Here is a 57,671-nt window from a genome sequence, read left to right on the forward strand (position 1 = left end):
TCCAGGTGCGAGCCACCACCCGCCGATCCGCGAGAGAGGAGAGCGGTACATGCCTCCCACCGATGTGAGTTTCGGCACCGAAAGAGGTTCCGCCCCGCGGCACGTCCAGGGCTCCGCCCCCGTGCACACCGCGGACCACGGTGACGTCTTCTCCCCGGAGTCCGAGGACACCCTGGAGCTACGGCTCCCGGAGGACTTCCTCGTCCGGTTCCGCGACACCGAGCCACCCGGCTCCCCTACCTCCAGCGGTGACTCCGCCCGCGGCCCGCTGCTGGACGACATCGCCCGATGGGGATCCACCTCCACCGCGGCGGGAGCCTTCCAACTCGTCCCCGTCCGTCTCGACCGTGACCTGACCCTGATCAGCCGCTGGATGAACGACCCGGCCGTGGCCGCCTTCTGGGAACTGGCAGGTCCCGACTCCGTCACCGCCGCCCATCTGCGCGCCCAGCTCGACGGCGACGGCCGCAGTGTCCCCTGTCTGGGTCTGCTCGACGGCATCCCGCTCGGGTACTTCGAGATCTACCGCGCCGATCTCGATCCCCTGGCACGCCACTACCCCGCTCGTCCTCATGACACAGGCATTCACCTCCTGATCGGCGGCGTCGCCGACCGTGGCCGCGGCATCGGCTCCTCCCTGCTCGGAGCCGTCGCCGATCTGGTACTCGACAAGCGCCCGCGCTGCACACGCGTGATCGCGGAACCGGACCTGCGCAACACCCCCTCCATCGCCGCCTTCCTGAGCGGCGGATACCGCTACTCCGCAGAACTGGACCTGCCCGGCAGACGAGTCGCTCTCATGGTCCGTGACCGCACGCTCCGGAACGTGCTGTGAACGACCCGCTGCCTTACATACACCGCTCGCCCCGCATCGGTTCCACTCAAGGAGTCCCCGTGCCGAAATCCCCGCCCCCTCACGACTCCGACGAGCATCACGTCCCGGCTCTGTACACGCCGCCCGGCCTGAACGCCCGGATCTGGGACCGGGTGGCGGGCCGCCTCCTCGCCAAGATCCTGAGTGAGTTCGCGTACGAGGAGATCATCGAACCCGTTCGGGTCCAGCCAGGCGGCACGGCCCCTGCCGATCGGACCGACCCGGGTACGAACAGCCGAGCCGCCACCCATCGCTACACCCTCGAACTCGACGACGCAGAGGCCCCCCTGGCCTTCCTCGCGCGCCGTGGCGCGTACGGCGGCTGGCGGGTCGTCCCCGACTCGGTCAGCCGCGACGGCCGCCCGTACGCCGATCCCCTGGATTTCGTCGTCCGCGCCCGCCGGCTCCTCGGCCTCGACGGCACCACCCTCGGCCATCTGCTCAGGGAACTGACCGTCACCCTTGTCGCCGACACCGGTCTCGAGCACACCGCCCTGACCGCCGCGGAACTCGCCGACCTCGGCTACGCGGAACTCGAGGGCCACCAGACGGGCCACCCCTGGCTCGTACTGAACAAGGGACGTATCGGCTTCTCCGCCACCGACACGGCCACCTGGGCGCCCGAGGCCCGTACGCCGGTCGCGCTCCCCTGGCTCGCGGTCCGCTCCGGCCTCGCCGTCTACCGCGGGACCCCCGCCCTCGCCACCGCCGCCGACCTCTACGCCCGAGAACTGAGCGCCCCCGTACACGCCTGCTTCTCCGAGTTTCTGCGCTCCAAAGGGCTCGACCCCGACGGTTTTCTCCTGCTGCCCGTACACCCCTGGCAGTGGGACGAGGTGCTGCTTCCCCTGTTCGCGCCCGCTGTCGCCCGCGACGACATCGTCCCCCTGCCCACCGACGGGGATCTGCGCCTGCCGCAGCAGTCCATCCGGACGTTCCTCAATCTGGACCGCCCCGACCGGCACACCGTCAAGCTGCCGCTCTCCATCCTCAACACCCTGGTCTGGCGCGGTCTCCCCACCGAACGCACCCTTGCCGCCCCCGCCGTCACCGCGTGGCTGCAGGGCCTGCGCGACAAGGATCCCTTCCTGCGTGACGACTGCGGAGTGATCCTCCTCGGGGAGGTCGCGTCGATCACCGTCGACCACCCGCTGTACGGCCGCCTTCCCGAGGTGCCGTACCAGTACCGGGAACTCCTCGGCGCGATCTGGCGCGAGCCGCTGGAGCCCCGTCTCGCCCCCGGCGAACGGGCCCGGACCCTCGCGGCGCTGCTGGGCACCGATCCCGGGGGCCGCGCCTTCACGGCCGAGCTGGTCAGCCGCTCCGGTCTGGCACCCGATATCTGGCTCCGACACCTGCTGGCCGCTGTCCTCCGGCCCCTGCTGCACTTCCTCTACCGCTACGGCACGGTCTTCTCCCCGCACGGCGAGAACACCATCGTCGTCTGCGACGACAACGACGTGCCCGTGCGCCTCGCGATCAAGGACTTCGTCGACGACGTCAACATCAGCGCCCGTCCGCTGCCCGAGCACGGAACCATGCCCGACGATGTGCGGGCGGTGCTTCTCACGGAGGAACCTTCCTTCCTGACACAGTTCATCCACTCCGGGCTGTTCATCGGGGTGTTCCGCTATCTGGCACCGCTGTGCGAGGAGCAGCTGGGCGTACGGGAGGTGGTGTTCTGGTCGCTCGTACGGGCTGAAATCCTCCGGTACCAGGCACACTTTCCGGAACTCAAGGACCGTTATGAGACATTCGACCTGCTTGCTCCTCGCATCGAACGGCTGTGTCTGAACCGTAACCGACTGCGTCCGGACGGTTACCATGACCGGCCCCGGCGCCCCCACGCGGCTGTCCACGGGACCGTACGCAACCCGCTGGCGTGAAGGGATCTGGCGGGATCGGATCGGATTGTCAGTGCCGAGCCGTAGGGTTGTCGGCCTATGACGAAGCCAACCCTCCCCGAACTTCTCCATGCCGCCGTCACCGCCGTCGGCGGGGTGGAACGGCCAGGTCAGGTCAGCATGGCCGAAGCAGTGGCCGAGGCGGTCGACGACGGATCGCATCTGCTCGTCCAGGCCGGCACGGGCACTGGAAAGTCCCTCGGCTATCTCGTGCCTGCGCTCGCGCACGGAGAGCGCGTCGTCATCGCGACGGCGACCCTGGCGCTCCAGCGCCAGCTGGTCGAGCGCGACCTGCCGCGGACGGTCGAGTCGCTGCATCCGCTGCTGCGCCGGCGTCCGGAGTTCGCCATGCTCAAGGGCCGGTCCAACTATCTCTGCCTCCACCGGTTGCACGAGGGTGTTCCCCAGGAAGAGGAGGACGGGCTCTTCGACCCGTTCGAGGCGGCGGCGCCGACCAGCAAGCTCGGCCAGGATCTGCTGCGGATGCGGGACTGGGCCGACGAGACGGAGACGGGGGACCGGGACGCGCTGACGCCGGGCGTCTCCGACCGCGCATGGGCCCAGGTCTCCGTCTCGTCCCGTGAGTGCCTCGGCGCGAGCAAGTGCCAGTACGGGGCGGAGTGCTTCGCCGAGATGGCCAGGGAGCGAGCCAAGCTCTCCGACGTCGTCGTCACCAACCACGCACTGCTCGCCATCGACGCGATCGAGGGCGCCCCCGTGCTCCCGCCGCACGAGGTCCTGGTCATCGACGAGGCCCATGAGCTGGTCTCCCGGGTCACCGGCGCCGCCACGGGCGAACTCACGCCGGGCCAGGTCAACCGCGCGGTGCGCCGGGCCGCCAAGCTCGTCAACGAGAAGGCGGCCGATTCCCTGCAGACCGCCGCCGAGACATTCGAGCGGGTCATGGAGCTGGCGCTGCCCGGCCGGCTGGAGGAGATCCCCGAGGATCTCGGCTATGCCCTCCTGGCCCTGCGGGACGCCTCCCGTACGGTCATCTCGGCCCTCGGCTCCACCCGCGACAAGTCCGTCCAGGACGAGGACGCCGTACGCAAGCAGGCGCTGGCCTCCGTCGAGAACATCCACGACGTGACGGAACGCATCACCCAGGGGTCCGAGTACGACGTGGTCTGGTACGAGCGCCACGACCGCTTCGGCGCCTCGCTGAGGGTGGCCCCGATGACCGTCTCGGGGCTGCTGCGCGAGAAGCTGTTCACCGACCGGTCGGTGGTGCTGACGTCCGCCACGCTCAAGCTCGGCGGGGACTTCAACGGTGTCGGCGCTTCGCTGGGCCTGTCCCCGGAGGGGACCGAGGGCGAGGACGTTCCCCAGTGGAAGGGGCTCGACGTCGGTTCCCCGTTCGACTATCCGAAGCAGGGGATTCTGTATGTCGCCCGCCATCTGGCGACTCCCGGCCGGGAAGGGTCCCGGGGCGACATGATGGACGAGCTGGCCGAGCTGGTGGAGGCGTCCGGCGGCCGTACGCTCGGGCTGTTCTCCTCCATGAGGGCTGCTCAGGCCGCTGCCGAGGAACTGCGGGGGAGGCTTGAGAACCCCATTCTGCTCCAGGGTGAGGAGACGCTGGGCGAGCTGATCAAGGCCTTTGCCGCAGACCCGGAGACCTGTCTCTTCGGGACGCTCTCCCTGTGGCAGGGCGTGGATGTGCCCGGCCCCAGCTGTCAGCTGGTGGTGATGGACCGGATTCCGTTCCCGAGGCCCGACGATCCGCTGATGAGCGCCCGGCAGAAGGCGGTGGAGGAGGCCGGGGGCAATGGCTTTATGGCGGTCGCAGCGACGCATGCGGCTCTGCTGATGGCCCAGGGCGCGGGGCGACTGGTGCGCGCCACTGGCGACCGGGGGGTGGTCGCCGTCCTCGACCCGAGGCTGGCCAACGCTCGTTACGGCAGCTATCTGCGGGCCTCGCTGCCCGACTTCTGGTACACGACGGACCGTAACCAGGCGCGCCGTTCACTGGCCGCGATCGACGCCGCAGCCAAGGCGGACGGCAAGTAGCGGGCGGTAGGGAGGAGGGCAGAGCGGACGGCGGGCAGAGGGCCGTCCGCTGCTGCGGACCGGTGGCGTCGATCGGTGTCGGCCGTCTGCGGGCGAGCCGGGAGGCTCTCGGGGGACGGCTGTGCCGGGTGTCGGCCCGCCCCGTCGGAGCAGGTGGCCCCGTAGGAGCAGGTGGACCGACAGGGCCCCGGGACCGGCGCAGTGGGTCCCGGGGCCGGCCAGGGCCGACGGGGTGGGTCACACCCGCCGGAGCACCGCGACGACCTTGCCCAGGATGGTCGCCTCATCGCCGGGGATCGGCTGGTAGGAAGCATTGTGGGGAAGCAGCCACACATGCCCGTTCTCACGCTTGAAGCGCTTGACCGTGGCCTCGCCGTCCAGCATGGCGGCCACGATGTCGCCGTTCTCCGCGACGGGCTGGCGGCGCACCGTCACCCAGTCGCCGTCGCAGATCGCGGCCTCGATCATCGAATCGCCCACGACCTTCAGTACGAACAGTTCTCCGTCGCCGACCAGCTGCCGGGGGAGGGGGAAGACGTCCTCGACCGACTCCTCGGCGAGGATCGGGCCGCCCGCCGCGATCCGGCCGACCAGCGGGACGTAGGAGGCCGCGGGCTTGCCGGTGGTGTCGGTCGGCTGGGTGCTGGGCTGGTCGGAGCCGCGCACCTCGTACGCCCGGGGCCGGTGGGGATCGCGGCGCAGGAAGCCCTTGCGCTCGAGCGCCATCAGCTGGTGGGCTACCGAGGAGGTGCTGGACAGGCCTACGGCCTGGCCGATCTCGCGCATCGACGGCGGGTAACCCCGGCGCTGCACGGAGTCACGGATCACCTCGATGACGCGCCGCTGCCGATCCGTGAGCCCGGTGCTGTCGGCCCGGATGCCTGGGGGCCGGCCGGGCAGCGACCGTGTGGGCCGGGAAGGCTCGGCCCCTTCGGGGGTCGTGGCTGCGTCTTTCATGGCGTGCCCCGGCTCGAATCGGTTCTGGGAGCGGTCCTGGGCAGTGATGATGGCACTGTCTGCGGTGGTGGTCACGTCGGCCCCTCTCGAATGGTCTCCCTGGCTGGACAACGGTAGTTGGTTTCGAAAGGTTGCGCCAAACACACGTTCGAGTGAAAAATCGAGGATTGTCTTACGCGGACATGCGTTTGGGTGTATGCGGTGAGGGTCCCACGGCACGGTGAACTGCGGGGCAGGTGCACGGACCGACCGTCGTCGCCGGGTGATCCTCCCCGGGGGCGGTGCCCGGATGATCGCGCGCACCGAGATGCGGAGCGACCGGGATCAAGGCCGTGTGGGAGCCGACGGCTTCCGGGCGGTGTGATCCTGTCCGTGATCCAGTCTCGCATCCGGAGCCCGAGAATCCGAGGAGCCGCGCGTTTTTGCCCTGTGTGACCGTTCCGTCCTGGCATGGTTGACCCGCCGTGGGCGCGGTGGGGCACGATCGTCAGGTACCCGTTCCGGGCCCTCGGTGTCATGGCGTCACCGCCCGTGCGCCGTCTGCGATCCGGGGAGGGGCGCCGCGACACGCTTCACGGGCGAAAGCGCGCGCAAACCCCAGATCTAGTGGTTGGATTGTGTGCGCCGCCCAGAAGTTGTGGTCCCGGTCTTCCGAGATCGTGGTCATCGCCTATGCTGGGGGCTGCTTCGGAGGGCTCCGACAGTCATGTTGGGGCTATTCAGTCGTGTCCTGAGGGAGGGTTGGGAACCATGCACTGCCCCTTCTGCAGGCACCCCGACAGCCGCGTCGTCGACAGTCGCACCACCGACGACGGAACGTCGATCAGGCGCCGTCGGCAGTGTCCCGACTGCGCCCGTCGCTTCACGACGGTGGAAACCGCCTCGCTGATGGTGATCAAGCGCAGCGGTGTGACCGAGCCCTTCAGCCGTACCAAGGTCATCTCCGGCGTCCGCAAGGCATGCCAGGGGCGGCCGGTCACCGAGGACGCCCTCGCCCAGCTCGGCCAGCGGGTCGAGGAGGCGGTGCGCGCCACCGGCAGCGCCGAGCTGACCACCCACGACGTGGGTCTGGCCATACTCGGCCCTCTGCAGGAACTCGACCTCGTCGCCTACCTGCGCTTCGCGTCCGTATATCGGGCATTCGACTCGCTCGAGGACTTCGAGGCGGCCATCGCGGAGCTCCGCGAACCACGGCTGCCCGCAGAGAGCGGGACCCGCGGGGCCCATGAGGTCCCCGTTCCCGCCGCCGCCGCCGACTGAGCGACCCCGAAGGGGCGGTGCGGGCCCGCCCGGCCGGATCTCCGGTCGGCAGTCGGGCGGCAACCACATCTGTCACGGACGCTGTGGGGCGTTCGCGGCATTACACAGAGATCGTGCCACGGGAAGATCTGGGCACTTCAGGGCGTTTTTGCCCGTATATGGGAGGCGGCATGACAGAGACGACGAGCGGTCCGGCACGGGGGTCCCGCGCCAAGGGAGCCAAGGCGAGCAAGGGCCTGCGTATCGAGCGCATCCACACCACACCCGGCGTGCATCCGTACGACGAGGTGGCCTGGGAGCGCCGTGACGTCGTCATGACCAACTGGCGCGACGGCTCGGTCAACTTCGAGCAGCGTGGCGTCGAGTTTCCCGACTTCTGGTCGGTGAACGCGGTCAACATCGTCACCAGTAAGTACTTCCGGGGGGCCGTCGGCACGCCTCAGCGCGAGACCGGTCTCAAGCAGCTGATCGACCGGATCGTGAAGACGTACCGGAAGGCAGGGGAGGACTACAAGTACTTCGCCTCGCCGGCGGACGCCGAGATCTTCGAGCACGAGCTGGCGTACGCCCTCCTGCACCAGATCTTCAGCTTCAACTCGCCGGTGTGGTTCAACGTCGGCACGCCTCAGCCGCAGCAGGTCTCCGCCTGTTTCATCCTGTCCGTCGACGACTCCATGGAGTCCATCCTCGACTGGTACAAGGAAGAAGGCATGATCTTCAAGGGCGGCTCCGGAGCCGGCCTGAACCTCTCCCGGATCCGGTCCTCCAAGGAACTGCTCTCCTCCGGTGGCAACGCCTCCGGCCCGGTTTCCTTCATGCGCGGTGCCGACGCCTCCGCAGGAACGATCAAGTCCGGTGGTGCCACGCGCCGTGCGGCCAAGATGGTGATCCTCGACGTCGACCACCCCGACATCGAGGGCTTCATCGAGACCAAGGTGAAGGAAGAGGAGAAGATCCGCGCGCTGCGGGACGCGGGCTTCGACATGGACCTGGGCGGTGACGACATCACGTCCGTCCAGTACCAGAACGCCAATAACTCGGTCCGTGTGAACGACGAGTTCATGAAGGCCGTGGAGTCGGGCTCGAAGTTCGGGCTGCGGGCCCGGATGACCGGCGATGTGATCGAGGAGGTCGACGCCAAGGCCCTCTTCCGCAAGATGGCCGAGGCCGCCTGGGCCTGCGCCGACCCCGGCATCCAGTACGACGACACCATCAACCACTGGCACACCTGCCCCGAGTCCGGGCGGATCAACGGCTCGAACCCGTGCAGCGAGTACATGCACCTGGACAACACGTCCTGCAACCTCGCCTCGCTGAACCTGATGAAGTTCCTCAAGGACGACGGCGAGGGCCACCAGTCCTTCGACGTCGAGCGCTTCGCCCAGGTCGTCGAGCTGGTCATCACCGCGATGGACATCTCCATCTGCTTCGCGGACTTCCCGACCCAGAAGATCGGCGAGAACACCCGCGCCTTCCGTCAGCTGGGCATCGGCTATGCCAACCTCGGCGCCCTGCTGATGGCCACGGGTCACGCGTACGACAGCGACGGCGGCCGGGCCCTGGCCGGTGCCATCACCTCGCTGATGACCGGCAGGTCGTACAAGCGCTCCGCCGAGCTGGCCGCGGTCGTCGGTCCCTACGACGGATACGCACGCAACGCCTCCCCCCACAACCGCGTCATGAAGCAGCACTCCGACGCCAATGCCGCCGCCGCCCGCGTCGACGACCTGGACACCCCGATCTGGGCCGCCGCCACGGAAGCCTGGCAGGATGTGTTGCGCCTTGGTGAGAAGAACGGTTTCCGCAATGCGCAGGCGTCCGTTATCGCGCCGACCGGAACGATCGGTCTCGCGATGTCCTGCGACACCACCGGCCTGGAGCCGGATCTCGCCCTGGTCAAGTTCAAGAAGCTGGTCGGCGGCGGCTCGATGCAGATCGTCAACGGCACGGTTCCGCAGGCCCTGCGCCGTCTCGGCTACCAGCCCGAGCAGATCGAGGCGATCGTCGCCCATATCGCCGAGCACGGCAATGTGATCGACGCGCCCGGGCTGAAGACCGAGCACTACGAGGTCTTCGACTGCGCCATGGGCGAGCGCTCCATCTCCGCCATGGGCCACGTCCGCATGATGGCCGCCATCCAGCCGTGGATCTCCGGCGCACTCTCCAAGACGGTCAACATGCCGGAGTCGGCGACCGTCGAAGAGGTGGAGGAGATCTACTTTGAAGCCTGGAAGATGGGCATCAAGGCGCTCGCGATCTACCGGGACAACTGCAAGGTCGGCCAGCCCCTCTCCGCAAAGACCAAGGAGAAGGAGAAGGCGGAGATCACCGAGAAGGCCGAGGACACCATCCGGGCCGCGGTCGAGAAGGTCGTCGAGTACCGACCCGTCCGCAAGCGTCTCCCGAAGGGCCGTCCCGGCATCACCACCTCCTTCACGGTGGGCGGCGCCGAGGGCTATATGACCGCCAACTCCTACCCGGACGACGGTCTCGGCGAGGTCTTCCTGAAGATGTCCAAGCAGGGCTCCACCCTCGCGGGCATGATGGACGCGTTCTCGATCGCGGTCTCGGTCGGCCTCCAGTACGGCGTGCCGCTGGAGACGTACGTCTCCAAGTTCACCAACATGCGCTTCGAGCCGGCCGGAATGACCGACGACCCGGATGTGCGGATGGCGCAGTCGATCGTCGACTACATCTTCCGCCGGCTGGCCCTGGACTTCCTGCCCTTCGAGACCCGCTCCGCCCTCGGTATCCACTCGGCCGAGGAGCGCCAGCGTCACCTGGAGACCGGTTCGTACGAGCAGTCGTTGGACGATGCCGAGGTGGATGTCGAGGGACTCGCCCAGTCGGCACCGCGTCAGCAGGAGATCCCGGCGGCCGGTCCTCCGCCGGCTGCGGTTCCCGCCCCCAAGCAGGCGCACACGTCGGCCGAGCTGGTCGAGATGCAGCTGGGCATCAGCGCGGATGCTCCGCTGTGCTTCTCCTGCGGTACGAAGATGCAGCGGGCCGGATCCTGCTACATCTGCGAGGGCTGTGGGTCGACCAGCGGTTGCAGCTGACACCGAGGTCTGACATCGGGCAGAACGCCGGATGCGGTATCCGGCGCAACTGATCCCGAAGAGTGACCTCCGTAGGCGGGGCGTCGGCCATCAGCCGACGCTCCGCCCCGCGAGTGGATCGCAGGGCCGCCCGGCCCAGCCGCGGGTCCTCAGGCGCGGCCCATCAGGTCGATGAAGGCGCCGGGGTCGGCGTCGAATCCGCGGACGAGTTCTCTGAACTGCCAGCCGCCCGACTCGGAGCGCACGAACTCGCCTATGACCGCCGCGGTCGCCCCCGCGATCTCCGAGAAGTCGTTCTTCCGCAGCTCCGTGTGGCCCTCCGCCACCTTGACCAGGGGGTTCGCCACATCGCTGAACACCCGGCGGCCATCTCGCTGCTGGATGACCACACCGATCACCACTCGCCCGTATTCGGACGAGAGCCGGTGGAACTCCAGCTTCAGCACCTCGTCCGAACCGAACCCCTGTCCCGTCTTGCTGTCCCTGGTCAGGGTGATGGTGCCGTCGGGCGACCGGCTGTCGAAGTGGACGACATACGCCGGGGGGCCGGAGGGGGCGTCCGTCCGGTAGGTCGCCGCGACGAGGTCGAGGTCGTGATGCGCCTCGCCCAGCGGGCTCGGATCCCAGCTGAGGGCCACTTCCACTGTGCCGACGCCCTTGTTCAGGCTGCTCACCAGTATTCCTTTCCCCGTAACTGCCAGGAGTTCTCCGTCTATTGACCGTAGCCGCTGGGCGGGGCCGCCGCGAGGAGATGTCCGGTGTACGCCACCGCGGGCCCCGGTCACACCTCAAGTGGGGGTTGCTGATTCCGGACGCCGGAGGGAGCGCACTCGCCGGGACAGTGACGGGGGCCACGTTCCGGGCCGTACGATGGCGCGGTGCTGGTGAAGTGGATTCGCTGCACCGTGGTGGACCGTCATGGGTTCGAGCGGGGGCAGCGGAAATGGGCGGGGCTGCTGGGTGAGCCGGGATTTCGGGGACAGGGCGGTGGATGGAGCAAGGCGCGGCCTCATGTCGCCCATGTCTTCGCCTTCTGGGAGAGCAGGGCGTTCTACGACTCTTTTATGGCGCGGTCCCATGACCGGCTCGCTTCCGGCCAGTCGGGGACGTACAAGGACTCCCAGGTCAAGCTGTTCGACTACCGACTCGAAGTGAAGACGGGGTTCGAACCGCGGTTCACCGGAGTCGACGTGGTCCGGGTCGCGCACTGCAAGGTTCGTGCGGACCGGGTCGAGCACTACGCGCTCATGCAGGAGAAGGTGTGGAATCCGGCGATGGCCGGATCGCCGGGAATGGTGCGCGGGCTCTTCGGTGAGGCTCCGGAGAACGAGTTTCTGGTGATGTCGATGTGGCAGTCCGAGGCCGAGCACGGCAAGTACCGCCGCGAGCGGGTGGAGCGGCTGCTCGTGCGTGCCCAGACCGAGGCCGATGTCGTGGCGCTCGCCGGTGATGTGGTGCAGCTCGAACCCTCATGGACCGTCTGAACCCGGATCCGTGCCAGGGGGCTCGGCCGGGGGGGCAGGGACGGAGCTTCCGGCTCCGTCCCCGGTGTACCCCTCCGGACGGCGCCGGTGTGCTGCATGTCACCGATCTTGTACAGCGTAAGGGCGTGCTTGGGTCGCCCGTCCGGATGCGGCTCGATCTAGGGTCGAGGTATGGCAAGACCGCGACGCATCGTTCTCGTCCGGCACGGGGAGTCGGAGGGGAACGCCGACAACACCGTGTACGAGCGGGAGCCCGACCATGCCCTGAGACTCACCGGCACCGGGCGAGCCCAGGCCGAGCAGGCCGGGGCGCGGCTGCGCGAGCTGTTCGGGCAGGAGCGTGTCAGTGTCTATGTCTCTCCCTACCGGCGAACCCACGACACCTTCCGGGCCTTCGGTCTCGATCCCGGGCTCGTACGGGTACGGGAGGAGCCTCGCCTGCGTGAGCAGGACTGGGGAAACTGGCAGGACAAGAACGACGTGGAGCTGCAGAAGACGTACCGCGACGCCTACGGGCATTTCTTCTACCGCTTCGCCCAGGGGGAGTCCGGAGCCGATGTGTACGACAGGGTCGGGGCTTTCCTGGAAACCCTCCACCGGAGCTTCGCGTCGCCCGACCATCCGCCGAATGTGCTGCTGGTGACCCATGGACTGACCATGCGGCTGTTCTGTATGCGCTGGTTCCACTGGACGGTCGCGGACTTCGAGTCGCTCTCCAACCCGGGCAACGGGGAGATCCGGGTGCTGGAACTCGGTGAGGACGGGCGCTACACCCTTGACCGGCCGTTCGATCGCTGGCGCACCCCCGAACCGTACGACGTCACCGGATAGAGTGGCATGAAGATGACCGACTCCACTCTCGACCGGCGCTTCGAACGCGCCCTGGGTAGCCTGCGGGGACTGTCCGTGGGAGACGCCTTGGGCTCCCAGTTCTTCGTACCGTCGAATTACCCCCTTCTGAAGCGGCGTGAGCTGCCGACGGGCACCTGGCAGTGGACCGACGACACCGAAATGGCCTGCTCTGTGCTGGCCGTGCTGGCTGATCACGGCCGGGTGGACCAGGACGCGCTGGCCCGTTCGTTCGCCGACCACCACGACTTCGATCGCGGTTACGGCCCTGCGGTCAACCGTATGCTCAGACTGGTCAGGGAAGGGGGCGACTGGCGAGAACTCGCCGCGGGACTCTTCCAGGGGCAGGGTTCCTGGGGCAATGGCTCCGCGATGCGCATCGCCCCTCTCGGTGCCTGGTACGCCGATGACCCCGAGCAGGCCACGCATCAGGCCGAGATCTCCTCGTACACCACGCATCAGCACCGCGAGGCCGTGGTGGGCGCGATGGCGGTGGCGGCCGCGGCCGCGTTGGCCGCCGCTTCGGCGGGCCCGCCGGGACCGCGCGAGCTGCTCGACGGTGTCATCGCGCTCGTGCCGCGCAGTGCCGTGGGTGCCGGGCTCCGGCGGGCGCGGGACATGCTCGACTACGACGACGCGGGAACCGTCGCCGCCGTACTGGGCAGTGGTCGGCGGACGAGCGCCCACGACACGGTGCCGTTCGCGCTGTGGTCGGCGGCCAGGGCGCTCGACGGCTTCGAGCGTGGCTTCTGGACGACCGCGCAGGTGGGCGGGGATGTCGACACCACCTGTGCCATCGCCTGCGGAGTGATCGCGGCGGGCCAGGCGGGTGGGCCTCCGGCTCAGTGGCTGGAGCGGACCGAGGACTTGCCGGCCTGGTTGCGGCGGGACAGGTACTGACCGGAGGCGGACGTACGGCCTCACGCGCGCATAGCAGGAGCCTCGTTCCTATCCGGTGCGGCGGATACGCGGCCCGGGATCAGCCATGCATGGGCGTTCCGCTCGCCGCGGTCTCCCGGCCCGCCGGACCGTGGGGAAGGCGCCGGCCCGACCCTCAGGGTCTCCGGCGGCCCCTGCGGGTGACCCGGAACCCGGATGGGGCCCGACCCCACCTGCGCGTACAGCGCGAGTAAGGGCCGGGCCTTTGGTATACGGCCCTTACCGCCGAGTCAGGCGACGTGACCACCGGGCCCGGATCCGCCGCTGAGCGCGTCGAGGTCGCTCTTGCGGACGCGGATGACGAACAGGGCCGTGACGACGGCGAGGCCGACGAGCCCCACACCCGCCCAGAACGCGGTCGCGATGCCTTCTGCGAGCACCTGATGACCCCAGGGGGGTGGCAGTTGCTTCGTCTCGGAGAAGACGGCCTTCTGCGCCGGAGTCGATTCCGCGAGGAATGACGGGAGCTGCCGCTCCGTTTCCTCCCGGCCCGCGGTACTGAAGACGGTCATCAGAATCGACAGACCCAGGGAACCGCCGACCATCTGTGTAGCGTTGAGCAGACTGGAGGCGGCGCCCGATTCATGCTGGGCCACCCCCGAAACAGCCGTGAGTGTCGCCGTGACAAAGACCAGCCCCATACCGAAGCCGAAGAACAGCATCGGTCCCAGCACCCCGCCCACGTATGAGCTGTCGGGCTTCAAGGCGGTCAGCCAGGCCATGCCCACACCGGTGAGGGTGGCGCCGGACACCAGGAAAGGTTTGGGGCCCAGCACCGGGAGCAGCCGGGACGAGAGCCCGGCCGCGGTCACGATCATGGCTGTGACCGGCAGAAACGCAAGCCCGGAGCTGATGGGGCTGTAGCCGAGGACGTTTTGCACGAACAGCACGATGAAGAAGAACATGCCGAACATCGCCGCGGCGAGGCTCATCATGATCAGATAGGTGCCCGAGCGGTTGCGGTCGGCGAACATCCGCAGGGGGGTGATCGGCTCACGGGCCCCGCGTTCCACCAGGATGAAGGTGGTGAGCAGCCCCACGGCGAGGCCGAAGGAGGCCAGGGTGAGCCCGTCCCTCCAGCCGTCGTCCGCCGCGCGGACGAAGCCGTAGACCAGTGCTGCCATGCCCACGGTCGACGTCAGCGCGCCCACGATGTCGAACCGGCCCGAGTGGCGTTCGGACTCATTGATGAACATCGGCGCGAGGGCGGCGATCAGGATGCCGATCGGCAGGTTCACATAGAACACCCAGCGCCAGTCCAGCCACTCGGTGAGCATGCCGCCCGCCAGGAGCCCGATGGCGGCACCGCTGGCCGATACCGCGGCGAAGATACCGAAGGCGCGGTTGCGCTCCGGCCCTTCGCTGAAGGTCGTGGTGATCAGCGCGAGAGCCGTCGGCGACGCGATCGCTCCCCCGACGCCCTGGAGGGCGCGGGCCGCGAGCATCTGCCAGGGCTCCTGGGCTATGCCGCACAGCAGCGAGGCGAAGGTGAACAGCAGCACACCGAAGATGAAGACCCGGCGGCGGCCCAGGATGTCGCCCGCTCTGCCACCGAGCAGCAGGAGGCCGCCGAAGGTCAGGGTGTAGGCATTGACCACCCAGGACAGCTGGGTGGTGGTGAACTCCAGTGCTCCCTGGATATGAGGGAGGGCGATGTTCACGATGGTGGTGTCGAGGACCACCATGAGCTGGAGGGCGGCGATCACGGCGAGCGCGATACCGGGGCGCCCTTGTCTGCGAGCCGCCCCTGGTTTGCTGGTAGTTGTTAACTGAGAGGTTGTCACGGAACTCCCCACGCAATTTAGTGAACGAAGGCGTTCACTGCCCCGTCAACCGTAGGGAGTCCCCTTCAGTGAACGCAAGCGTTCACTGAAAATCCGTCCCCAACGGAGAGAAGGCGATGGTCAATTCGCGCTGGAAGGCCGCAGGTGAGAGTTCGCCGGCCGCGCCGCGCCGTCGAGGGCCGGTGCTGGAGCGTGCCATCCTCGACGCCGCACTGGAGCAACTGAGCACGGTCGGCTGGAACGGGCTCACCATGGAAGGTGTCGCGGCTCAGGCGCAGACCGGAAAGGCCGCCGTCTACCGGCGCTGGCCGTCCAAGAGCGACCTCGTCGCCGATGCTCTGCGGGCGGGGCTGCCGCCCTTGGACGAGGTCCCCGACCACGGGGCCATCCGCGAGGATCTCCTCCAGCTGTGCCGCCGGATGCGGGACTCGATGTACTCCCGGCCGGGATTCGCGCTTCGTTCGGTCCTTCACGAATGCGATACGTCCACGGCGGAGAAGTTCCAGACCGTGATCAGGCGCCAGGTGGTCGAACCCTCCATGAGGCTGTTCCGGGAGGTGGTCAGCCGTGGAATCGTGCGGGGTGATGTCCGCGCCGACGCCAGGGGCGACATGGTCTTCGAGGTGATTCCAGGTCTGATGCTGTACCGCTCAAAGGTGTGCGGCAGCGAATGGCCGGATCCCGAGATCGCCGAAATGATCGATCAGGTCCTGATTCCCCTCCTTGTGCCCCGTGAGGAGTGACTGCTCCCCGAATCGCGCCTTCGGCACCCGTTCCGGAACGTCGGGTTCCTTGGGCGCGGCCGCCCCGGGCGTCGCTGCCGAGCCCTGAGCGCAATCCGGTTGTCACAGGCAGGGGAGGGCGGCGTAACCTTGCTGGCGCCATGGCGTACGAACCACCCACACACAGAGTCGAGCGGTCGATCCGGGCGACCACCGGCGCCAAGATCATTGCCGGTGTCGACGAGGTCGGGCGTGGGGCATGGGCCGGTCCGGTCACGGTGTGCGCCGCGATCACCGGACTGCGCCGCCCTCCCACCGGGCTCACCGACTCCAAGCTCCTCACGCAGAAGCGCCGTGAGGAGCTTGTCGTCGAGCTGGAGCGATGGGTCACGGCGTACGCGCTGGGGCACGCCTCGCCCGAGGAGATCGACGAACTGGGGATGACCGCCGCGCTGCGGCTGGCTGCCTCCCGGGCGCTGGAAACCCTTCCCGTGCGCCCCGATGCCGTGATCCTGGACGGCAAGCACGACTACCTCGGTGGGCCCTGGCGCGTTCGTACGGTCATCAAGGGTGACCAGTCCTGTGTCGCGGTCGCCGCCGCCTCGGTGATCGCCAAGGTGCGCCGTGACGCGATGATGGCGGAACTGCCCGCCGAGTTCGCCGGCTATGCGTTCGCCACCAACGCCGGTTATCCCTCCCCTGTGCACAAAGCCGCCCTCGCCGAGCTGGGGCCCACCCCGTACCACCGGCTTTCCTGGGCCTACCTCGACGCACTGCCGAAGTGGCGGCATCTGAAGAAGATCCGGCTCCCCGCGGAGGCGGTAGCACTGGAGAGCGGGGGGCAGCTCGGCTTCGATTTCTGAACTGGCCCTGCCGACAGGGAAGTCGCGGTTATGTGCCCACCCGCCTATGCCGTTCGAACCCGCATTTGATAGACATCCACCCATGCCTCTCACCCCCGAGGAGCCTCAGATTCACGAGAGCGCCCAGGGTCCCCGCGCCACGCCGGCTGCCGGCCGTACCGCGCCGACCCCTCGTCCCGTACCTGGTCCGCGTTCCACCGCCACCCCGCGTCCCGGACAGCCGGGGCCCGGTGCGGCCCGGCCCGCGCCGCCGCAGCGTACGCACACCTCCGCCGGAAAGCCGCAGGCCGCCCGCCCGGAGAACCGTTCCCAGCCGCAGATCCAGCTGATCCCCGCTCCCGTGGACGGCGCGCTCGACGCCGCCGACGAGACGGTCGACCTGCTGCTCGACACAGGTCGGGCACCGAGTGACGTCCTCGTACTCACCACCGGTGAACGACATCCGTGGGCGGCCCATGAACTCTCCTTCGGGGAGGCCGCGTACTGGGCCCAGCACGATGCCGGCGACGATGTGTTCTACGCCGACGCCACCTCCGTGGACCGTGCTTCGTCCCGCCCCGTGGTCGTCGTCGCGCTCAACGGCGGTACCGACGACGAAGCGGCCCGTGTGCTGCCGACGGCGATGAGGAAGGCCGCCGCACTGCTGATCGTGTGCGGCGACCCCAAGCGGATCAACGCCCTGCTCGGCGCGGGCGTCTGACCCGTACAGGCACGCCGGACCGAGCCCGGCCATACGGCCGGGCGGCATCCGGATGTCCGGGGCGGTGGACAGCAGAGCACGGCACGGCGGGCGGTCCGTCCTGCCCGGGGGCCGCTGCCCCGTCCGGCAGGTACCGTGCCGCATTTCCGTTCGGTGTGGAGTGCGCGGGCGGGCACCTACCGGATCGGCGATGGGCGACCCGTCCCGGCCGGAGTGTTCCGGCCGGGGAGCGGTGGCTGCTACTTGCGTCCGGGCCGGCGGGGCACCTCCGGGCAGTGCCCGGAGGCGGTCAGCGCGCCGCCGAGCGGCGGAGGGCTTCCGGTGCGCCGCTGGCGGTACGGAGCTCCAGCGGCTCACTCACCACGGTGCCGACCAGATCACCCGGTGACGAGGTCGAGTTGGGACGGCGGCCGCCCCGCCCCTCGCCCAGTACCTGCCAGCCACCGCGTGTCAGCGTGATGTACGCCCCACAACGCAGCCCGTGCAGGGTGCAGGCGTCCCGCAGTCCCCACATCCAGGCGCCGTCCTCCTCTGTCCAGCGCTCGTCGCCTTCACGGCAGTAGAGCAGGACGGCCGTACGTACCGGAGTACGGCGGCGCAGATCGTGCGGGATCACACGGCGCAGATGAGCCAGCAGCGCATTCCGGAACTCCCAACCGTCCACGGGGGCGGAACGCCGGGCGAACGAGGCGCTGGCGGCAAGCCGTTCCTCGGGGTCGAGGACGGCGACGACAGCCGTCGCCGGCGTGGGCCTGTGCCGGGTGTGCAGCCCGCTGACCACCTCTCGGGGGTTGCGCAGCAGCGGGATCCCGGCAGCCGCCCACTCCGCGGGTTCGAGCATCCTGGCCAGGCGGTTGGCGGAGTTGGTCATCGAAGTGGCTGCGGACGAAGCGAATCCGAAGGTCACGTTCCTCCCTTCGCATACGCGCCCACAGTGCGGGCAGGGTCGGGTGAGGGCGCACCACGGCACAGCCCATGCGGATCGCAGACGGGCGGTGCGGGGAGCACTTCAATTCTTCCTGTCCGGTCCGATTGCGGCAACGAGCAATTCGATCCCACTGACAGGAATCGGGGGGTATGACTCTGATATCCCTGCCCATCAACTTCAACGGAGACCCCTTCCATGCGACCCTCGGGTCACGCCTGAACCGCCAGGACCAGGGGAAACACCCCCTTCGCGCCAGATCTGCGCAGCAAACGCGCCGCGACGGCCAAAGTCCAGCCGCTGTCGGACAGATCGTCGACCAGCAGCACGGAACCGTCCGCCCTGGTGAGGGCCTCGGCAAGATCGGCCGGTACCGTGAACGCCTCGTGCAGGGCGCGCACCCGCTGGGCGCTGTTCGTCCGTGAGGGCCGACCGTCCGGACTGCCGGAGGCGTACTCCACCGAACCCAGCAGAGGCATACGGCCGACCTCGGCGATCCGTGCGCCGAGTGAGGAGACCAGCCGGGGCCTGCCGCGGGACGCCACGGTGACCACTCCGACCGGCCGGGCGGGCGCGTCGGCCGCACCGGACGCCCAGCCGCCCGGTCCTCTGGCCCAGTCGGCGAGCACGGTCACCACCGCGCTGACCACTTCGTCCTGAACGGGACCGTCGGGCGCCTGGGGCGCCAGCAGTGGACGCAGCCGGTTGCCCCAGCCGATATCGGAGAGCCGCCCCAGCGCCCGGCCCGGGAACGCCTGTTCGCCTTCGGGAATACGGCCCTTGAGCGAGACACCGACGGCGGCCAGCCCGGTCGGCCACATCCTGCGGGGCTCCACCTCCACACCCGGCCTGCTCAGCTCCCCTCGCGCGGCGTCCAGCGCGGCGTCGGAGACCTTGTCGCTGAACCGGCTTCCCGCGCAGTTGTCACAGCGACCGCAGGGAGCGGCTTCCTCGTCGTCCAGCTGGCGGCGCAGGAACTCCATCCGGCACGCCGTCGACCGCGCGTACTCCCGCATCGCGTGCTGCTCGGACTCCCGTTGCCGGGCGACCCAGGCATACCGCTCGGAGTCGTACGACCAGGGCCGGCCCGTGGAGGTCCAGCCGCCCTTCACCCGGCGCACGGCGCCGTCCACGTCGAGGACTTTGAGCATGGTCTCCAGCCGCGTCCGCCGCAGCTCGACCAGGGGCTCCAAGGCGGGCAGGGAGAGCGGCCGGTCCGCCTGGGCGAGTACGTCGAGGGTGCGCCGTACGAGCCCCTCGGGAGGGAAGGCCACGGACGCGAAGTACTGCCAGATCGCCTCGTCCTCCTTGCCGGGCAGCAACAGCACCTCCGCGTGCTCCACTCCGCGGCCCGCACGGCCCACCTGCTGGTAGTAGGCGATGGGGGAGGAAGGGGAGCCGAGATGGACGACGAAGCCGAGGTCGGGCTTGTCGAAGCCCATCCCCAGTGCGGACGTGGCGACCAGGGCCTTGACACGGTTGGCGAGAAGGTCCTCCTCGGCCTGCTGGCGGTCAGCGTTCTCCGTGCGGCCGGTGTAGGAGGCGACCGTATGGCCGCACTGCCGCAGATACGCGGTGACCTCCTCGGCCGCGGCTACGGTCAGGGTGTAGATGATCCCGGAGCCCGGGAGCTCGCCGAGATGATCGGCCAGCCACGCGAGGCGGCTGGCCGTGTCGGGCAGCCGGAGCACCCCGAGGCTCAGGCTCTCGCGGTCGAGCGGCCCTCGCAGCACCAGCGCGTCGGTGCCCGCACCCGTGCCCAGCTGCTCGGCGACATCGGCCGTCACCCGGGCATTGGCCGTCGCGGTGGTCGCCAGCACCGGCACATCGGCGGGCAGATCCGTCAGCATGGTGCGCAGACGGCGGTAGTCCGGCCGGAAGTCATGCCCCCAGTCGGAGATGCAGTGTGCCTCGTCCACCACCAGCAGGCCCGTAGCGGCGGCCAGCTCGGGCAGCACCTGGTCGCGGAAGTCCGGATTGTTCAGCCGCTCGGGGCTGACCAGCAGGACATCGACCTCACCCGCGGCCACCTCCGCCCGGATCGTCTCCCACTCCTCCGGGTTGGACGAATTGATCGTCCTGGCGTGGATCCCGGCGCGGGCGGCGGCCTCCACCTGATTGCGCATGAGCGCGAGGAGCGGGGAGACGATCACGGTGGGACCACTGCCCTGCCTGCGCAGCAGCGAGGTCGCGACGAAGTACACGGCGGACTTGCCCCAGCCGGTCCGCTGCACGACCAGCGCGCGGCGCTTGTCGGCGACGAGTGCCTCGATCGCCCGCCACTGGTCCTCTCGCAGCCGGGCGGTGCCCGTGCCGTCCGAGACGAGGCGCGCGAGCACGGCGTCGGCCGAAGCCCTGAGATCCGCGGGAACTGCGTGGTCTGCGTTGGTCATGAGTTCATGCAACCCGATGGGACCGACAACGCGCGAACCAAGCCGCAAGCCTGTGGATAACTTGTCCACAGGGGGTCGCGGACCCGGTTCGGTCACGAGACCGTCATGCCATGGACAAGCACTACGAACCCATCGACCGTATTCACGAACCACAGATCACCCTGCGCGGCCCAGGCGAACTGGCCGACGCCCTGCCGTACATGTTCGGCTACCACCCGACCGATTCGGTCGTGATGGTCGCTCTGCACGGCAGCACCGGGCGCTTCGGAGGGCGAGTGCGGCTGGGCATTCCGCGTTCCTCCGGCGAATGGCCGCCCATCGCCCGCCAGCTCGCGGAGTCCCTGATCGAAGGCAGCCGGCGCTGTGGCTCGCGCCCGGACGGCATCGTTCTCTTCCTCTGCCAGGATCCGGGAGACGGTGAGACGAGCCGTCTCGTGATGGAGCGGCTGCGCCCCCTCGCGCAGGGGCTGCGAACCGCCTGCGGCGCACTCGATGTGCCCGTGTACGAGGCCCTGTGCATCTCCGACGGCCGCTTCTGGTCCTACTGCTGCCCCGACGAGAGGTGCTGCCCCCTGGAGGGAACCGCCCTGGTCACCCCCGGCACGTCCGTCATGGCGGCAGCCGCGGCCTACGCGGGGATCCAGGTGAGGGGATCCCTGCGGGCGATGGAGGCGCGGCTCGAACCGTGGACCACCTCGGCCGCCAGGGCCCAGGAGAAGGCGCTCGACAACGCGGCTGCGGCGATCGTGCCGAGGATCCTCGTCGGAGACGGGCGGCAGCAGGTCGCCGACGAGACGATCACCCTGGCCCTCGGGCTGCTGAGGCGCATTCAGGCGTCGCAGGCCGAACCCGGCCCGGCAGGGGCGGACGCGGTGGACGACGGGCTCATCACCGATGACGAGGCCGCGGCGGTGATTCTCGGGCTCCAGGACCGGGAGACCAGGGACCGCGCGGCGGAATGGATGGAGGGGCCGGAGGCCGCCCCCGCGCTGCGGCTGTGGAGGGCGCTGGCCCGTCGCTGCGTCCGTGCCTACGCCGAGCACGCCGCCCCGCTGCTCACCCTCGCGGGCTGGGTCGCGTGGTCGACCGGCGACGAACCGGCCGCCAGGGTCGCGATCGGGCTCGCCCTGCGCAAGGACCCCGACTATGTGTTCGCGCGTCTGCTCCACCAGGCGTGCAACGAGAACCTCGATCCGGAGTCGCTGCGCCAGTGCCTCCGCGGTGAGCGGGCTTCACGGACGGCGGACCGGTCGGCCGTATCCGCCCCGGCGCCACGGCTTGCCCCGCCCACCGAGCCCGCCCACCCCGGTGGGTCCAGGAGCCAGGGAGAGCCGGCGCAGTCCGGGATGTTCGCGGAGGCGGCCGCCTCCGCAGGGACACGGGAGAACCCCGGGGACGGGGAGGGCCGAGGGGCCGCGGAGACAGCGCCCGGGCATCGTCCGACCCCAACGGAGGCCGCAGTCTCTCGTCGACGTCCCGGTGCCCGGAGGGTCCGGCCGCCTGCCGGGAAGAAGACGGTCCGGCCTGCCGGGACGCGCCCCGGCAGGTCCGGGGGCAGCCGTGCCCGAGCGGCTGAGGAGTCGGGGAGCGGAGCTCACCGGGACGCCCCGGGCGACGGCTGAGAGCGGTGTTCGGGGGCCGTGGCACCGGGGCCGCCGGCACCGGCCGGGGAAGGTGGACACAGGCAGGGGACAGGCCGGACAGGGGGTGCGGACGGCCCCCGGGGAGGCCCCGGCGGTGACCCCGAGGAGGGCGGAAGGAAGAGTCAGCACCGGTATCGAAAGGAGTGTTTATCGTCAGGCAGACGACTATGATCGCGGGCATGTCTCCCTACGACCCGTCGGCCTTTCCCCCCTTCGCCGTAACCGTCGACCTGGTCGTGCTCACCGTGCGCCGTCACGCGCTCTGCGCACTGGTCGTACGCCGAGGAGAGCCGCCGTTCCAGGGGCTGTGGGCGTTGCCCGGTGGCTTTGTACGGGGAGACGAGGATCTGGCGGCCGCGGCGGCACGGGAGCTGGCCGAGGAGACCGGTCTGTACGCTCATGATCCCGCCTCTCCGGCCCCTGACGGCGCGGGTGCGCACCTTGAGCAGCTCGCTACCTACGGAGATCCCGGACGGGACCCCCGGATGAGGGTCGTCAGCGTCGCGCATCTGGTGCTGGCTCCCGATCTGCCGGCGCCGAGGGCGGGCGGCGACGCCAACAGCGCGCGCTGGGCGCCGGTCGCGGATCTGCTCGGTCAGGAAGGCGGGTTCGGCCGGGAGGGAGAGGCCACTCCCCTCGCCTTCGACCACGCGCGGATTCTGGTGGACGGGGTGGAGCGGGCCCGCTCCAAGATCGAGTACTCGTCGTTGGCCACGGCGTTCTGCCCGCCGGAGTTCACGGTCGGTGAGCTGCGGAGGGTCTACGAGGCGGTGTGGGGTGTGGTTCTCGACCCCAGGAACTTTCACCGGAAGGTGACCGGTACGCCCGGGTTCCTGGTACCGGCGGGCGGAACCACCACGCGTCAGGGAGGCCGGCCCGCCCAGCTCTTCCGGGCGGGCGGGGCCACCTTGCTCAATCCGCCGATGCTGCGCCCCGAGGTCTGACCGTTCCGCGGGACCGTCCGGTGTGACCGGACAGGCTTCGGCGTATCCGGCGCGCTCCGTGCATCGGGAGAACATCGGCCCGGACAGCCCCCGGCGAGCGCAAACCGACCGGCCTGACAGGTCAGGTCGGCCCCACCTGACTCCGTGGGAGGGGAGGGCGGGCCCGGGAGGGCATGGCGGGGACTTCGGGGACGTCATGGGGACCGGATGGCGGCCGGAGAGACACCCGTGCCCGTCCCGCTGCGCAAAAAGTCCGAAATGTCGCGTTATCTTGCTGGGGTGGCCGCCCTGCCGCCGAGCGGTCTCCCGTCCGCCCTACGCGAGAGAAGCGATGCTCCAGGCCATCGGACTGACCAGTGCCCCACGGCGGGACCTCCCGCCCGCCGTCGACGATCTCTCCTTCCAGGCCCGACCCGGACAGATCACCGCCCTGCTCGGGGCGGCCGGGGCGGGCAAGTCCACCGCGCTGCGCCTGATGCTGGACCTCGAACCCGGCCGGGGTGTGACGTACTTCCGGGGGAATCGCCTCCACCGCATCGCCCATCCCGCCCGGGAGGTCGGGGTCCTCCTCGGAGACGTACCGGGCCACCCCGCGCGGACGGTCCGGGGGCAGCTCCGGATGCTCTGCGCCGCCGAGGGCGTTCCCACGGGGCGCGCCGACGAGTTGATCGAGACCATGGGGCTGGCGGGCCTCCGCGACGAGCGGCTCGGCGTGCTCCCCCTGGCCATGGACCGCAGGCTCGGCGTCGCCACCGCGCTGCTCGGCGACCCCCAGGCGCTTGTCCTCGATGAGCCCTCGAAGGGACTCTCACCGCGTGAACGCGGCTGGCTGTACGGGTTGCTGCGGTCCCGTGCCGACAGTGGTGGAACGGTTCTCCTCACCACCGGTGACCCCAAGGAGGCGGCCCGTCTCGCGGACCGTGTCGTCACCCTCGACGCGGGCAGGCTCGTCGCCGATCAGGAGGCGTCGGAGTTCTCACGGACACGGCTGCGCCCCCGTGTCGCCGTGCGCACACCACACGCCGTGCGCCTCGCCGATCTCGTCCACCGGGAGGCACGCGCCGCACAGCGCTCGGTCGAGGTGGTCACGGAGGGTGGCGGACTGCTGTCCGTGTACGGCAGCACCTGCGCGGACGTGGGCGAAACGGCCTTCCGGCACGGAGTGCTCGTCCACCGGCTCACCGACGAGACAGGCGACACGGGCACCCCTCCGCCGTCGACCGGACGGTCATCGGCGGACGGCGGGGATCGCCGCCCGCCGGGCCCGGAACACCCAGCCGGAGGCGCGGAACACCGGGCCTTGGACCACGACGCCGCTGAACACCCGGCCGCAGAACACCCTGATCGCCTGTCCGGCCTCCGCCCCATGGCGGTCCCCCGGCGGCCGGTGCGCTACGAGCTGCGCCGGATCCTCGGGGTGCGTACGGCCGCGCTGATCGCGGTCGCCGCGGTGCTCACCTCCGTAACCGTCTCTCTTCTTCTGGCCCGTTCCGGGAGCACTCCGTTGCCGGTCGCCCTCGCCGCCTGGCCCGAGTTCCTTCCCCTGCCGCCCGCCGCCTTCTGCGCGGGGCTCATCGGGGCGCTCTCCTTCGGCGAGGAATTCCGCTATCCGGCGCTCGCCTCCGTGCGTGGAACCGTGCCGCGACGCCTCGGACTTCTGCTCGCCAAGCTTCTGGTGACGGGCGTCGCGGCACTGCTGATCGCCCTGCTCGTCGCCGTGGTGGACGCCCAGGCTCTGCGTCTCGCCTACGGAGGCGAGATGACGGAACTCCCCGGATACTGGCCCGCGCCGGCCGTCAGTTGGGGCGCCCTGTCGGTCGGCTGCGCCTGGGCCGGGCTGCTCGCGGCCGGAACCTTCCGGGTGACGGCGGCGGGAGTCGCCGCGGTCCTCGCCGTACCGGTCGTCGTCGCCCCCCTCGTACAGAAGGTGCTCGTCGTTCCATCGGCCCGGCCGGTAGCGGGACTTCCCGCGAGACTCCGCGAACTGGCGTGGGTGCGACTGCCGCATCAACTCGACGGCTGGCTGACCAGCGGGGCGCGACTCGTCGCCCAACCGGTCGGTGTGGCACTCATGTTGTCGTTGTCGGTTCTAATCTGCGCGTATGTGATGACAGCTCTTCGCCCCAAGGCGCGTCGGTGACCACGATCGATCGGAGTGCGGTGATTCGGTGGTGGTTGAGTAGTGAATCGCCGCTGATGTGACGGTGGCCTGTGGCGAGTGCGTCGCAGCTTTGGTGAAATGTCCGCTTCTATCCGATAAGTCGTCAATTGTGGGGGAAGCGCCGATCACCCTTTCGTGTGCTTTTCACCAAAGACCTCAAGGGTTGCGGGGGGTGAGCCGACAAAGGATGCGTGAGTACCCTTGCGCAGACCATGATGACCGCCCGCCCCGCAGACTCCGGCCTCGCCGGTCCGGGCGAACTCGACCGCTACCCCTACGGGGACGCGCCCGTCGCCGATCGCGTCGCCCCGCCCGCCTGGGACAGTGCCGACGCCGAACTCGGCCGGGTCAGCCGCCGCGCGGCGGGAAGCCGGGGCCGCGGGCTGCACGGACAACTCGTCCAGCAGCTCGGCCAGATGATCGTCTCGGGGGATCTGGGTGCCGACCGCCCGCTCGTTCCGGAGGAGATCGGCCAGCGCTTCGAGGTCTCCCGCACCGTCGTACGCGAGTCGCTGCGTGTCCTGGAGGCCAAAGGCCTGGTCAGCGCCCGGCCCAATGTCGGCACCCGGGTCCGCCCGGTCAGCGACTGGAATCTGCTGGACCCCGACATCATCGAGTGGCGTGCCTTCGGCCCCCAGCGCGACGACCAGCGCCGGGAGCTGTGCGAGCTGCGCTGGACCATCGAGCCCCTCGCCGCCCGCCTCGCCGCCGGTCACGGCCGTGAGGACATCCAGCAGCGGATCGGCGACATGGTCGAGATCATGGGCCACGCGCTCGCTCAGGGTGACGGGATCACCTTCTCCCGTGCCGACACGGAGTTCCACAACCTGCTCATCCAGCTCGCGGGCAACCGCATGCTGGAGCACCTCTCCGGGATCGTCTCCTCCGCCCTCCAGGTTTCCGGAGGGCCGGTCACGGGCTGTGACCGGCCGAACGAGGTCTCTCTGTCCCACCACGCGCGGATCGTCGACGCCCTCGCGACCGGCGACTCCCACGCCGCCGAATCCGCCATGCGCCAACTGCTCACCGTCCACCCGGAGGTGGAGCGCGTCGTTCCCGCGCCGCGCGAGCACTGACCGTCCGGCCGCTGGGCCGGGCTGGCGGAGGTGTACACATCATCGTGTCGCCGGATTCCACGGGTCCGGCGGCACGATTGTATGTTGAATGTCCGTCTTGATTGATTTGTCGAGAATGTCGTGTGACTCGGGCCACGCGGATTGGGCGTAACACTCGTCGAAACAGCGCGATGACCTAAGAGGTGACCACCGAGGAGGGAATACAGCTGCCGTTCACGGCGCTGTGCAGTTCCTGGGTAGGTACCGCCCGCGCCACCGGCACATCCGCAGCCCGGTGGTCGTCGGCTCCGGCCCGATCATGGGTGGAGCCGGAAGCCGTTTCCATCGTTCCGAGAGGTTGTTCGTGTCGGCCAGCACATCCCGTACGCTCCCGCCGGAGATCGCCGAGTCCGAGTCTGTGATGGCGCTCATCGAACGGGGAAAGGCTGATGGGCAGATCGCCGGCGATGACGTGCGTCGGGCCTTCGAGGCTGACCAGATTCCGCCAACCCAGTGGAAGAATGTTCTGCGCAGCCTCAACCAGATCCTCGAGGAAGAGGGTGTGACGCTGATGGTCAGTGCCGCGGAGTCGCCGAAACGCTCGCGCAAGAGCGTCGCTGCGAAGAGCCCGGCAAAGCGCACCGCCACCAAGACCGTCGCGGCCAAGACGACCGCGGCGAAGACCGTCGCGGCCACCGCGGCGCCGACGGCCGAGACCGTCGACGTACAGGCCGGCGAAGAGGTCGCGGCGACCGCGCCTGCCAAGAAGACGGCGGCCAAGAAGACCGCCGCCAAGAAGTCGACGGCGAAGAAGACCGCCGCCAAGAAGACCGTGGCCAAGAAGGCCACGTCCAAGAAGGACGCCGACGAGCCCGCCGAGGGCGAAGAGCTGCTCGACGACGTCCAGCCCGGTGGCAAGGGCGACGACGAAGAGGCCGAGGGCGAGAGCAAGGGCTTCGTCCTGTCCGACGAGGACGAGGACGACGCGCCCGCCCAGCAGGTCGCGGTCGCCGGAGCCACGGCCGACCCGGTCAAGGACTACCTCAAGCAGATCGGAAAGGTCCCCCTCCTCAACGCCGAGCAGGAGGTGGAGCTGGCCAAGCGCATCGAGGCCGGCCTGTTCGCCGAGGACAAGCTGGCGAACTCCGACAAGCTGGCCCCGAAGCTCAAGCGCGAGCTGGAGATCATCGCCGAGGACGGCCGCCGCGCCAAGAACCACCTGCTGGAGGCCAACCTCCGGCTCGTGGTCTCGCTGGCCAAGCGCTACACCGGCCGCGGCATGCTCTTCCTGGACCTGATCCAGGAGGGCAACCTCGGGCTGATCCGCGCGGTCGAGAAGTTCGACTACACCAAGGGCTACAAGTTCTCCACGTACGCCACCTGGTGGATCCGTCAGGCGATCACCCGCGCCATGGCCGACCAGGCCCGCACCATCCGTATCCCGGTGCACATGGTCGAGGTCATCAACAAGCTCGCCCGTGTGCAGCGCCAGATGCTCCAGGACCTGGGCCGTGAACCCACCCCGGAGGAGCTGGCGAAGGAACTGGACATGACCCCCGAGAAGGTCATCGAGGTCCAGAAGTACGGCCGTGAGCCGATCTCCCTGCACACCCCGCTGGGCGAGGACGGCGACAGCGAGTTCGGCGATCTGATCGAGGACTCCGAGGCCGTCGTGCCGGCCGACGCGGTGAGCTTCACGCTCCTCCAGGAGCAGCTGCACTCCGTGCTCGACACCCTGTCCGAGCGTGAGGCGGGCGTGGTCTCCATGCGCTTCGGCCTCACCGACGGCCAGCCGAAGACCCTGGACGAGATCGGCAAGGTCTACGGCGTCACGCGTGAGCGCATCCGTCAGATCGAGTCCAAGACGATGTCCAAACTGCGCCACCCGTCGCGCTCGCAGGTCCTGCGCGACTACCTGGACTAGAGGATCAGGACCGGAACGTCGGATCGTCCGCCGTGGGGTCCGTCCGAGATCACCACGGTGGGGGGCCTGGAACCCGTGCGGGTTCCAGGCCCCCCACCGTCTCAGGAGTATCCGGGGTGCGGACGGGGGCGTCCTGGCTGACGCTGAGTTGACGCCGTTCACGCAGAGTCAGGAGACCACATGCGCCCCCCCGTCGTCCGAGCCCTGACCGGGGCGCTGGCCCTGGTCACCGCGGGAGCCGTGGCACCGCTGGCCTCCTCACCGCAGGCAGCCGCCGACAGTGTGGTCGTCGGGGGCTTTCCCGTGCATGTCGCCGATACGCCGTGGGTCGTCGCGCTCGCCAGCCGTGACCGGTTCGGGGGAACGCGCGCGGGCCAGTTCTGCGGCGGGGTGGTCGTCGCGCCCACCCAGGTGATGACCGCGGCCCACTGCCTCAGCCGGACCGTGCTCGGCGGGGAGGTGTCAGAAGTCCGGGATCTGCGGGTTATCGCGGGGCGTACGGAGCTGGTCGCGGCGGAGGGGCGGGAGATCCCCGTTACCGGCACCTGGATCTCACCGGCGTACGACCCGGAGACGAACAGTTCGGACATGGCGGTGCTCACGCTCGCCGAGGCGCTTCCCGCGTCATCCGTGATCGCCACCGCGGCGGCCGGGGACCCGGCGTACACCCCCGGCACGGGCGCCACCGTCTACGGCTGGGGCGATACGGAGGGCGACGGCAGCTATGCCTCGGCACTGCGCGCGGCCGAGGTGAGTGTGCTGCCGGACCAGACCTGTGAAAGGGCCTACCCAGGGGGCCTGGGCGGCCGCTACACGGCCTCAACGATGCTCTGTGCCGGAGACCCCCAGGGAGGTCGTGACGCCTGCCAGGGGGACAGCGGAGGGCCGCTGGTGGCCCAGGGGAAGCTCATCGGTCTGGTCTCCTGGGGCAGCGGCTGCGGCCGGGCGGACAGTCCGGGGGTCTACACACGGGTGTCCGGGGTGCCGCGGCCCTGAAGGACGGCCGGGAGAGGACCGTACCGGGAGCGGGGCGTCCAGGACGGGGCCCATCGTCCCCGTGGACGCGTTCACGCGCCGCCGAGGCCGTGCTCTCTCCACTCCGGCCGCGGTTCGGGCTGTCCCGTCCCGAGCCGACCTGCCTTGACAGGAGGACGCTCCGGCTCCGAACGGACGATGGGTGACGAGGGCTGGGGCGGGTCTGCGAGGCCGGCGGGGCGGTCACCGGACGAGAGCGGGCGGTCACCCGTGGAGCTCAGGGTGCCGCCCGTCGGCCGGTCGCGGACCGGCCTTGGCTCGTCGTGGATGCGAGGTGTCAGTGATCCTCTTCTCCGGCACCGGCCGGTACGGCCGTGAGTCGGTCGGTCTCATCCTGTATTTCCGCGGCGATCTTCTTGAGTTCCGGCTCGAACTTGCGCCCGTGGTGGGCACAGAAGAGCAGTTCACCACCGCTGGTCAGGACGACGCGCAGGTACGCCTGGGCGCCGCAGCGGTCGCAGCGGTCAGCGGCCGTCAGCGGGCTCGCGGGGGTCAGAACAGTAGTCACGTCGCCTCTTCTCTAGCTCGACGAGCTGTCGTACCAGGGTCAACATCCAACCAGCCCGAAAACGTTCCCGCTCGGGGCTTTTCCTCGAAACTTCTTCTCAAGGCGGCTGTCTGCTACCAGGTGGCGGCGAATGAGCCGTATTGCTTCGCTTTACGGATTTCGCGTTGCTTGTCTCGTTTGGCCCTCCCGGCTGGGTTGCCGGTTGTTCATGAGGACGTGCCCGGAGCCTAAATGGTTCATGCCTCGATTGGAACGTGATGTTCACGTCACCCCATCGAGGGATCGAACATGTATGCGATGCTGGACTAGCATGAGGAATCACGAGGGTGGCGTTACATCGGCTCTATCAGGGCTCGGTACGCTCTGACCGGCGACCGACGCCGGGCCACTACCCCTCAGGGCCACATGTGAAATTCAGCGAGGAGCGAACCGCGTGACCGCCGAAACGTCCGTGCCGTCCACAGCGCTGCTGACCGCGGAGCGTGACGGCTCCAACTACACAGCGCGGCACCTGCTCGTCCTCGAAGGCCTCGAAGCGGTCCGCAAGCGCCCCGGCATGTACATCGGGTCGACCGACAGCCGCGGTCTGATGCACTGCCTGTGGGAGATCATCGACAACTCGGTCGACGAGGCCCTCGGCGGCTACTGCGACCACATCGAGGTCATCCTCCACGAGGACGGCTCCGTCGAGGTGCAGGACAACGGGCGGGGCATCCCCGTCGACGTGGAGCCCAAGACCGGCCTCTCCGGCGTCGAGGTCGTCATGACCAAGCTCCACGCGGGAGGCAAGTTCGGCGGCGGCTCGTACGCGGCCTCCGGCGGTCTCCACGGTGTCGGCGCTTCGGTCGTGAACGCGCTGTCGGCCCGCCTCGACGTCGAGGTCGACCGAGGCGTCACCCACTCGATCAGCTTCCGGCGCGGGGTGCCCGGCATCTTCACCGAGCAGGGCCCCGACGCGCCCTTCGACCCGGCGAACGGGCTGCTGAAGGGCAAGCGCGTTCCCAAGACCCGCACCGGCACCCGGGTGCGCTACTGGGCGGACCGCCAGATCTTCCTCAAGGACGCCAGGCTCTCCCTGGAGACCCTGCACCAGCGCGCCCGCCAGACCGCTTTCCTGGTGCCCGGCCTGACCATCGTGGTGCGCGACGAGCGGGATCTGGCCGGCGAGGGCAAGAGCCAGGAGATCTTCCGCTTCGACGGGGGCATCAGCGAGTTCTGCGAGTATCTGGCGCAGGACAAGGCCGTCTGCGATGTGCTGCGCCTCACCGGACAGGGGGTCTTCAAGGAGACCGTCCCCGTGCTGGACGACCGGGGGCACATGACCCCCACCGAGGTCACCCGTGAGCTGGGTGTCGATATCGCGCTGCGCTGGGGTACGGGCTACGACAGCACGGTCAAGTCGTTCGTGAACATCATCGCCACCCCCAAGGGCGGTACGCACATCACCGGCTTCGAGCGTTCCGTCACCAAGACGATGAACGAGGTGCTGCGCGCCTCGAAGCTGCTGCGGGTCGCCGAGGACGACATCATCAAGGACGACGCGCTGGAGGGCCTGACGGCGGTGGTCACCGTCCGCTTGGCCGAGCCTCAGTTCGAGGGGCAGACCAAGGAGGTGCTGGGCACCTCGGCGGCCAACAGGATCGTGGCCAATGTGGTGGCCCGGGAGCTGAAGGCGTTTCTGACCTCGACCAAGCGGGACGCCAAGGCGCAGGCGCGAGCCGTGCTGGAGAAGGCCGTCGCCGCCGCCCGTACGCGTATCGCCGCACGTCAGCACAAGGAGGCCCAGCGCCGGAAGACGGCCCTGGAGTCCTCGTCGCTGCCCGCCAAGCTCGCAGACTGCCGCAGTGACGACGTGGAGCGCAGTGAGCTGTTCATCGTCGAGGGCGACTCCGCGCTCGGCACCGCCAAGCTCGCGCGGAACAGCGAGTTCCAGGCACTGCTGCCGATCCGCGGGAAGATCCTGAACGTTCAGAAGTCGTCGGTCTCGGACATGCTGAAGAACGCCGAGTGCGGCGCGATCATCCAGGTGATAGGAGCCGGATCGGGCCGGACCTTCGACATCGACACCGCTCGCTACGGCAAGATCGTTCTCCTCGTCGACGCCGATGTCGACGGTGCTCACATCCGATGTCTGCTGCTGACGCTCTTCCAGCGCTATATGCGTCCGATGGTGGAGGCGGGGCGGGTCTTCGCGGCGGTGCCGCCACTGCACCGGATCGAGCTGGTCCAGCCCAAGAAGGGCCAGGACAAGTACGTGTACACATACTCCGACAACGAGCTGCGGCAGACCCTGCTGGAGTACCAGCGCAAGGGCGTCCGCTTCAAGGACTCCATCCAGCGCTACAAGGGCCTCGGGGAGATGGACGCCGACCAGCTGGCGGAGACCACGATGGACCCCCGCCACCGCACCCTGCGGCGGATCAACATCGGAGACCTGGAGTCCGCCGAGCAGATCTTCGACCTGCTCATGGGCAATGAGGTCGCGCCCCGCAAGGAGTTCATCACCAGCTCCGCCGCGACACTCGACCGCTCGCGTATCGACGCCTGATCGCCAAACCCGTCGTCGTTGCCGTCCTGCGGGTTCCCCGTACGTGGGTACCGGCTCCCGGGCGGGCACCCCACCCGGGGGTGGAGTAGGCGGCTCCACCCCTGACCCGATTCCGGGCCCGCCGTCCGGTCGGTAGCGTCGGGGTGGACGGAGGGGGCGGGACGTGCTGACCGGCAGATGGACCAAGTGGCCGACGAAGGAGTCGCTGTCGCGTATCGGCGTCCCGCGCAGCCGTATCGCCGTCGACATGGTGCTGCTGGGGGGCTTGGCCGGATGGGCCCTCTCCAGTGCGTATACATCCGATGTCTTCCCCGGGTGGCGCGCAGTGCTCCCGTTGCTGGGCCTGGTGATCAGTGTCGTCGCCGGGCTCGCGTACCAGCGCACGACGAGGGACAACCGGCTGTCCGCCTCCCTGGGCCTGCTCGCCGTCCTCGCCGTCCTGGGGTGGGTCGGTTACGGGGAGGGGGCGTCGGTTTCCGCGGCGGTGCTGTGGGTCACGGTCACCGCGCTCGCGGTGGAACGGCTACCGCTCGCCTGCGGTCTGGTCGTCGGATTCCTGATGGCCAGCAGTTTCTCGGTGATGCTGCACGATGTGCTGGGGACGGTGATCACCACCGCCGGGATGCTCCTCGGCGGCTACACACTGCGGCAGGACGCCGAGGGCAGGGGCGCGGGGTTCCGGCTGCTCGCACAGGAACGGGCCGCTCGGGCGGCCGAGGCTGTTTCCGCCGCCCTGGCGGAGCGGGCCCGTATAGCCCGGGAGATCCATGATGTGCTCGCCCACAGCCTCTCCGCACAGCTGGTGCATCTGGAAGCGGCGCGCATCCAGATCGAGCAAGGGCCCGAGGGGCCGTTCCGCGACCGGATCCTGGAACGGGTGGTGGCCGCTCGCGGCATGGCCCGCGAAGGGCTGGCGGAAACCCGGCAGGCGCTTTCCGCGCTGCGTGGAGAGATGGTTCCCGTAGAGGACTATCTGCGGGAGATCGCCGCCGAGGACGGAGCGGAGACGGTGGTTCAGGGGGAGCGGCGGACGCTGGCCGCCGAGGCGTCCCAGGCGGTACGCCGGGTGGCCCAGGAGGCGCTGACGAATGTGCGCAAGCACGCACCGGGCGCCAGGGTGCGGATGACATTCGTGTACGAGGAGGGCGAGGTCACCCTTGAGGTGAGGGACTGGGGCGCGACTGCTCCCAGTGGGGACTTGGCCGCGTCCGGCTCCGGGTACGGTCTGCTGGGGATGCGCGAGCGGGCCGAGCTGCTCGGCGGCACCCTGGAGGCGGGGCCGGAGGGAGAGGGCTTCATGGTGCGGCTGCGGGTGCCGGCATGAGCGAGCGGAGTGCCGATGCGGATACGGGGGCGAGCGCGGGCTCCGGTACCGGGACGGGCGGGGAGACGCGGAGGCTACCGGAGACGGGACCGGTCGCGGGGGAAGCGGGATTGGTGGCGGGGACGGGGGCGGGTTCGGTCGCGGGGACGGGGGCGGGTTCGGGAGCAGGTCGGGAGGCGGGCGCGACCGGCGGCGTCGGGGCGGGTACCGGTGAGACGGGCTCCGATGCGCGGGTGGTCGTCGCCGACGACCAGGCCGTCGTGCGCGAGGGCATCGTCATGCTCCTGGGGCTGCTGCCCGGCATCGAGGTGGTCGGATCCGCCAAGGACGGTGAGGAAGCCGTCGCCCTGGTCGCCGAACTCGCTCCCGATGTGGTCCTGATGGATCTGCGGATGCCGCGCTGCGACGGGGTGGAGGCGACCCGCCGGATCCGCGCCGAACACCCCGGTACCCAGGTGGTCGTGCTCACCACCTACGCGGACGACGACTCGCTCTTTCCCGCTCTTCGGGCGGGCGCGCGGGGCTATCTCACCAAGGACGCCGACGGCGGGGAGATCGTCCGGGCCATCCAGGACGTCGTCGCGGGCAGGGCCGGGCTGTCCCCCGTCGTCCAGCAAAGACTGCTCGAAAGGGTGGCCTCCACGCCCGAACCGGCGGCCGCACGGCTGCCCGACGGCCTCACCGGGCGGGAGGGCGAGGTGCTGGCGCTGATCGCGGACGGTCTCACCAACGCCGAGATCGCCCGCCGCCTCCATATCTCCACGGCCACGGTGAAGACCCATATCAACAATCTCTTCGCCAAGGCAGGGCTCCACGACCGGGCCCAGGCCGTGCGGTACGCCTATCGGAAGGGTCTCGCGCAGCCACCCGGGAGCAGCATCACCTGATGGGGTGAAGCCCGCTGGGAGAAGAGTCCGGGATCTTCCTGCTCTGTCCATCCTTGTGCACGCGGCCGAAACGGTTCGCTGACAAGGAGAGTTGAGCGGTGGAGAAGCAGGAAGGGCAGGACGCCGCGGTGGCGCGGTTCGACGACCCCTGGTACGACGCGCTGGCCTCCGGCTGGGGCGAACCGGGCGGTACGGATGGTCGGGCCGTCGTACCGCCCGGAGGGAACACGGATCTCCGAGCCGCGGACGCGGACCGGTTCGCGGACGGGCGAGGCACCGATGGGCGGCCGTTCACCGATGGCCGGCTCGCCGGTGAGCGGTTCGCCGGCGGATGGGCGCCGGACCGGGGGAGCGGTGAGGCCGATGCGGCGGACATCTATCTGGAGGTGCAGCGGAGTGCGGCCTTCCAGGAGGTGCGCAGCCGCTATCGGCGGTTCGTCATGCCCGCCGCTGTGGCGTTTCTGCTCTGGTACCTGGCCTATGTCGTGGCGGCGACGGCGGCACCGGACCTGATGGCGCGGCCGGTCGCCGGAGCGGTGAACGTCGCGATGCTCGCGGGTCTCGCACAGTTCCTGACCACCTTTGTGCTGACCTGGGCCTACTCCCGTCATGCGCGGCTGCGCAGGGATCGTGCGGCGCTCGATCTGCGCTGGACGGTTTTCGACCGGGCAAGGCTCAGGGAGCCGTCGGCAGCCGGGCCGGCCGCTGTACGGCCGGTCGCCGGGCACCCGGTCCGCGCGGAGGCCGAGGGGTCTGTACCGGGATTCGCGAAGCCGGTGGTCGTGGCGCCGGGTACTGCGGAGCCCGAGGTCCTCGTACCGGGATTCGAGGAGCCCGATGTCGTCGTACCGGGAGTCGCGGAGCCCGGGGAGCCGGTAGCCGGAGCTGCGGCGTCCGGGGTGGGGAGGCCGAGGGGCGTCCCGCTGCCGGGTGCTGTCGGGGCGCGGAGCGGGAGCGAGCGGTGAGCGGCGACCACCAGACCCTGGCGCTGGTGTTGTTCAGTGCGTTCATCGCGGTCACCCTGGGCATCACCACCTGGGTCAGCCGCAACAGACGAGGTTCCGCGGAGGAGTTCTACGCGGGCGGGCGGCTGTTCTCACCGATGGAGAACGGATTCGCCATCGCGGGCGACTACATGTCCGCCGCGTCCTTCCTCGGCATCTCCGGTCTGATCGCCCTCTACGGCTACGACGGAATGCTCTACTCCGTGGGCTTCCTGGTCGCCTGGCTGGTGGTGTTGCTGCTGGTCGCCGAACTGGTCCGCAACTGCGGCCGGTTCACCCTGGCCGATGTCGTCGCCTCACGGATGAAAGAACGTCCGGTCCGTATCGCGGCGGGAACTTCTTCGGTCACCGTGTCCGTTCTCTATCTGGTGGCGCAGATGGTCGGGGCCGGAAGCCTTGTCGCGCTGCTTCTCGGTGGCACGAGCGAAGCCGCGCGCTCGTGGACCGTGATCGGCGTGGGCGCACTGATGGTCATCTATGTCTCGTTCGGAGGGATGCGAGCCACTACCTGGATCCAGATTGTGAAAGCCGTGCTGCTGATGGCGGGCGCGATCACCCTGACCGTCCTCGTCCTCACCAGGTTCCACGGCGACGTCTACCAACTGCTCGACACGGCCGCGGACCGCAGTGGTCACGGCAGGGACTTTCTGTCTCCCGGTCTCAAGTACGGCGGGGACTGGATTTCGCGCCTGGACTTCATCAGCCTGGGCCTGGCCCTCGTCCTGGGCACGGCCGGGTTGCCGCACATCCTGTCCCGCTTCTACACCGTGCCGACCGCGCGGGCCGCCCGCCGCTCGGTCGTCTGGTCGATCGGTCTCATCGGCAGCTTCTATCTGATGACGATCGTGCTCGGTTTCGGTGCCGCGGCGCTGGTGGGCTCCGACGAGGTCCGCGCGTCGAACGCCGCAGGCAACACCGCGGTGCCGCTGCTCGCCCTGGACCTCGGGGGAGGTTCGGGTTCCACCGGAGGCACGGTGCTGTTCGCCGTGGTCGCCGCCGTGGCCTTCGCGACGATCCTGGCCGTTGTCGCGGGCATCACCCTGGCCTCATCGGCGTCGGTCGCCCACGATCTGTACGCCTCGCTCAGACGCCGTGGTGCCGGGCGGCGCAGCGAGGTCGCCGTCGCCCGGGTCGCGGCGGCGGGGATCGGGGCCGTGGCGATCGCGCTCGGGCTGGTCGCCCGCGACATGAATGTGGCGTTCCTGGTGGGTCTGGCCTTCGCGGTCGCCGCCTCCGCCAATCTGCCCGTACTGCTCTACTCGCTGTTCTGGAGGAAGTTCACCACCCGCGGTGCCGTCTGGGCGGTCTACGGAGGGCTGATCCCGTCCGTGGTCCTGGTCCTGGTGTCCCCGGTCGTCTCGGGCAGTCCGGAGTCGCTGTTCCCCGGCCTCGACTTCCAGGTCTTCCCCCTGCAGAACCCGGGCGCGGTCTCCATCCCCCTGGGCTTTCTGGCGGGCTGGATCGGCACCGTCACCTCGGCCGAGCCCCCGGACCAGGCCAAGCACGCGGAGACGGAGGTCAGGGCGCTCACGGGCGCGGGAGCGGTGTAACCGTTGGCTGTGTGGAGGGGTTCAGCTCGTGGACCAGAGATAGCGGTGCTCCGGACGGCCCGTCTCGCCGTACTTCAGGCTGAGCCGGACACGGCTCGCCCGTTCCAGCAGCTTCAGATAGCGCTGTGCGGTCTGCCGGCTCACGCCCGCGCGCTCCGCGATCTCCTGGGTGGAGAGCGGGCCCGCTGCCGACAGCAGCACCTGGCGTACGGCCTCGGCGGTGGTCGGTGAGTGCCCCTTGGGCAGATCCGGGGTGATCGCACCGGCCGACAGCGCGCCGAAGATCCGGTCCACCTCGGCCTGTTCCGCCTCACCGCCCCTGCCGAGGGTGCGGCGGAGACCCGCGTACGCCTCCAGCTTGGACCGCAGCCCGGCGAAGTTGAAAGGTTTCACCAGATACTGGAGCGCTCCATGGCGCATCGCGGCCTGAACGGTCGCCACATTGCGGGCCGCCGTGACCATGATCACATCGGTCTGGTGGCCGAGGCTGCGCAACTCCCGTACGACTCCAAGCCCGTTTCCGTCCGGCAGATAGTGGTCCATGAGCACCAGATCCACCGGGGAGTCGGCGATACGGGCGAGTGCCTCGGCGGCCGAATGCGCCTTCGCCGAGACACGGAAGCCGGGCACCTTGGCGACATACGCCGCGTTGATCCCCGCGACCCGGACGTCGTCGTCCACCACGAGGACGTCGATCACATCGTCCCGGCCGGCGCCTTCGCCGCCGCCGGCCGGTCCGCTCCCGCACTGCTGTCCCTCGCTCATCGCACCTCCGCGGCGGTGGCCGGTACGGGCTCTGCCAATTCGGACAGCGCCTCAGGGAGTACCACGATGAATTCGGCGCCTCCGTTCGGCGCGTCGCGTACTTCCGTGCTTCCGCCCTGCCGTTCCGCCAGTCTGCGGACGAGCGCCAGTCCGAGTCCGCGCTTGCCGTGGACCGGGAGTTCCTTGGTGGTCCAGCCCTCGGTGAAGATCAGCTCGCGCTGTCCGAACGGGACGCCGGGCCCGCTGTCGGTGATCCGGATGATCGCCGTGCTGCCCTCCGCGTACAGCTCGACCTCGATCCTGGCGTCCTCGGAACCGGAGGCCGCGTCCATCGCGTTGTCCACCAGATTGCCGACGACCGTCACCAGCTCGCGCGGGTCCACCACCCGGTCCGGCAGCATCGACTCGGGGGCGATCCGCAGGGACACTCCGCGTTCGGCGGCCACCGTCGCCTTCCCCACCAGCAGTGATGCCAGCAGTGGGTCGTGGACCTTCTCCGTGACCTGCTCGGACGTGGCCCGGTGCACCCCGACCACCTCCGTGATGAAGTCCACCGCCTCGTCGTGCATCTCCAGTTCCAGCAGGCCGAGGAGGGTGTGCATCCGGTTGGCGTGCTCATGATCCTGGGCGCGCATGGCGTCGATGAGCCCCCGGGTGGAGTCCAGTTCCCGGCCGAGCTGCTCCAGTTCGGTGCGGTCGCGCAGGGTGGCGACGGCGCCGCCGTCGTGGGTCGGCATCCGGTTGGCGACCAGAACACGGTGACCGCGTACGGTCACGAGGTCCTCACCGGTGACCCGGCCGGCGAGGACATCGGTCGTACGCCCCTCGCCCAGTACCACCTCCAGTGGCAGTCCCTTGGCGCCGGACGCGAGGCCCAGGAGCCGCTGTGCCTCGTCGTTCATGAGCCGGATCCGGCCCGACGCGTCCAGTGCGACGACTCCCTCGCGGATGCCGTGCAGCATCGCCTCCCGCTCGGCGAGCAGCGCGGAGATATCGGAGAACGCGAGGTCATGGGTCTGACGCTGGAGCCTTCGGGAGATCAGATACGCGGCCAGCGCACCGACGGCGAGGGCGCCTCCGGCATAGGCGACCAGGCCCGGGATGGCCGAGAACAGACGGTCGCGGACGCTGTCGTACTCGATGCCCACCGACACCGCGCCCACGATCGTGCCGTCGCGGTCGCGCAGCGGGACCTTGCCCCTGGCGGAGCGGCCGAGCGTGCCGCTGTCGATCTCCATGATCTCCCGGCCCGCGAGCGGAACGCTGGGGTCCGTGGAGACGACCCGGCCGATCTCCTCCGGGGAGGTGTGCGACCAGCGCACGCCGCCCATGTCCATGATCACGATGTACTCGGCGCCCGTGGCCTTCCTGATGCGTTCGGCGTCCGCCTGGACCGGGCCGTCCAGTGAGGGACGGCTGTTCAGGAGCTTCTCGGCGACGTCGGCGGACGCGGTGGTCTGCGCGATGGCGAGCGCCCTGCGCATGGCCTGATCGTCGAGCTGGGCGCTGAGCGGCGCGAGGAAAAGACCGGTGGCCAGGACGGTGACACCGGTGGCGATGGCCAGCTGCATCAGCAGGACCTGGGAGAAGACCCGCTGCGGCCAGCCGAACCGGCGGCGTCGGGCCGGGGAGGTCGGTTCGGGGCTCATGACTAGGAACGGTAAGGGGCGAGGAGGGCTTTCCGAAATCGTGGTGCGGGCTGAGACTCCGGACCCGTACTGCTCCCGGCCCGAGCGGCCGGAACACGGCGGCACCATCCGTTTCGGGCCGGCCCTTGCCGGGTTCGGGCACGCTCCACGGGCACCCATATCCTGGAGCGGCCGGCGGGCTCGGGGAGCATGCGGCCGGCGGTAGGTGTCCGCAGTACGAGGAAGGTCCCAGGTGAGCCCGACCAACCCGCCGAGCGAACCCAGCACGTCGAACGCGTCTGAGAACCCGTCGAGCCCGGAGGGTCCGGGGAACCCGGGAGATCCGGGAGATCCGTCGAGCCTGCCGCGTGAGTCGAAGCCTCCGAGCGTGCCGTACGGGTCGATGCCGCGGAGCAGGCCGTACGAAGCGGCCTCGCCGACCCCGACGATCAAGCCGGGCGGGGCACGTTCGCCGAGCGGGTCGAGTGAGCCGGGTGAGCCGGGTCCCACGTGCGGGCAGATCCCGGTCGTCGTCCTCGCGGGGTTCCTGGGTTCGGGCAAGACGACCCTGCTCAACCATCTCCTCCGGGCCAGCAGAGGCACCCGGATCGGTGCGATCGTCAATGACTTCGGCGCCATCGAGATCGACGCCATGACCGTGGCCGGGCAGCTCGGTGACTCCACGGTCTCCCTCGGGAACGGCTGTCTGTGCTGTGCCGTCGACGCCAGTGAACTGGATGTCTTCCTGGACAAGCTCGCCCGGCCCGCCGCCCGGCTCGATGTGATCGTGATCGAGGCGAGTGGCCTCGCGGAGCCCCAGGAACTCGTCCGGATGCTGCTCGCGAGCGAGAACGACCGGATCGTGTACGGGGGGCTCGTCGAGGTCGTCGACGCGGCCGAGTTCGAGGCGACCCGCGAGCGGCACCCGGAGATCGACCGCCATCTCGCCATCGCCGATCTCGTGGTGCTCAACAAGACCGACCGGGTGGACGGCCCGGCGCTGGCCCGGCTCCGTACCGCGCTCGCGGGAGAGGCCGGTCCCGGAGGGAAGGCCGGTCTGGCGGGAACGGCCGCCGTCGTCGAGTCCGTGTACGGGCGGGTCGACCCGGAGCTGTTCTTCGACCGCCGCCCGAGCACGGAACGGGTGGGCCAGCTCGCCTTCGAGGATCTTCTCGACGACGCGGAACACGACCACGACCACTCCACGCATCTGCACGCCGCGTACGAGAGCACCGACTTCACCTCGTACGAGCCCATGGAGCCGCAGGCGCTGCTCGCCTTTCTGGACTCCCGGCCCGAGGGGCTCTACCGGATCAAGGGATTCGTCGACTTCGGCGCCGCCGATCCGCACCGCCGGTACGCCGTCCACGCGGTCGGCCGCTTTCTCCGCTTCTATCCCGAGCCCTGGCCCCGGAATGCCGAGCGCCGTACCCAGCTGGTGCTCATCGGCTCCGGCATCGACGGCGCGGCCCTCCTCAAGGCGCTCGACGCGGCCAGGGTGAGCGGCCCGGGGGACACTCCCGACGAGCGGAGCATGTGGGGCGTCCTGCGCTTTGTGCCGAACCCACTGGACGGGTCCGGCGAGGCCGACGATCCCGGCGGCTCGTACGCCCCCGCCGCCGACGGTTCACTCGCTCTTGGCGAGCACGGTGAGCCGGGCCTCGTGGAGAACTCCGGGCGGTACGAGGAGGGTCCTCCCACTCCGTAGACCGGTCCCGCCCCAGTTCGTACCCCCTGGGGCCGGGCACTCGTCCGGATCGTGCCGGGCTCGCGGGCCCGGCACGATCCCCTCCGCGCACGGCCGCCAGGCACGGATCGGGGCCGGTCCTGAGCACCCGCCCGGCACAGGATCCCGCTCTCCCGGGTCCGGCCCGATCCGAACGGAAGGCCTGGTGGGCCGGGCCCTTGATCCGTACTCCGCAGGGCATGGATCACGAGCGCGCAGCCGAGAGCCGGACGTCAGGGACGGGGGACGGGCAGGAACCCGTACACAGGGGCCCGTACGACTTCCTGCCCTTCCACAAGTCCCCGGCGGTCCGGTCCGGCTACTGCGGCGGGCCCGCCAGCGCCGCCACCGACGAGGTCAGCGGGGTGCCGGAGCCGTCGCGGCGCGGGTCCGGGTCCGGCAGCTGCGCCGCGGCCCCGTTCTTCTGGGAGGCATGGACCGGGGTCGCCCCCGCCCATGCCAGGACCAGCGCGTCCTCGCCCTTGAGAAAGCGCTGACAGCGCACACCGCCCGTCGCCCGCCCCTTGCGGGGGTACTGGTCGAAGGGGGTGAGCTTGGCCGAAGTGATCGAGTCGTCCAGCGTGCCCGTCGCACTCGCCGCCGTGAAGACCGCCGCCTCCGCCGCAGGATCGACCGCGGTGAAGGAGATCACCCGGGCGCCCTCCGCCAGCTTGATCCCGGCCATACCGCCCGCCGCCCGGCCCTGGGGCCGGACCTGGGACGCCTGGTAGCGCAGCAGCTGGGCGTCGGAGGTGATGAAGACCAGGTCCTCCTCGCCCGTACGCAGCTCCACACCGCCGACGACCCGGTCGCCCTCCTTGAGGCTGATGACCTCCAGCTCGTCCTTGTTGGCCGGATAGTCCGGGACCACGCGCTTGACGACCCCCTGGAGGGTCCCCAGCGCCAGACCGGGCGACTCCTCCTCCAGCGTCGTGAGACACACGACCGTCTCGCCCGCCTCCAGTGACAGGAACTCCGACAGTGGCGCACCGCCCGAGAGATTCGGCGCCGTCGCGGTCTGCGGCAGCTGCGGGAGGTCGATCACCGACAGCCGCAGTACCCGCCCGGCCGAGGTCACCGCTCCCACATCGCCCCGCGCGGTCGCGAGAACGGCCGAGACGATCAGATCGTGTTTGGCACGTCTGCCCCTGCCCTCCGGCAGGGGCTCGCCCGTCGCCGTCCGCGCCAGCAGGCCCGTGGAGGAAAGGAGCACCCGGCAGGGATCGTCCGCGACCTCCAGCGCCACCGCCGCGACCGGCGCGGCCGCAGATTCCAGCAGGACGGTCCGCCGCTCGGTGGTGAACTTCTTCGCCACCGCCGCCAGCTCGCCCGAGACCAGCTTCCGCAGCTCGGCGTCCGACTCCAGGATCCGGGTCAGCTCCGCGATCTCCGCGGTCAGCCGGTCCCGCTCGCTCTCCAGCTCGATCCGGTCGAACCTGGTCAGCCGCCGCAGCGGGGTATCCAGGATGTACTGCGTCTGGATGTCGGAGAGGGAGAAGCGCTCGATCAGCCGCTCCTTCGCCTGCGCGGAGTTCTCGCTCGACCTGATCAGCCGGATGACCTCGTCGATGTCGACCAGGGCGACGAGCAGGCCCTCCACCAGGTGCAGCCGGTCGCGCTTCCTGCCCCGCCGGAACTCACTGCGCCGGCGCACCACCTCGAAGCGGTGGTCGAGGTAGACCTCCAGCAGCTCCTTGAGCCCCAGGGTGAGGGGCTGGCCGTCCACCAGCGCCACATTGTTGATACCGAAGGACTCCTCCATCGGCGTCAGCTTGTAGAGCTGCTCCAGGACGGCCTCCGGGACGAAGCCGTTCTTGACCTCGATGACCAGGCGCAGGCCGTGGGCCCGGTCGGTGAGGTCCTTGACGTCCGCGATTCCCTGGAGCCTCTTCGAGCCGACGAGATCCTTGATCTTGGCGATCACCTTCTCCGGGCCCACCGTGAAGGGCAGTTCGGTCACGACCAGCCCTTTGCGGCGCGGGGTGACGTCCTCCACGGTCGCCGTCGCGCGGATCCTGAAGGTGCCCCGGCCCGTCTCGTACGCGTCCCTGATGCCCGTCAGACCCACGATCCGGCCGCCGGTCGGCAGATCGGGACCCGGCACATACCGCATCAGGGTGTCCAGATCGGCGCCCGGGTGCCTGATCAGATGGCGGGCGGCGGCGATGACCTCGCCCAGATTGTGCGGCGGCATATTCGTCGCCATGCCGACGGCGATCCCGGACGAGCCGTTGACCAGCAGATTCGGATATGCGGCGGGCAGGGCTACGGGCTCCTGCTCCTGCCCGTCGTAGTTCGGTGCGAAATCGACCGTGTCCTCGTCGATGGACTCCGTCATCAGCGAGGTCGCGTCGGCCATCCGGCACTCGGTGTACCGCATGGCGGCGGGCGGGTCGTCATTGCCCAGCGAGCCGAAGTTCCCATGGCCGTCGATCAGCGGGAGCCGCATCGAGAACGGCTGGGCCATGCGCACCAGCGCGTCGTAGATCGACTGGTCGCCGTGGGGGTGCAGCTTGCCCATGACGTCACCGACGACACGCGCGCACTTCACATAGCCGCGCTCGGGGCGCAGCCCCATCTCGTTCATCTGGTACACGATCCGGCGCTGCACCGGCTTCATGCCGTCGCGGGCGTCCGGGAGGGCACGCGAGTAGATCACCGAGTAGGCGTATTCGAGGAAGGAGCCCTGCATCTCGTCGACGACGTCGATGTCGAGGATCCGCTCCTCGAAATCTCCCCCTGACCCTCGGTCGGGGCGACCCCCAGGCGGCGGGGTTTTCGTGCTGCGGCGGGCCATCGCGGCTGCTGCTCCTCACGTACCGGATCGGGAACTGACGCCGACCATTGTGGCCCGTCCCACTGACAACACGGACCGCGACCCGTGAACACGCCCCCCGCCACCCCGAAACCCCCGGCCGTGCTCCCGGAACTTCGCCGGCCGCGAAACGGGAACTTCGCCAGCTGTCAGCGCGCTTGCATACAGTGACAGTGCTGGGAAGACAACCGACAGCATCGCGATCGAAGGGACGTACATGCCCATGGGTCACACGGCCACAGCGCAGGCCGGTTCGGGCGGCCTGACAGCGACGGAGCACCGCCTGGCCAACGGCTTGCGCGTGGTGCTCTCCGAGGACCACCTGACCCCGGTGGCCGCGGTCTGCCTCTGGTACGACGTGGGCTCACGTCATGAGGTCAAGGGCCGTACAGGACTGGCTCACCTCTTCGAGCATCTGATGTTCCAGGGCTCGAAACAGGTCAAGGGCAACGGTCACTTCGAGCTGGTGCAGGGCGCCGGCGGTTCGCTCAACGGCACCACCAGCTTCGAGCGCACCAACTACTTCGAGACGATGCCGACGCACGAGCTGGAGCTGGCGCTCTGGCTGGAGGCCGACCGGATGGGCTCCCTCCTCGCCGCCCTCGACGAGGAGTCGATGGAGAACCAGCGGGACGTCGTCAAGAACGAGCGCCGCCAGCGGTACGACAACGTTCCGTACGGCACGGCCTTCGAGAAGCTCACCGCGCTCGCCTATCCGGAGGGCCACCCCTACCACCACACGCCCATCGGCTCCATGGCGGACCTGGACGCGGCCACCCTGGAGGACGCCCGCGCCTTCTTCCGTACCTACTACGCGCCGAACAACGCCGTGCTGTCGGTCGTCGGCGACATCGATCCCGAGCGGACGCTCGCCTGGATCGAGAAGTACTTCGGCTCCATTCCCTCCCACGACGGCAAACAGCCCCCGCGCGACGGCTCCCTCCCCGAGAACATCGGCAGGGAACTGCGGGAGGTCGTCGAGGAGCAGGTCCCGGCGCGCGCGCTGATGGCCGCCTACCGCCTGCCGCACGACGGAACGCGCGAGTGCGACGCCGTCGACCTGGCGCTGACCGTGCTCGGCGGCGGGGAGTCCTCACGGCTGCACAACCGCCTGGTACGCCGTGACCAGACGGCCGTCGCCGCCGGATTCGGGCTGCTGCGGCTGGCCGGGGCGCCGTCGCTCGGCTGGCTGGACGTGAAGACGTCCGGCGGGGTCGAGGTCCCGCAGATCGAGGCCGCCGTCGACGAGGAGCTGGCCCGGTTCGCCGAGGAGGGGCCGACTCCCGAGGAGATGGAGCGGGCCCAGGCCCAGTTGGAGCGGGAGTGGCTGGACCGGCTCGGCACCGTGGCCGGCCGCGCCGACGAACTGTGCCGGTACGCGGTGCTGTTCGGCGACCCGCAGCTCGCGCTGACCGCGGTGGAGCGGGTGCTCGACGTCACCGCCGACGAGGTGCGGTCGGTCGCTCGGGCCAGGCTGCGCCCCGACAACAGGGCGGTGCTGGTGTACGAACCGGTCGCCGGCCCGGCCGAGCAGACCGATCAGGACGACGCGAGCGACGCAGAAGAGGGGGCGGACCGGTGACCGACGCCGCTGAGCCGTTGACCACGATGGACTTCCACCCCCGGCCCACGGCGGGCGAGCCCATGCCCTGGGCGTTTCCCGCCCCCGAGCGCGGCACGCTGGACAACGGCCTGACCGTGCTGCGCTGTCACCGCCCCGGCCAGCAGGTCGTCGCGGTCGAGATCTCCCTCGACGCCCCGCTGGGCGCCGAGCCCGAGGGCCTGGACGGCGTCGCCACGATCATGGCGCGCGCCCTGTCCGAGGGCACCGACAAGCGCTCCGCCGAGGAGTTCGCCGCCGAGTTGGAGCGCTGCGGCGCCACGCTCGACGCCCACGCCGACCACCCGGGCGTGCGGGTCTCCCTGGAAGTTCCCGTCTCCCGGCTGCCCAAGGCGCTCGGGCTGCTCTCGGAGGCACTGCGCGCGCCCGCCTTCGCCGACGCCGAGGTCGAGCGGCTCGTACGCAACCGGCTGGACGAGATTCCGCACGAGACGGCCAACCCGGGCCGCCGCGCCGCCAAGGAGCTGTACCGCCAGCTGTTCCCGTCCTCGCTGCGGATGTCCCGTCCCCGTCAGGGGACGGAGGAGACCGTGGCCCGGATCGACTCCGCGGCCGTGCGGGCGTTCTTCGAGGCGCACGTCCGTCCGTCCACCGCCACCGCGGTCATCGTCGGCGACCTCACCGGGGTCGACCTCGACGCGGTGCTCGCCGAGACCCTCGGCGACTGGACCGGTGACACCGCCGAGCGCCGTACGGCACCGGTGATCACCGCGGACGACACCGGACGGGTGGTCATCGTGGACCGTCCGGGTGCGGTGCAGACCCAGCTGCTGATCGGCAGGATCGGCCCGGACCGCCACGACCGCGTCTGGCCCGCCCAGGTCCTCGGTACCTACTGCCTGGGCGGCACCCTCACCTCCCGGCTGGACCGGGTGCTGCGCGAGGAGAAGGGCTACACCTACGGCGTACGGGCCTTCGGCCAGGTCCTGTGCTCCGCTCCCGACGGGTCGGGGGCCGCGATGCTCGGCATCAGCGGTTCGGTGGACACACCGAACACCGGTCCGGCGCTGAAGGACCTCTGGCAGGTGCTGCGGACGCTCGCGGCCGAGGGCCTGACCGACGCCGAGCGCGATGTCGCCGTGCAGAACCTGGTGGGCGTCGCCCCGCTGCGGTACGAGATGGCGGCCTCCGTCGCCGGAACCCTCGCCGACCAGGTGGAGCAGCACCTTCCGGACGACTTCCAGGCGCAGTTGTACGTACGCCTCGCCCAGACCGGCACGGTGGAGGCGACGGCCGCGGCGGTCAGCGCGTTCCCGGAGGACCGGCTCGTGACCGTGCTCGTCGGTGACGCCTCGGAGATCGCCGAGCCGGTGAAGGAGCTGGGTATCGGCGAAGTGACGGTCGTCACGGGCTGATTGAGCCCACCCGCACTCCGCGGGCACGGGGGAGCCCCGGTGTCACGGGACACCGGGGCTCTCCCCTTGGCTCGTTCCCGGACCCGCTGAATGTCCGGATTGTTGGGAAGTCGGGTGACGCGTCCTGTGGTGTAAGCAACAAAATCGGCCGTCTGTTTGGTGATCGACAGCTCTCCGGCCTAGCGTCGTCCCGGCTGTTCGTCGGGAGTACGCCGCACCCGCGGCACGGACAGTCATCGCCGAATCCCCGTCAGGCGCGAGCCGGGGGAGCCGGGGACCCTCCCTCCTGCCGCGGTACGCGCCCGGAGGGGCAATCCCCACAGGGGTGAATCGGACCCCTTCGCATCCGTGCGGAGGAGCCCGTAGGAGACCTTCCTGCTCCGAACCCGTCAGCTAACCCGGTAGGCGAGAGGGAAGGAAAGGACAAGCCCCTTCATGGCGTTCACCCGCCCCGCCGGGAAACACCGCGGCCCGAGCCGGATGTCTCGCAAGAGCGCCGGCATCGCCGGAGTCGCGACCCTCGCCACCACCGGTGTCATCGGAACCCTCGCCGCACCGGCGTTCGCCGCCGACTCGGACTCCGAAGCCAAGCCCGCCGAGCCCGGCCTCAGCGCCGAGGACACCGGCGTCATCGAGGCCCTGGGTTCCGAGCGGATGGCCGACACGGTCGCCGACCAGGCCGTCGTCCAGCGCAAGGCGGCCGACGAGGCCACCGCCAGGGCGCTGGCCCAGGCCGAGGCCCGCGCGAAGGCCGCCCGTGAGGCCAAGGAGCGCGCCGCCCGCGAGGCCGAGCGCAAGCTCCTCAACACCTACCGGCTGCCCGTCGCCGGCTCGCATGTCTCCACGGCCTACCAGGCCAACAGTTCGCTGTGGTCCTCCGGCACCCACACGGGCGTCGACTTCCGCGCCCCCGCCGGTACCTCCGTGGTGTCCGTGGGCGCCGGAACCGTCGTCGAGGCGGGCTGGGGCGGTGCGTACGGCTACAACGTCGTGATCAAGATGCGCGACGGCTCGTACACCCAGTACGGCCATCTGTCGTCCATCAGCGTCTCGGTCGGCCGGCAGGTCATGCCGGGGGAGCGGATCGGGCTCGCGGGGTCGACCGGCAACTCCACCGGGCCGCACCTGCACTTCGAGGTCCGTACCGACGCCGAGTACGGGTCGGACATCAGCCCCATCGCCTATCTGCGCTCGCACGGCGTGAAGATCTGACCCGGGCGGACACCGTCCGCGCGGCGATCACCGTCACCGGGCCCCGGCGTTTGTGACGCCGGGGCCTTCGGCGTCGGTCGTGCCGGATGTTTTCCGTGGTGCTGTTCCCCGGGGTGCCTGGCCTTTCCCGGCGTCCCGGGCCGTGTCCGTGCCACCAGGGCAGTTTCCGTGCCATCCGGTCCGTTACCCGCGTGGTCGGGCCGTACCCCGTGTCGCCGGGCCGGACCACGGAAGCGATTTCGCGCGGTGGTGGCGCGTCATCCTGCCGGGGCGGCGCGACGGGAATCCCCCTGATGGCGACTGATACGGCGAGAGGCGCCGGTCCCGGGGTGCGGGACGGCGCCTGTGTGCTGTTTGTGGGGGCGGTGGGCCGACGAGCCGGACGGCCGTTCCGGACTCCCGGTTGCCCGGATGCTCCGTACGGCGTGTTCTGTGCGGTCTATCCGTGGACGTGGATGGATGTGGACGCGGCGCGCGGTGCCTGTGAGGTCTCCGCGCAGCGCCCTCAGACCGTCTCCGGCAGCTCTTCCAGTCCCTCGGCCACCAGCTTGGCCAGCCGGTCCAGGGCGATGTCCGCGCCGTCCGCTTCGGAGGCCAGCACGATCTCCTCGCCGCCCTGCGCGCCCAGGCCGAGGACGGCGAGCATCGAGGCCGCGTTCACCGGAGTGCCGTCGGACTTGGCGATCGTCACGGGAACACCGGACGCCGTGGCGGCACGGACGAAGATGGAGGCGGGGCGGGCGTGAAGGCCCTCGGCCCAGCCGACGTTGACGCGGCGCTCAGCCATGGTGTTGCCCTTCAAGTCATCATTGGTTGTCTAGACCAGTCTCTCACGGTGGGCCGCGAAGCCCGTACCGGCGGGTTTCCCGAGGTGGGACCCGTCGGCGCTCCCAGATTGCCGTGCCCGGAGACCGGCCGCGACCTGTGACATTGCCGCAGCGCCCGGTGACCATCCCGGAGAGCCCTCCACGAGGGGGGAGGGCGCCGTACGCTTTCTGCCATGCCGACGGAGTCCGATCACGCCTACCCCGACCACTGGGAAGCGGACGTGGTGCTGCGCGACGGCGCCACCGCGCGTATCAGGCCCATCACCGCCGACGACGCCGACCGTCTGGTCAGCTTCTACGAGAAGGTCTCGGACGAGTCGAAGTACTACCGCTTCTTCGCTCCCTACCCGCATCTGTCCCCCAAGGACGTGCACCGTTTCACCCATCACGACTATGTGGACCGGGTGGGACTCGCGGCCATGGCCGGCGGGGAGTTCATCGCGACCGTCCGCTACGAACGGATCGACGAGCGCGGGCGTCCGGCGAGCGAGCCCGCCGACGAGGCGGAGGTCGCCTTCCTCGTCCAGGACGCCCACCAGGGGCGCGGGATCGCCTCCGCGATGCTCGAACACATCGCTGCCGTCGCGCGTGAGAGAGGGATCCGGCGGTTCGCCGCCGAGGTGCTGCCCGCGAACAACAAGATGATCAAGGTCCTCCGGGACGCCGGTTACACCCAGAAGCGCAGTTTCGAGGACGGCTCGGTCCATCTGACCCTCGATCTCGAACCGACCGCCGAGTCCCTCGCGGTGCAGCGCGGCCGGGAGCAGCGTGCGGAGGCCCGCTCGGTGCAGCGGCTGCTGGCGCCCAGGGCGGTCGCGGTCGTCGGCGCCGGACGTGCCGCGGGCGGGGTGGGCCGGACCGTACTGCGCAACATTCTCGGCGGGGGGTACACCGGCCGGACCTACGCGGTGAACAGGGCTTTCCCCGCATCGCAGCGCGAGATCGACGGGGTCCCGGCCTTCCGTTCCGTCGGCGAGACCGTCGCCGCGACGGGCGAGCCGGTCGACCTCGCCGTCGTCGCCGTTCCCGCCGAGAGGGTGCCGGAGGCGGTCACCGACTGCGGTGAGCACGGGGTACGGGGACTGGTCGTCCTCAGCGCCGGATACGCGGAGAGCGGGGAGGAGGGACGGGAGCGGCAGCGGGACCTGGTGCGCCGGGCGCGTTCGTACGGCATGCGGGTGATCGGCCCGAACTCGTTCGGCATCATCAGCACCGCGGAGTCCGTCCGCCTCAACGCCTCGCTGGCGCCCGAGGCCCCTGCGGCCGGCCGGATCGGGCTCTTCGCCCAGTCCGGGGCGATCGGCATCGCGCTGCTGTCCGGGCTGCACCGCCGGGGCGCGGGACTGTCGACCTTCATCTCGTCGGGCAACCGTGCCGATGTGTCCGGCAACGACTTCCTCCAGTACTGGTACGAGGACGCGGACACCGATGTGGCCCTGCTGTACCTCGAATCCATCGGCAATCCGCGGAAGTTCACCCGGCTCGCCCGGCGTACGGCCGCGGTGAAGCCGGTCGTCGTGGTCAAGGGGGCGCGCCACAGCGGCAGTGAGCCCCCGGGGCACGCGGTACCGGTCGCCCGCATTCCGGACGCGGCGGTCGGAGCGCTGCTGCGGCAGGCGGGCGTCATCCGCGTGGACACCGTCACGGAACTGGTCGACGCGGGCCTCCTTCTCGCGGGCCAGCCGCTCCCGGCGGGCCCGCGGGTGGCGATCCTCGGCAACTCCGAGTCGCTGGGGCTGCTGGCGTACGATGCCTGCCTGGCGGAGGGTCTCCTTCCGATGCCCCCGCTCGATCTGACGACCGCCGCGACCCCGGCCGACTTCCGTGCCGCCCTCGCGACGGCCCTGGCGGACGGCGGCTGCGATGCGGTGATCGTCACGGCCATCCCCCGGGTCGGCGACGACGGAACCATGGAAACCGGCGACGGCGGGGTGCTGGCCGCCGCGCTCCACGAGGCCGCCGCGTCCGCACCGGCGAAACCGGTGGCCGTGGTCCATGTCGAGCTGGGCGGCCTGGCGGACGCGCTGGCGGCGGCGAGCAGCACCCGTACGGGGGCGTCGGCCGCTGTCAGACCCTCTGCGACCACGACTCCGACCACGGCCACAACTCCGACCGCGCCCCCGACCCCGACCCCGACCGCGGCCCCGGGCGCCGCGCCGGGCGGGCCGGTCCGTGACACCCCGCCGGGCACCACCCCGTCACCCCGGCTCCCGGAGGAGACCCCGGCGGCCCCCACCCGCCGTATCCCCGCCTATCCCGCCGCCGAGCGCGCCGTCAGGGCGCTCTCCGAGGCCGTGAAGTACGCGCGGTGGCGCAGGCACGCGGCCGAGCCGGGGAAGGTGCCCGAGTACGACGACATCGACGAGGCCGGTGCCGCCGCCCGGATCGAAAGCCGGCTCGGCGCCGGAGCGGACCCCCGGGGACTCACCCTTCCCGAAGCGGAAGCGCGCGGCCTGCTCGACTCCTACGGCATCCGGGTGTGGCCGACGCTGCCGGCACCGGGTCCCGACGACGCCGTGTCCGCGGCCGGGCGGCTCGGATACCCGGTGGCGCTCAAGACGACCGCACCCCATTTGCGCCACCGCGCCGATCTCGGAGGCGTACGGCTCGATCTGGCCGACGAGACCCAGTTGCGGCAGGCGTACGGCGAGATGACCGGGCTCCTCGGTAAACCCGTCGAGCTGCGGCCGGTGGTGCAGGCGATGGCGCCGCGCGGTGTGGACACCGTCGTACGGGCCGTCGTCGATCCCGCGGTCGGCGCGTATCTCTCCTTCGGGCTCGCGGGCGCCGCCTCCGAGCTCCTCGGGGACACCGCGCACCGGCTCGTGCCCGTCACCGAACGTGACGCGGCCGAGCAGATCCGGAGCATCCGGGCCGCACCCCTGCTCTTCGGCTGGCGCGGCTCAGCGCCGGTCGATACCGCCGCGCTGGAGGAGTTGCTGTTGCGCGTATCACGATTGGTCGACGATCACCCGGAAGTGATCGGAATCAGTCTGGAACCAGTCGTTGTCGCTCAACGGGGACTCTCCGTTCTCGGCGTCTCCGTACGGCTCGCGCCGTCCGGCACCCACACCGACCTCGGCCCACGCCGACTCCCCAGCTACTGAGCACCGCTCGGCACGACTGAGCGTTCGACGCCCTTCGGGGCCCGTAGGATGGACCACATGGCGAAGACCGGTACGACGACCCAGGGGCTGCGCGCGGCGATCGAGCGCAGCGGCTACTACCCGGCTCTCGTGGCCGAGGCGGTGGAGGCCGCCGTCGGAGGCGAGCAGATCGCCTCGTATCTGGTCCACCAGGAGACCACGTTCGACGCCAATGAAGTGCGCCGCCATGTCACCGTGCTCGTGCTGACGGGAAACCGCTTCATCGTCAGCCACACGGACGAGCAGACCGCCGACTCCAGTTCCCCGACCCCCTTCGCCACGACCTCCACCGAATCGGTCAAGCTCGACCGGATCTCGTCGGTCGTGGTCAGCAGGGTGGTCGCCAATCCGGAGTCGTACACCCCGGGGACGCTGCCCCGCGAGGTCGTCCTCACCATCGGCTGGGGCGCGGTGTCCAGGCTGGATCTGGAGCCCGCCGCCTGCGGCGACCCCAACTGCGAGGCGGACCACGGCTACACCGGCAACTCCACCGCGGACGATCTCAGCCTGCGGGTCAGCGAGGCCGGTGACGGTCCGGACACCGTCCGCCAGACGCTGGTCTTCGCCCAGGCGCTCTCCGAGGCGACGGCGGCGACGGCCACCCAGGCCGCGAACTGATGGTGCAGCCCGCGACGTCCGCTGCCCGGCCCGACGAGCCCGTTCCCCTCGCACTCGACACCGCGCTCGTTCCCGAGTACGGCACGGGCTCGCTCGCCGACCTTCTGCCGACGCTCGCGGCGGGCCAGGGCGTCCCCGGGCTCGGCGCGGCGATCCCCGAACTCACCCCCGCCGACCGGAACTGCGTGTTCCTGATCGATGGGCTCGGCTGGGAGCAGATCCGCGAACACCCGGACGAGGCGCCCTATCTCTTCTCACTGCTGTCCGGCTCGCGGGGCGGCACCGGCCGGCCCATCACCGTCGGCTTCCCCGCCACCACCGCGGCCTCGCTCGCCTCGGTCGGCACGGGCCTCGCGCCCGGTCTGCACGGGCTGCCCGGCTACACCGTGCGCAACCCCGAGACCGGTGAACTGATGAACCAGCTGCGCTGGAAGCCGTACACCGATCCGCAGCAGTGGCAGCCGTACCCGACCGTCTTCCAGCTCGCCGACCGGGCCGGGATCCACACCGCCCAGGTGTCCTCACCGATCTTCGAGCACACCCCGCTCACCCGGATCGCGCTCAGTGGCGGAACGTTTCACGGGCGGCTGGCCGCCGAGGAGCGGATGGATCTCGCGGCCCAGCAGCTCGCCGAGGGCGACCGCTCGCTCGTCTACACCTACTACAGCGAGGTCGACGGCATGGGTCACCGGTACGGCGTCGACTCGGACGCCTGGCGCGGCCAGCTGATGTACGTCGACCGGCTGGCGCAGCGCCTCGCCGAGCAGCTGCCGCCGCGCTCGGCCCTGTACATCACCGCGGACCACGGCATGATCGACGTCCCTTTCGACGAGGAGTCGCGTATCGACTTCGACGAGGACTGGGAGCTGCGTGCCGGGGTCGCCCTCCTCGGTGGCGAGGGCCGGGCACGGCATGTGTACGCCGTACCGGGTGCGGAGGCCGATGTCCTGGCGGTCTGGAGCGAGGTGCTCGGTGACCGGTTCTGGGTGGCGAGCCGTGCCGAGGCGATCGCGGCGGGCTGGTTCGGGCCCGCGGTGGACGAGCGGGTCGTCGGCCGTATCGGCGATGTCGTCGCCGCCGCCTGCGACGATGTGGTGATCACCGCGTCCGAGCGGGAGCCCCATGAGTCGGCGATGAACGGAATGCACGGCTCCATGACGCCGGCCGAGCAGCTTGTCCCGCTGCTCGAAGTGCGGTCGTAATGCCGAGGTCGTCGCCGCGGTCGTAAGGCCGCCCGCCGGGGTTGTTCAGGGGGCTGTACCGGGCTCCTCCCGCGTGGCCGGCCGTAGTGACTCCGCCGTATTGAGCCGTATCGATTCGAGCCGATGTGCTGTGAAAGGTCCTGACTTCCCATGCCCGAACTGGTTTTCTTCTCCGGAACCATGGACTGCGGCAAGAGCACTCTCGCTCTGCAGATCGAGCACAACCGGTCGGCCCGTGGCCTGCGGGGCGTGATCCTCACCCGCGACGACCGCGCGGGCGAGGGGAAGCTCTCCTCCCGGCTGGGCCTGGTCACCGACGCCGTGGAGACGACCGAGGACATCGACATCTACGCCTATCTGGTGGACCTCCTCTCCCGGGGCGGGCGCTGCGACTACGTCATCGCCGACGAGGCGCAGTTCTTCACTCCCGGACAGATCGACCAACTCGCCCGTGTCGTCGACGACCTCGGCGTGGACGTCTTCGCCTTCGGTATCACCACCGACTTCCGCACCAAGCTCTTTCCCGGATCGCAGCGGCTGGTCGAACTCGCGGACCGGATCGAGGTCCTCCAGGTCGAGGCCCTGTGCTGGTGCGGCGCGCGGGCCACGCACAACGCCCGTACGGTCGGCGGGGTGATGGTCGTCGAAGGCGCCCAGGTCGTGGTCGGCGATGTGGATGTGGATACGGACGCGGATGGACTCGACACACCGGTCGGCTACGAGGTGGTGTGCCGGCGTCACCACCGGCGCCGGATGACGGCCGCGAGCGCCCGGGCCGCGGCCCTGTCGCCGGATGTGCTGCCCGTGGACACCGCGCGGACCGGTGACCGGGATCCGGTCATCGGTCCGCGCGCACGCATCTGAGGTGGGGTGGGGTGGGCTGATGGAGGCGTTGGGGCCGTTGGTTCGACGGTGACGGATTCGTCGGCCGTACGGTGACGGCTGGAACGGGCGATGGTGGCGGTTTCGACCGTACGGTGACGTCGACCCTACGGGAAGCCCACGCGGCCTGGGGGAGGCGGTCTCGTCACCGGTTCGCGCGTACGACGGTGACGGCCACCCGTCCCGGTGGAGCCGGTCCCGTCACCCGTTCGACCGTACGACGGTGAACACCGCGCCCTCCGGATCGGCGACCGTCGCGATCCGGCCATGAGGGCTCTCCTGGGGCGGGTCCAGGACATGGCCGCCCAGTGCGGTCACCTGGAGGGCGGTCGTGTCCGGGTCCTCGACCTCGAAATACGTCATCCAGTACGTCCCCCGGTCACGCGGGAGCGTGGCCCCGACGCCATGGAGCGCCGCTACGGGACGGCCCGCCAGCCGCAGGGTCACATAGTCGTGGCCCGGGGTCCCGACGGGCTCCAGCTCATAACCGAACACGGTCTGGTAGAACTTGGCGACCGACGAGGTCTCCGCCGTCAGCAACTCGTTCCAGACGGGCGTCCCCTGGGTGCCGTGCGCGGCGGTACCACGATGGGCGGCGGCCTGCCACAGCCCGAACACCGCACCCGCCGGGTCCGTCACGATGGCCAGCCGGCCGGCGTCCTCCGCGTCCAGCGGCCCCACCCCGACCGTGCCGCCGCAGCACCGCAGCAGTTCGGCCGTGCTGTTCACATCGTCCGTCGCCAGATACGGCGTCCACGCGACGGGCAGCCGCCGGTCGGCGGGCAGCCGTCCGATTCCCGCGATCTCCTTGCCGTCGAGCAGGGCCCGGACATAGGGGCCGAGCTGCTGCGGACCGGGGGAGAACTCCCAGCCGAACAGTTCGCCGTAGAACGCCTGGGTCGCGTCAAGGCCGTGCACCATCAAGCTCACCCAGCAGGGTGCGCCGGGTGTGTGCCGAGTCGCCTCGGTCATCGTCACTCTCTCCTCGGACCATCGTGGTGGCCGTGCGGGGGGACGGGGCGTTTCTCGTGCGGATAGCGATGCGCCCCGTGCGCATGGTTCCACCCCCCGGTGCCGGGTGCGCCCCGGCCGCGCCGCATTTGGCGGGTTCCCGACGGAGGGGTACCCGTTCCAGCGAGGCACATCCGGTTCTGAGCCATTATGGGACGGCCCGCCGCTGCGCGAGGATGACCCCCATGAAGCCCATCATCTCCGCGGCCGGTCTCGCGAGTGCGCTGGCCGGGCCCAACCCGCCGATTCTTCTGGACGTCCGCTACCGGCTCGGCGGGCCGCACGGGCGGCCCGAGTACGACGCCGGGCACATCCCCGGCGCGGTCTTCGTCGACCTGGACGCCGAACTGGCAGGTCAGCCGGGCGACGGCGGCCGCCATCCGCTCCCGGACCCCGAGGCGTTCGGCGCGGTGATGCGGCGGGCCGGAGTCTCGTCGGACTCCTCCGTGGTGGTCTACGACGCGGACAAGGGCTGGGGAGCGGCACGCGCCTGGTGGCTGCTGCGCTGGACCGGTCATACGGACGTCCGCGTCCTGGACGGCGGGCTCCCGGCGTGGACCGGCCCGCTGGAGAGCGTGACCCCCGACCCGGTGGAGGGTGATTTCAAGCCGGTGCCCGGAGCCCTCCCGCTGCTGACGGCGGACACCGCGGCGGCCCTCGCCCGTACGGGGCTCCTGCTGGACGCCCGGGCGGGGGAGCGCTACCGGGGCGAGGTGGAGCCGATCGACCCCGTGGCCGGGCATATCCCGGGCGCGGTGTCGGCGCCGACCACGGAGAATCTGGGCGAGGACGGCCGTTTTCTGTCCGCCGGGCTGCTGGGGTCGCGGTTCGCCGCGTTGGGTGCCGGTGGGGTGGCTGGTCCGGGTGACAGGGGATCGGTTGGCGCAGAGGGTGAGGCGGGTCGTTCGGAAGAGTTCGGTGGGGCTGGCGATGCCCGTGGTGGGGGTGGCGCCGGTGAGACGATCGGTGTCTACTGTGGCTCGGGTGTCTCGGGTGCCCAGCTGGTACTCGCCCTTGAACTGGCGGGCTTCCGATCGGCTCTGTATGCGGGTTCCTGGTCGGAGTGGTCCCGCGATCCGTCCCGCCCGGTGGCGGCGGGGCCGGAACGGGGCTGAGGCTCCGGTACCGGCGGTCGGCTGAGGGTCCCCTGACGGGTGCCATGGGCTCTGGCTCTGGCTCTGGCGCTGCTCGGGTCCGGGTGGCGGGTCCGGGTTCGGGTGGCGGGTGCGTTTTGCCGGTGCCGCAGCCGGGGGCTCTGTGACCGGCGCCGGGGGTTCTGCCGTCGGGTTCGGTCCGGGCCGGGCTCGTGAGAGGGAGCGGTTGACGCTGCCCCGGCTGGGGGCCGCGTACTCCGGCCATGAGATCGTCGGCGAAAAGATTCAGCCAAGCGCAGCCACACGCAGCCGTACGTAACGGAAGGTACCGCCCCGGCCATGGACCAGAGCTTCGCCGTGCACATCCCCGACGCCTCACTCGAACCCGACCCGCTCGATCCCTCACAGATCGTCTCCGGCACCCCCGAGGTCACCGGAAAGCTGCTGTGGGAGTCCCGGGACG

At 70.1% G+C, this 57,671-nt stretch carries 42 protein-coding genes, 1 pseudogene and 1 riboswitch (1 of these 44 cut by a window edge); of the genes and pseudogenes, 32 read left to right on the plus strand and 11 right to left on the minus strand.

Annotation, left to right across the window (positions count from 1 at the left end; translation table 11 throughout):
* Positions 1–49: 49 nt before the first annotated feature.
* The 3 genes from ACIBCM_RS28165 to ACIBCM_RS28175 are packed head-to-tail and all read left to right on the plus strand — an operon-like array spanning position 50 to position 4,788.
* Positions 50–835 carry a GNAT family N-acetyltransferase gene (locus ACIBCM_RS28165; protein WP_399247959.1) on the plus strand — a complete coding sequence of 262 codons (786 nt, stop codon included), beginning with the start codon at positions 50–52 and terminating at the stop codon, positions 833–835.
* A gap of 59 nt (positions 836–894) precedes the next feature.
* Positions 895–2,760 carry an IucA/IucC family protein gene (locus tag ACIBCM_RS28170; protein ID WP_399247961.1) on the plus strand — a complete coding sequence of 622 codons (1,866 nt, stop codon included), beginning with the start codon at positions 895–897 and terminating at the stop codon, positions 2,758–2,760.
* 57 nt (positions 2,761–2,817) lie between these two features.
* Entirely contained in the window at positions 2,818–4,788 is a 1,971-nt protein-coding gene (locus tag ACIBCM_RS28175) for an ATP-dependent DNA helicase (RefSeq protein ID WP_399247963.1), read from the plus strand.
* Positions 4,789–5,025: 237 nt separating this feature from the next.
* On the opposite strand, the gene lexA is transcribed toward ACIBCM_RS28175, so the two are convergent.
* Positions 5,026–5,820, minus strand: coding sequence for a transcriptional repressor LexA (gene lexA / locus ACIBCM_RS28180; protein ID WP_399247965.1), 795 nt, complete (start codon positions 5,818–5,820; stop codon positions 5,026–5,028).
* A 675-nt stretch (positions 5,821–6,495) separates the two neighbouring features.
* Between lexA and nrdR the strand changes: the two genes are divergently transcribed.
* Together nrdR and ACIBCM_RS28190 are read left to right on the plus strand one after the other, a co-directional pair.
* Entirely contained in the window at positions 6,496–7,005 is a 510-nt protein-coding gene (nrdR, locus tag ACIBCM_RS28185) for a transcriptional regulator NrdR (protein WP_399247968.1), read from the plus strand.
* Between the two features lie 170 nt (positions 7,006–7,175).
* On the plus strand, positions 7,176–10,064 hold the full coding sequence (locus ACIBCM_RS28190) for a vitamin B12-dependent ribonucleotide reductase (RefSeq protein ID WP_399247970.1): 2,889 nt from the start codon (positions 7,176–7,178) through the stop codon (positions 10,062–10,064).
* Positions 10,065–10,213: 149 nt separating this feature from the next.
* Here ACIBCM_RS28190 and ACIBCM_RS28195 read toward each other — a convergent pair whose 3' ends face one another.
* Positions 10,214–10,738 carry a TerD family protein gene (locus ACIBCM_RS28195; RefSeq protein ID WP_399247971.1) on the minus strand — a complete coding sequence of 175 codons (525 nt, stop codon included), beginning with the start codon at positions 10,736–10,738 and terminating at the stop codon, positions 10,214–10,216.
* 204 nt (positions 10,739–10,942) lie between these two features.
* Here ACIBCM_RS28195 and ACIBCM_RS28200 point away from each other — a divergent pair, with 204 nt between their 5' ends.
* The 3 genes from ACIBCM_RS28200 to ACIBCM_RS28210 all read left to right on the plus strand — a co-directional run bounded on the left by ACIBCM_RS28200 (position 10,943) and on the right by ACIBCM_RS28210 (position 13,297).
* Entirely contained in the window at positions 10,943–11,548 is a 606-nt protein-coding gene (locus tag ACIBCM_RS28200) for a YdbC family protein (RefSeq protein ID WP_399247973.1), read from the plus strand.
* Between the two features lie 171 nt (positions 11,549–11,719).
* Complete coding sequence (locus tag ACIBCM_RS28205; RefSeq protein WP_399247975.1) at positions 11,720–12,379, plus strand: histidine phosphatase family protein; 660 nt, start codon at positions 11,720–11,722, stop codon at positions 12,377–12,379.
* 12 nt (positions 12,380–12,391) lie between these two features.
* Positions 12,392–13,297 carry an ADP-ribosylglycohydrolase family protein gene (locus ACIBCM_RS28210; protein ID WP_399247977.1) on the plus strand — a complete coding sequence of 302 codons (906 nt, stop codon included), beginning with the start codon at positions 12,392–12,394 and terminating at the stop codon, positions 13,295–13,297.
* A gap of 269 nt (positions 13,298–13,566) precedes the next feature.
* Here the strand turns inward: ACIBCM_RS28210 and ACIBCM_RS28215 are convergent, their stop codons facing one another.
* Entirely contained in the window at positions 13,567–15,120 is a 1,554-nt protein-coding gene (locus ACIBCM_RS28215; protein ID WP_399247978.1) for an MFS transporter, read from the minus strand.
* Positions 15,121–15,236: 116 nt separating this feature from the next.
* On the opposite strand from ACIBCM_RS28215, the gene ACIBCM_RS28220 reads away from it, so the two are divergent.
* The 3 genes from ACIBCM_RS28220 to ACIBCM_RS28230 all read left to right on the plus strand — a co-directional run bounded on the left by ACIBCM_RS28220 (position 15,237) and on the right by ACIBCM_RS28230 (position 17,405).
* Entirely contained in the window at positions 15,237–15,863 is a 627-nt protein-coding gene (locus ACIBCM_RS28220) for a TetR/AcrR family transcriptional regulator (RefSeq protein ID WP_399247981.1), read from the plus strand.
* Positions 15,864–16,003: 140 nt separating this feature from the next.
* Positions 16,004–16,705, plus strand: coding sequence for a ribonuclease HII (locus ACIBCM_RS28225; RefSeq protein WP_399247983.1), 702 nt, complete (start codon positions 16,004–16,006; stop codon positions 16,703–16,705).
* An 82-nt stretch (positions 16,706–16,787) separates the two neighbouring features.
* On the plus strand, positions 16,788–17,405 hold the full coding sequence (locus ACIBCM_RS28230) for a hypothetical protein (protein WP_399247985.1): 618 nt from the start codon (positions 16,788–16,790) through the stop codon (positions 17,403–17,405).
* 289 nt (positions 17,406–17,694) lie between these two features.
* On the opposite strand, the gene ACIBCM_RS28235 is transcribed toward ACIBCM_RS28230, so the two are convergent.
* Both ACIBCM_RS28235 and ACIBCM_RS28240 read right to left on the minus strand, forming a co-directional pair.
* Entirely contained in the window at positions 17,695–18,312 is a 618-nt protein-coding gene (locus ACIBCM_RS28235; RefSeq protein WP_399247987.1) for a hypothetical protein, read from the minus strand.
* 230 nt (positions 18,313–18,542) lie between these two features.
* Positions 18,543–20,723: a RecQ family ATP-dependent DNA helicase gene (locus ACIBCM_RS28240; protein WP_399247989.1), complete on the minus strand. Its 2,181-nt coding sequence runs from the start codon at positions 20,721–20,723 to the stop codon at positions 18,543–18,545.
* Between the two features lie 110 nt (positions 20,724–20,833).
* Between ACIBCM_RS28240 and ACIBCM_RS28245 the strand changes: the two genes are divergently transcribed.
* From ACIBCM_RS28245 to ACIBCM_RS28270, 6 genes are all read left to right on the plus strand, one after another.
* Positions 20,834–22,345, plus strand: a complete 1,512-nt coding sequence (locus ACIBCM_RS28245; protein ID WP_399247991.1) for a DUF4192 domain-containing protein — start codon at positions 20,834–20,836, stop codon at positions 22,343–22,345.
* Positions 22,346–22,545: 200 nt separating this feature from the next.
* Positions 22,546–23,310: an NUDIX domain-containing protein gene (locus ACIBCM_RS28250; RefSeq protein ID WP_399247993.1), complete on the plus strand. Its 765-nt coding sequence runs from the start codon at positions 22,546–22,548 to the stop codon at positions 23,308–23,310.
* Positions 23,311–23,641: 331 nt separating this feature from the next.
* Positions 23,642–25,450, plus strand: a complete 1,809-nt coding sequence (locus ACIBCM_RS28255) for an ATP-binding cassette domain-containing protein (RefSeq protein ID WP_399247994.1) — start codon at positions 23,642–23,644, stop codon at positions 25,448–25,450.
* A gap of 212 nt (positions 25,451–25,662) precedes the next feature.
* Positions 25,663–26,547, plus strand: coding sequence for a FadR/GntR family transcriptional regulator (locus ACIBCM_RS28260; RefSeq protein WP_399247996.1), 885 nt, complete (start codon positions 25,663–25,665; stop codon positions 26,545–26,547).
* A 343-nt stretch (positions 26,548–26,890) separates the two neighbouring features.
* On the plus strand, positions 26,891–28,450 hold the full coding sequence (locus ACIBCM_RS28265) for an RNA polymerase sigma factor (RefSeq protein ID WP_399247997.1): 1,560 nt from the start codon (positions 26,891–26,893) through the stop codon (positions 28,448–28,450).
* Between the two features lie 180 nt (positions 28,451–28,630).
* Positions 28,631–29,446 (plus strand): S1 family serine peptidase, encoded by an 816-nt coding sequence (locus ACIBCM_RS28270; RefSeq protein WP_399247999.1) that lies wholly within the window; start codon positions 28,631–28,633, stop codon positions 29,444–29,446.
* A 316-nt stretch (positions 29,447–29,762) separates the two neighbouring features.
* Here ACIBCM_RS28270 and ACIBCM_RS28275 read toward each other — a convergent pair whose 3' ends face one another.
* A complete protein-coding gene (locus ACIBCM_RS28275) occupies positions 29,763–29,993 on the minus strand; it encodes a hypothetical protein (RefSeq protein WP_250918724.1) in 231 nt (76 codons plus the stop codon).
* A gap of 433 nt (positions 29,994–30,426) precedes the next feature.
* On the opposite strand from ACIBCM_RS28275, the gene ACIBCM_RS28280 reads away from it, so the two are divergent.
* The 5 genes and pseudogenes from ACIBCM_RS28280 to ACIBCM_RS28300 all read left to right on the plus strand — a co-directional run bounded on the left by ACIBCM_RS28280 (position 30,427) and on the right by ACIBCM_RS28300 (position 37,306).
* Positions 30,427–32,541 carry a type IIA DNA topoisomerase subunit B gene (locus ACIBCM_RS28280; RefSeq protein ID WP_399248002.1) on the plus strand — a complete coding sequence of 705 codons (2,115 nt, stop codon included), beginning with the start codon at positions 30,427–30,429 and terminating at the stop codon, positions 32,539–32,541.
* A 163-nt stretch (positions 32,542–32,704) separates the two neighbouring features.
* Positions 32,705–33,865, plus strand: a complete 1,161-nt coding sequence (locus tag ACIBCM_RS28285) for a sensor histidine kinase (protein WP_399248004.1) — start codon at positions 32,705–32,707, stop codon at positions 33,863–33,865.
* Positions 33,866–34,098: 233 nt separating this feature from the next.
* Positions 34,099–34,752: a response regulator gene (locus tag ACIBCM_RS28290; RefSeq protein ID WP_399248006.1), complete on the plus strand. Its 654-nt coding sequence runs from the start codon at positions 34,099–34,101 to the stop codon at positions 34,750–34,752.
* A 98-nt stretch (positions 34,753–34,850) separates the two neighbouring features.
* Positions 34,851–35,447 (plus strand): annotated as a pseudogene (locus tag ACIBCM_RS28295) (DUF485 domain-containing protein); the annotation flags it as partial.
* A gap of 266 nt (positions 35,448–35,713) precedes the next feature.
* Positions 35,714–37,306, plus strand: coding sequence for a cation acetate symporter (locus ACIBCM_RS28300; RefSeq protein WP_399248008.1), 1,593 nt, complete (start codon positions 35,714–35,716; stop codon positions 37,304–37,306).
* 21 nt (positions 37,307–37,327) lie between these two features.
* Here the strand turns inward: ACIBCM_RS28300 and ACIBCM_RS28305 are convergent, their stop codons facing one another.
* Together ACIBCM_RS28305 and ACIBCM_RS28310 are read right to left on the minus strand one after the other, a co-directional pair.
* Positions 37,328–38,005, minus strand: a complete 678-nt coding sequence (locus ACIBCM_RS28305) for a response regulator (protein ID WP_399248059.1) — start codon at positions 38,003–38,005, stop codon at positions 37,328–37,330.
* 62 nt (positions 38,006–38,067) lie between these two features.
* On the minus strand, positions 38,068–39,720 hold the full coding sequence (locus ACIBCM_RS28310) for an ATP-binding protein (protein ID WP_399248010.1): 1,653 nt from the start codon (positions 39,718–39,720) through the stop codon (positions 38,068–38,070).
* A gap of 382 nt (positions 39,721–40,102) precedes the next feature.
* On the opposite strand from ACIBCM_RS28310, the gene ACIBCM_RS28315 reads away from it, so the two are divergent.
* Positions 40,103–41,407 (plus strand): CobW family GTP-binding protein, encoded by a 1,305-nt coding sequence (locus ACIBCM_RS28315; RefSeq protein ID WP_399248012.1) that lies wholly within the window; start codon positions 40,103–40,105, stop codon positions 41,405–41,407.
* A 337-nt stretch (positions 41,408–41,744) separates the two neighbouring features.
* Here ACIBCM_RS28315 and ACIBCM_RS28320 read toward each other — a convergent pair whose 3' ends face one another.
* Positions 41,745–44,222 carry a DNA topoisomerase (ATP-hydrolyzing) subunit A gene (locus ACIBCM_RS28320; protein WP_399248014.1) on the minus strand — a complete coding sequence of 826 codons (2,478 nt, stop codon included), beginning with the start codon at positions 44,220–44,222 and terminating at the stop codon, positions 41,745–41,747.
* A 241-nt stretch (positions 44,223–44,463) separates the two neighbouring features.
* Between ACIBCM_RS28320 and ACIBCM_RS28325 the strand changes: the two genes are divergently transcribed.
* The 3 genes from ACIBCM_RS28325 (at position 44,464) to ACIBCM_RS28335 (ending at position 48,428) form a co-directional block, all read left to right on the plus strand.
* Complete coding sequence (locus ACIBCM_RS28325; RefSeq protein ID WP_399248061.1) at positions 44,464–45,822, plus strand: M16 family metallopeptidase; 1,359 nt, start codon at positions 44,464–44,466, stop codon at positions 45,820–45,822.
* A complete protein-coding gene (locus ACIBCM_RS28330) occupies positions 45,819–47,216 on the plus strand; it encodes a M16 family metallopeptidase (protein WP_399248016.1) in 1,398 nt (465 codons plus the stop codon). The genes ACIBCM_RS28325 and ACIBCM_RS28330 overlap by 4 nt, the downstream gene beginning before the upstream one ends.
* Before the next feature lie 227 nt (positions 47,217–47,443).
* Positions 47,444–47,639, plus strand: a riboswitch (cyclic di-AMP (ydaO/yuaA leader).
* Between the two features lie 12 nt (positions 47,640–47,651).
* Complete coding sequence (locus ACIBCM_RS28335) at positions 47,652–48,428, plus strand: M23 family metallopeptidase (RefSeq protein WP_399248018.1); 777 nt, start codon at positions 47,652–47,654, stop codon at positions 48,426–48,428.
* A 505-nt stretch (positions 48,429–48,933) separates the two neighbouring features.
* On the opposite strand, the gene ACIBCM_RS28340 is transcribed toward ACIBCM_RS28335, so the two are convergent.
* Positions 48,934–49,215, minus strand: a complete 282-nt coding sequence (locus tag ACIBCM_RS28340; RefSeq protein WP_399248020.1) for an HPr family phosphocarrier protein — start codon at positions 49,213–49,215, stop codon at positions 48,934–48,936.
* Between the two features lie 213 nt (positions 49,216–49,428).
* Between ACIBCM_RS28340 and ACIBCM_RS28345 the strand changes: the two genes are divergently transcribed.
* From ACIBCM_RS28345 to ACIBCM_RS28360, 4 genes are all read left to right on the plus strand, one after another.
* Positions 49,429–52,362, plus strand: coding sequence for a GNAT family N-acetyltransferase (locus ACIBCM_RS28345; protein WP_399248022.1), 2,934 nt, complete (start codon positions 49,429–49,431; stop codon positions 52,360–52,362).
* Positions 52,363–52,419: 57 nt separating this feature from the next.
* The gene (locus tag ACIBCM_RS28350; RefSeq protein WP_399248024.1) at positions 52,420–53,019 is read left to right on the plus strand and encodes a DUF5998 family protein; all 600 of its coding nucleotides are present in this window, start codon (positions 52,420–52,422) and stop codon (positions 53,017–53,019) included.
* Positions 53,019–54,221: an alkaline phosphatase family protein gene (locus ACIBCM_RS28355; protein WP_399248026.1), complete on the plus strand. Its 1,203-nt coding sequence runs from the start codon at positions 53,019–53,021 to the stop codon at positions 54,219–54,221. The genes ACIBCM_RS28350 and ACIBCM_RS28355 overlap by 1 nt, the downstream gene beginning before the upstream one ends.
* A gap of 150 nt (positions 54,222–54,371) precedes the next feature.
* Complete coding sequence (locus tag ACIBCM_RS28360; RefSeq protein ID WP_399248028.1) at positions 54,372–55,085, plus strand: thymidine kinase; 714 nt, start codon at positions 54,372–54,374, stop codon at positions 55,083–55,085.
* Between the two features lie 219 nt (positions 55,086–55,304).
* Here the strand turns inward: ACIBCM_RS28360 and ACIBCM_RS28365 are convergent, their stop codons facing one another.
* Complete coding sequence (locus ACIBCM_RS28365) at positions 55,305–56,075, minus strand: VOC family protein (RefSeq protein WP_399248030.1); 771 nt, start codon at positions 56,073–56,075, stop codon at positions 55,305–55,307.
* Positions 56,076–56,299: 224 nt separating this feature from the next.
* On the opposite strand from ACIBCM_RS28365, the gene ACIBCM_RS28370 reads away from it, so the two are divergent.
* Together ACIBCM_RS28370 and ACIBCM_RS28375 are read left to right on the plus strand one after the other, a co-directional pair.
* Complete coding sequence (locus ACIBCM_RS28370; RefSeq protein WP_399248032.1) at positions 56,300–57,229, plus strand: sulfurtransferase; 930 nt, start codon at positions 56,300–56,302, stop codon at positions 57,227–57,229.
* 318 nt (positions 57,230–57,547) lie between these two features.
* Positions 57,548–57,671 carry the start of a cupin domain-containing protein gene (locus tag ACIBCM_RS28375; protein ID WP_399248034.1) on the plus strand. The gene runs 227 nt beyond the window's last position, so the window shows 124 of its 351 coding nt (coding positions 1–124); it begins with the start codon at positions 57,548–57,550; its stop codon lies off the right edge, out of view.

The organism is Streptomyces sp. NPDC051018 (assembly GCF_044456085.1).
GTDB lineage: Bacteria > Actinomycetota > Actinomycetes > Streptomycetales > Streptomycetaceae > Streptomyces.

Coding starts and splice junctions, on each gene's coding strand:
- ACIBCM_RS28205 (WP_399247975.1), top strand. CDS start 11,720: ATGGCAAGACCGCGACGCATCGTTCTCGTCCGGCACGGGGAGTCGGAG.
- ACIBCM_RS28360 (WP_399248028.1), top strand. CDS start 54,372: ATGCCCGAACTGGTTTTCTTCTCCGGAACCATGGACTGCGGCAAGAGC.
- ACIBCM_RS28210 (WP_399247977.1), top strand. CDS start 12,392: ATGACCGACTCCACTCTCGACCGGCGCTTCGAACGCGCCCTGGGTAGC.
- nrdR (WP_399247968.1), top strand. CDS start 6,496: ATGCACTGCCCCTTCTGCAGGCACCCCGACAGCCGCGTCGTCGACAGT.
- ACIBCM_RS28165 (WP_399247959.1), top strand. CDS start 50: ATGCCTCCCACCGATGTGAGTTTCGGCACCGAAAGAGGTTCCGCCCCG.
- ACIBCM_RS28345 (WP_399248022.1), top strand. CDS start 49,429: ATGCCGACGGAGTCCGATCACGCCTACCCCGACCACTGGGAAGCGGAC.
- ACIBCM_RS28220 (WP_399247981.1), top strand. CDS start 15,237: ATGGTCAATTCGCGCTGGAAGGCCGCAGGTGAGAGTTCGCCGGCCGCG.
- ACIBCM_RS28315 (WP_399248012.1), top strand. CDS start 40,103: ATGCCGCGGAGCAGGCCGTACGAAGCGGCCTCGCCGACCCCGACGATC.
- ACIBCM_RS28325 (WP_399248061.1), top strand. CDS start 44,464: ATGGGTCACACGGCCACAGCGCAGGCCGGTTCGGGCGGCCTGACAGCG.
- ACIBCM_RS28175 (WP_399247963.1), top strand. CDS start 2,818: ATGACGAAGCCAACCCTCCCCGAACTTCTCCATGCCGCCGTCACCGCC.
- ACIBCM_RS28270 (WP_399247999.1), top strand. CDS start 28,631: ATGCGCCCCCCCGTCGTCCGAGCCCTGACCGGGGCGCTGGCCCTGGTC.
- ACIBCM_RS28255 (WP_399247994.1), top strand. CDS start 23,642: ATGCTCCAGGCCATCGGACTGACCAGTGCCCCACGGCGGGACCTCCCG.
- ACIBCM_RS28190 (WP_399247970.1), top strand. CDS start 7,176: ATGACAGAGACGACGAGCGGTCCGGCACGGGGGTCCCGCGCCAAGGGA.
- ACIBCM_RS28245 (WP_399247991.1), top strand. CDS start 20,834: ATGGACAAGCACTACGAACCCATCGACCGTATTCACGAACCACAGATC.
- ACIBCM_RS28310 (WP_399248010.1), bottom strand. CDS start 39,720: ATGAGCCCCGAACCGACCTCCCCGGCCCGACGCCGCCGGTTCGGCTGG.
- ACIBCM_RS28225 (WP_399247983.1), top strand. CDS start 16,004: ATGGCGTACGAACCACCCACACACAGAGTCGAGCGGTCGATCCGGGCG.
- ACIBCM_RS28250 (WP_399247993.1), top strand. CDS start 22,546: ATGTCTCCCTACGACCCGTCGGCCTTTCCCCCCTTCGCCGTAACCGTC.
- ACIBCM_RS28320 (WP_399248014.1), bottom strand. CDS start 44,222: ATGGCCCGCCGCAGCACGAAAACCCCGCCGCCTGGGGGTCGCCCCGAC.
- ACIBCM_RS28365 (WP_399248030.1), bottom strand. CDS start 56,075: ATGACCGAGGCGACTCGGCACACACCCGGCGCACCCTGCTGGGTGAGC.
- ACIBCM_RS28230 (WP_399247985.1), top strand. CDS start 16,788: ATGCCTCTCACCCCCGAGGAGCCTCAGATTCACGAGAGCGCCCAGGGT.
- ACIBCM_RS28340 (WP_399248020.1), bottom strand. CDS start 49,215: ATGGCTGAGCGCCGCGTCAACGTCGGCTGGGCCGAGGGCCTTCACGCC.
- ACIBCM_RS28355 (WP_399248026.1), top strand. CDS start 53,019: ATGGTGCAGCCCGCGACGTCCGCTGCCCGGCCCGACGAGCCCGTTCCC.
- ACIBCM_RS28335 (WP_399248018.1), top strand. CDS start 47,652: ATGGCGTTCACCCGCCCCGCCGGGAAACACCGCGGCCCGAGCCGGATG.
- ACIBCM_RS28370 (WP_399248032.1), top strand. CDS start 56,300: ATGAAGCCCATCATCTCCGCGGCCGGTCTCGCGAGTGCGCTGGCCGGG.
- ACIBCM_RS28240 (WP_399247989.1), bottom strand. CDS start 20,723: ATGACCAACGCAGACCACGCAGTTCCCGCGGATCTCAGGGCTTCGGCC.
- ACIBCM_RS28350 (WP_399248024.1), top strand. CDS start 52,420: ATGGCGAAGACCGGTACGACGACCCAGGGGCTGCGCGCGGCGATCGAG.